Annotated in this window: 46 protein-coding genes and 1 pseudogene (2 of these 47 running past the window's edge); 25 read left to right on the top strand and 22 right to left on the bottom strand. The window is 51.3% G+C overall.

Annotated elements, in window-relative coordinates; genetic code table 11:
- The 8 genes from BKD14_RS13060 to BKD14_RS13025 form a co-directional block, all read left to right on the top strand.
- Positions 1-87, top strand: partial view of an extracellular solute-binding protein gene (locus BKD14_RS13060; protein ID WP_075656663.1) — the 3' portion only. 1,065 nt of this gene lie to the left of the window's left edge; only the last 87 of its 1,152 coding nucleotides appear in the window; the start codon falls outside the window, past its left edge; the stop codon is at positions 85-87.
- 114 nt (positions 88-201) lie between these two features.
- Entirely contained in the window at positions 202-1,281 is a 1,080-nt protein-coding gene (locus BKD14_RS13055; RefSeq protein WP_075656660.1) for an ABC transporter ATP-binding protein, read from the top strand.
- A complete protein-coding gene (locus BKD14_RS13050) occupies positions 1,274-2,155 on the top strand; it encodes an ABC transporter permease (protein WP_075656658.1) in 882 nt (293 codons plus the stop codon). The genes BKD14_RS13055 and BKD14_RS13050 overlap by 8 nt, the downstream gene beginning before the upstream one ends.
- The gene (locus BKD14_RS13045) at positions 2,152-3,015 is read left to right on the top strand and encodes an ABC transporter permease (protein WP_083647123.1); all 864 of its coding nucleotides are present in this window, start codon (positions 2,152-2,154) and stop codon (positions 3,013-3,015) included. Before BKD14_RS13050 ends, BKD14_RS13045 begins: the two co-directional genes overlap by 4 nt.
- Positions 3,016-3,244: 229 nt before the next feature.
- On the top strand, positions 3,245-4,915 hold the full coding sequence (locus BKD14_RS13040; protein ID WP_075656656.1) for a formate--tetrahydrofolate ligase: 1,671 nt from the start codon (positions 3,245-3,247) through the stop codon (positions 4,913-4,915).
- A gap of 408 nt (positions 4,916-5,323) precedes the next feature.
- Complete coding sequence (locus BKD14_RS13035; RefSeq protein ID WP_075656654.1) at positions 5,324-6,871, top strand: AMP-binding protein; 1,548 nt, start codon at positions 5,324-5,326, stop codon at positions 6,869-6,871.
- A 31-nt stretch (positions 6,872-6,902) separates the two neighbouring features.
- Positions 6,903-7,151, top strand: a complete 249-nt coding sequence (locus BKD14_RS13030; protein ID WP_075656652.1) for a phosphopantetheine-binding protein — start codon at positions 6,903-6,905, stop codon at positions 7,149-7,151.
- Between the two features lie 53 nt (positions 7,152-7,204).
- A complete protein-coding gene (locus tag BKD14_RS13025) occupies positions 7,205-8,053 on the top strand; it encodes a hypothetical protein (RefSeq protein ID WP_075656650.1) in 849 nt (282 codons plus the stop codon).
- On the opposite strand, the gene BKD14_RS13020 is transcribed toward BKD14_RS13025, so the two are convergent.
- The 9 genes from BKD14_RS13020 to BKD14_RS12980 form a co-directional block, all read right to left on the bottom strand.
- Positions 8,043-8,951, bottom strand: coding sequence for a transporter (locus BKD14_RS13020; RefSeq protein ID WP_245293652.1), 909 nt, complete (start codon positions 8,949-8,951; stop codon positions 8,043-8,045). The genes BKD14_RS13025 and BKD14_RS13020 overlap by 11 nt on opposite strands.
- A gap of 214 nt (positions 8,952-9,165) precedes the next feature.
- The gene (locus BKD14_RS13015) at positions 9,166-10,767 is read right to left on the bottom strand and encodes a hypothetical protein (RefSeq protein ID WP_075656646.1); all 1,602 of its coding nucleotides are present in this window, start codon (positions 10,765-10,767) and stop codon (positions 9,166-9,168) included.
- 182 nt (positions 10,768-10,949) lie between these two features.
- Entirely contained in the window at positions 10,950-11,750 is an 801-nt protein-coding gene (locus tag BKD14_RS13010) for a hypothetical protein (protein ID WP_075656644.1), read from the bottom strand.
- A 138-nt stretch (positions 11,751-11,888) separates the two neighbouring features.
- Positions 11,889-13,469, bottom strand: a complete 1,581-nt coding sequence (locus BKD14_RS13005; protein ID WP_083647120.1) for an arylsulfatase — start codon at positions 13,467-13,469, stop codon at positions 11,889-11,891.
- A gap of 251 nt (positions 13,470-13,720) precedes the next feature.
- Complete coding sequence (locus tag BKD14_RS13000) at positions 13,721-14,686, bottom strand: formylglycine-generating enzyme family protein (protein WP_075656642.1); 966 nt, start codon at positions 14,684-14,686, stop codon at positions 13,721-13,723.
- A gap of 101 nt (positions 14,687-14,787) precedes the next feature.
- A complete protein-coding gene (locus BKD14_RS12995; RefSeq protein WP_075656640.1) occupies positions 14,788-15,450 on the bottom strand; it encodes an NAD(P)H-binding protein in 663 nt (220 codons plus the stop codon).
- Positions 15,451-15,471: 21 nt separating this feature from the next.
- The gene (locus BKD14_RS12990; protein WP_075656638.1) at positions 15,472-16,851 is read right to left on the bottom strand and encodes a serine hydrolase; all 1,380 of its coding nucleotides are present in this window, start codon (positions 16,849-16,851) and stop codon (positions 15,472-15,474) included.
- Positions 16,852-17,161: 310 nt separating this feature from the next.
- Entirely contained in the window at positions 17,162-19,432 is a 2,271-nt protein-coding gene (locus tag BKD14_RS12985) for a TonB-dependent siderophore receptor (RefSeq protein WP_075656636.1), read from the bottom strand.
- Positions 19,433-19,701: 269 nt separating this feature from the next.
- Positions 19,702-21,225 carry a penicillin-binding protein 2 gene (locus BKD14_RS12980; RefSeq protein WP_175576101.1) on the bottom strand — a complete coding sequence of 508 codons (1,524 nt, stop codon included), beginning with the start codon at positions 21,223-21,225 and terminating at the stop codon, positions 19,702-19,704.
- A gap of 244 nt (positions 21,226-21,469) precedes the next feature.
- Here BKD14_RS12980 and BKD14_RS12975 point away from each other — a divergent pair, with 244 nt between their 5' ends.
- From BKD14_RS12975 to BKD14_RS12950, 6 genes and pseudogenes are all read left to right on the top strand, one after another.
- Positions 21,470-21,940 carry an Lrp/AsnC family transcriptional regulator gene (locus BKD14_RS12975; RefSeq protein ID WP_075656632.1) on the top strand — a complete coding sequence of 157 codons (471 nt, stop codon included), beginning with the start codon at positions 21,470-21,472 and terminating at the stop codon, positions 21,938-21,940.
- A gap of 120 nt (positions 21,941-22,060) precedes the next feature.
- Complete coding sequence (locus BKD14_RS12970; protein ID WP_075656630.1) at positions 22,061-24,055, top strand: BCCT family transporter; 1,995 nt, start codon at positions 22,061-22,063, stop codon at positions 24,053-24,055.
- 373 nt (positions 24,056-24,428) lie between these two features.
- Entirely contained in the window at positions 24,429-24,914 is a 486-nt protein-coding gene (locus BKD14_RS12965) for a GNAT family N-acetyltransferase (protein WP_075656627.1), read from the top strand.
- A gap of 101 nt (positions 24,915-25,015) precedes the next feature.
- Complete coding sequence (locus BKD14_RS12960; RefSeq protein WP_075656625.1) at positions 25,016-25,825, top strand: AraC family transcriptional regulator; 810 nt, start codon at positions 25,016-25,018, stop codon at positions 25,823-25,825.
- A 72-nt stretch (positions 25,826-25,897) separates the two neighbouring features.
- Positions 25,898-26,575, top strand: a complete 678-nt coding sequence (locus BKD14_RS12955) for a phenylalanine--tRNA ligase beta subunit-related protein (RefSeq protein WP_075656929.1) — start codon at positions 25,898-25,900, stop codon at positions 26,573-26,575.
- Positions 26,565-27,167, top strand: a pseudogene (locus BKD14_RS12950) (LysE family translocator); the annotation flags it as partial. The gene BKD14_RS12955 and the pseudogene BKD14_RS12950, both read left to right, overlap by 11 nt.
- A 193-nt stretch (positions 27,168-27,360) precedes the next feature.
- Here the strand turns inward: BKD14_RS12950 and BKD14_RS12945 are convergent.
- From BKD14_RS12945 to BKD14_RS12915, 7 genes are read right to left on the bottom strand one after another with little or no spacing between them, the layout of a single operon-like run.
- On the bottom strand, positions 27,361-27,729 hold the full coding sequence (locus tag BKD14_RS12945) for a RidA family protein (protein WP_022712050.1): 369 nt from the start codon (positions 27,727-27,729) through the stop codon (positions 27,361-27,363).
- Between the two features lie 16 nt (positions 27,730-27,745).
- Positions 27,746-29,038 (bottom strand): FAD-dependent oxidoreductase, encoded by a 1,293-nt coding sequence (locus BKD14_RS12940; protein ID WP_075656622.1) that lies wholly within the window; start codon positions 29,036-29,038, stop codon positions 27,746-27,748.
- 48 nt (positions 29,039-29,086) lie between these two features.
- On the bottom strand, positions 29,087-30,649 hold the full coding sequence (locus BKD14_RS12935) for an ABC transporter substrate-binding protein (protein ID WP_075656620.1): 1,563 nt from the start codon (positions 30,647-30,649) through the stop codon (positions 29,087-29,089).
- A 17-nt stretch (positions 30,650-30,666) separates the two neighbouring features.
- Positions 30,667-31,992, bottom strand: a complete 1,326-nt coding sequence (locus BKD14_RS12930; RefSeq protein WP_075656618.1) for an MmgE/PrpD family protein — start codon at positions 31,990-31,992, stop codon at positions 30,667-30,669.
- Positions 31,993-32,023: 31 nt separating this feature from the next.
- Positions 32,024-33,808 (bottom strand): ABC transporter ATP-binding protein, encoded by a 1,785-nt coding sequence (locus BKD14_RS12925; RefSeq protein ID WP_075656616.1) that lies wholly within the window; start codon positions 33,806-33,808, stop codon positions 32,024-32,026.
- Complete coding sequence (locus BKD14_RS12920) at positions 33,808-34,635, bottom strand: ABC transporter permease (protein ID WP_306401450.1); 828 nt, start codon at positions 34,633-34,635, stop codon at positions 33,808-33,810. Before BKD14_RS12920 ends, BKD14_RS12925 begins: the two co-directional genes overlap by 1 nt.
- A gap of 44 nt (positions 34,636-34,679) precedes the next feature.
- The gene (locus BKD14_RS12915) at positions 34,680-35,621 is read right to left on the bottom strand and encodes an ABC transporter permease (protein ID WP_075656612.1); all 942 of its coding nucleotides are present in this window, start codon (positions 35,619-35,621) and stop codon (positions 34,680-34,682) included.
- A gap of 215 nt (positions 35,622-35,836) precedes the next feature.
- On the opposite strand from BKD14_RS12915, the gene BKD14_RS12910 reads away from it, so the two are divergent.
- Positions 35,837-36,595, top strand: a complete 759-nt coding sequence (locus BKD14_RS12910; protein ID WP_075656928.1) for a helix-turn-helix domain-containing protein — start codon at positions 35,837-35,839, stop codon at positions 36,593-36,595.
- Between the two features lie 28 nt (positions 36,596-36,623).
- Here the strand turns inward: BKD14_RS12910 and BKD14_RS12905 are convergent, their stop codons facing one another.
- Complete coding sequence (locus BKD14_RS12905; protein ID WP_139316416.1) at positions 36,624-37,505, bottom strand: helix-turn-helix transcriptional regulator; 882 nt, start codon at positions 37,503-37,505, stop codon at positions 36,624-36,626.
- 231 nt (positions 37,506-37,736) lie between these two features.
- Between BKD14_RS12905 and BKD14_RS12900 the strand changes: the two genes are divergently transcribed.
- The 10 genes from BKD14_RS12900 (at position 37,737) to BKD14_RS12855 (ending at position 51,403) form a co-directional block, all read left to right on the top strand.
- On the top strand, positions 37,737-39,257 hold the full coding sequence (locus tag BKD14_RS12900) for an amidohydrolase family protein (protein WP_210215513.1): 1,521 nt from the start codon (positions 37,737-37,739) through the stop codon (positions 39,255-39,257).
- A 105-nt stretch (positions 39,258-39,362) separates the two neighbouring features.
- Positions 39,363-40,865: an amidohydrolase family protein gene (locus tag BKD14_RS12895; RefSeq protein WP_083647116.1), complete on the top strand. Its 1,503-nt coding sequence runs from the start codon at positions 39,363-39,365 to the stop codon at positions 40,863-40,865.
- A gap of 168 nt (positions 40,866-41,033) precedes the next feature.
- Complete coding sequence (locus BKD14_RS12890; RefSeq protein WP_075656608.1) at positions 41,034-42,284, top strand: Zn-dependent hydrolase; 1,251 nt, start codon at positions 41,034-41,036, stop codon at positions 42,282-42,284.
- Positions 42,285-42,505: 221 nt separating this feature from the next.
- Positions 42,506-43,237 (top strand): FCD domain-containing protein, encoded by a 732-nt coding sequence (locus BKD14_RS12885; RefSeq protein ID WP_075656606.1) that lies wholly within the window; start codon positions 42,506-42,508, stop codon positions 43,235-43,237.
- A 139-nt stretch (positions 43,238-43,376) separates the two neighbouring features.
- The gene (locus BKD14_RS12880; RefSeq protein WP_075656604.1) at positions 43,377-44,894 is read left to right on the top strand and encodes an ABC transporter substrate-binding protein; all 1,518 of its coding nucleotides are present in this window, start codon (positions 43,377-43,379) and stop codon (positions 44,892-44,894) included.
- A 140-nt stretch (positions 44,895-45,034) separates the two neighbouring features.
- Positions 45,035-45,982, top strand: a complete 948-nt coding sequence (locus tag BKD14_RS12875; protein ID WP_075656602.1) for an ABC transporter permease — start codon at positions 45,035-45,037, stop codon at positions 45,980-45,982.
- Positions 45,979-46,839, top strand: coding sequence for an ABC transporter permease (locus BKD14_RS12870; RefSeq protein ID WP_075656600.1), 861 nt, complete (start codon positions 45,979-45,981; stop codon positions 46,837-46,839). Before BKD14_RS12875 ends, BKD14_RS12870 begins: the two co-directional genes overlap by 4 nt.
- 20 nt (positions 46,840-46,859) lie before the next feature.
- A complete protein-coding gene (locus BKD14_RS12865) occupies positions 46,860-48,662 on the top strand; it encodes a gamma-glutamyltransferase family protein (protein ID WP_075656597.1) in 1,803 nt (600 codons plus the stop codon).
- A 17-nt stretch (positions 48,663-48,679) separates the two neighbouring features.
- Entirely contained in the window at positions 48,680-49,534 is an 855-nt protein-coding gene (locus tag BKD14_RS12860) for a sulfite exporter TauE/SafE family protein (RefSeq protein ID WP_075656595.1), read from the top strand.
- A 15-nt stretch (positions 49,535-49,549) separates the two neighbouring features.
- Positions 49,550-51,403 carry an ABC transporter ATP-binding protein gene (locus BKD14_RS12855; RefSeq protein ID WP_075656593.1) on the top strand — a complete coding sequence of 618 codons (1,854 nt, stop codon included), beginning with the start codon at positions 49,550-49,552 and terminating at the stop codon, positions 51,401-51,403.
- Positions 51,404-51,587: 184 nt separating this feature from the next.
- Here BKD14_RS12855 and BKD14_RS12850 read toward each other — a convergent pair whose 3' ends face one another.
- The 5 genes from BKD14_RS12850 to BKD14_RS12830 all read right to left on the bottom strand — a co-directional run.
- Positions 51,588-53,357 (bottom strand): ABC transporter ATP-binding protein, encoded by a 1,770-nt coding sequence (locus BKD14_RS12850; RefSeq protein ID WP_083647114.1) that lies wholly within the window; start codon positions 53,355-53,357, stop codon positions 51,588-51,590.
- Positions 53,354-54,313 carry an acetamidase/formamidase family protein gene (locus BKD14_RS12845; RefSeq protein ID WP_075656591.1) on the bottom strand — a complete coding sequence of 320 codons (960 nt, stop codon included), beginning with the start codon at positions 54,311-54,313 and terminating at the stop codon, positions 53,354-53,356. The genes BKD14_RS12850 and BKD14_RS12845 overlap by 4 nt, the downstream gene beginning before the upstream one ends.
- Before the next feature lie 6 nt (positions 54,314-54,319).
- Positions 54,320-55,891: an ABC transporter substrate-binding protein gene (locus BKD14_RS12840; protein WP_245293651.1), complete on the bottom strand. Its 1,572-nt coding sequence runs from the start codon at positions 55,889-55,891 to the stop codon at positions 54,320-54,322.
- Positions 55,892-55,971: 80 nt separating this feature from the next.
- Complete coding sequence (locus BKD14_RS12835) at positions 55,972-56,892, bottom strand: ABC transporter permease (protein ID WP_022712029.1); 921 nt, start codon at positions 56,890-56,892, stop codon at positions 55,972-55,974.
- On the bottom strand, positions 56,892-57,671 hold the 3' portion of the coding sequence (locus BKD14_RS12830; RefSeq protein ID WP_238481542.1) for an ABC transporter permease. The gene runs 60 nt beyond the window's last position; only the last 780 of its 840 coding nucleotides appear in the window; its start codon lies beyond the right edge, outside the window; its stop codon occupies positions 56,892-56,894. The genes BKD14_RS12835 and BKD14_RS12830 overlap by 1 nt, the downstream gene beginning before the upstream one ends.

The raw sequence follows: 57,671 nt of genomic DNA, 5'->3' as shown, positions 1-57,671 counted from the left end.
CTGGACAAACTGTGGTGGTGGCCAATTCAGGAAAGCTGGTTTGTCGAACTGCGCTCCGAATATCAGGATCAGTTCCTCGGCGCATAAACCGGATAACAGATACGGTTTTGCCTGTATCTGTGAAAACCTCCCCGCCTTTCTGCCAAACGCCGGTTTGCACTTAAAACTGCAAACCGGCGTCATTTAAAAATGAGAATCCCCATGACAGACGCAGTCAGCCTTCAGAATGTCGAGATGCGATTTGCAGCTACAACGGCCGTGAAATCTATGTCTCTGGATGTTCGCTCCGGCGAGTTTTTTTCCATTCTGGGGCCTTCCGGCTGCGGAAAAACGACCCTGCTGCGTATGGTTTCGGGCTTTTTACAGCCGAGTTCCGGCAAAATCTTAATTAATGGTCAGGATATGACCCATGTTCCGGCCAATCGCCGCCCGACTGCGATGATCTTTCAGTCTCTTGCACTGTTCCCGCTGATGCCGGTCTGGGAAAATATCGCCTTTGGTCTTGAAGTGCGCGGTGTCAGCAAAGCGCAGCGCCGCCGTGAAGCAGACCGCCTTCTGGAGCTGATTGCTCTGCCCGGCTACGGTGATCGTATGCCCCATGAATTATCAGGCGGGCAGCGTCAGCGTGTTGCCATTGCCCGCGCTCTGGCTATTGAGCCGCAGGTATTGCTGCTGGATGAGCCGTTGTCCGCGCTTGATCTGAAGCTGCGCCAGCATATGCGTGCCGAGCTTCGTGAATTGCAAAAACGTACCGGCGTGACTTTCATTTACATCACCCATGACCAGTCTGAAGCCCTTGCCATGTCTGACCGCATTGCGGTGATGAATGCCGGCCGGTTGCAGCAGGTCGGCGCACCGGTCGATCTTTACACCAAGCCTGCGACTTCATTCGTTGCTGAATTTGTCGGGGAGAATAATATTGTCTCCGGTACTGTGGTTGATACTTTTGACGATTTTGTTGTGCTGGAAGGTATCCATGGCCGTTTTATCGGCCGTCGCGGCGCCGTCTTGCAGCGCAACCAGAAGGCGCGCCTCTATGTGCGCCCTGAAGCGCTGACTTTGGACGCCGCTGAAGAAGATAACAAGCTCACCGTTGTCTCAAAACGCTTTGATTTTGAAGGTTCTTTTGCCACTGCGCATACGGTTTTGCATCATGAACAATCCCCGTTAAATATGCAGGTCACCATACCGCATAAGAAACTGCATCAGGTGCCTGAAATCGGCAGCAGTTTTACAACCGGCTTCTCCAAACAAGACGCAGTGGTGCTGGCACATGACTGAGATTTATCAACGCTTCGGCAAAATACTCGGTACATTTTTCATCGCCATTGTTACTTTCTGGCTGCTGTGTCTGGTGCTGATCCCTAATCTGACCATGCTGGATTTTGCGCTGCGCCCTAACCTGCCGCCCTCACAACTGGGCGGAGAAAAAGACGTCTATTCCGCTGATAATTTTCTCTATTTGTGGAACCATCGCAGTCATAGCGCTATCTTTCTGAAAACAATCTGGTCGAGTGCTTTTGTGACGCTGACCACTTTTGTACTGTGCTATCCGCTGGCCTATTGGCTGGCGCAGGTTGCCAGCATGCGCAAAACCGCCTTTGTGCTCGTTATTCTCATGATCCCTTACATGATGAATGAAGTACTGCGCGGGCTGGCATGGTTTATCATTCTGGCTTTTGAAGGCCCGCTGAACGCGATCCTGCTTAGCCTCGGTCTGCTGGATGAGCCGGTGCGTTGGTATGGTGACGGCGGTGTGCTGGCCGGTATGGCCTATGCCTATCTGCTGTTCATGCTGTTCCCGATGTATAATTTGATAAGCACTCTCGACCATGCCCAGATTGATGCTGCGCATGATATGGGGGCAAGTGCCTGGCGCATCCATCGCCGCATTGTGCTGCCCCATGCCAAGGTCGGAATTGCAACAGGTTGTGTCTTCACCTTCATGCTCTCCGCTGGCAGCTATATGGCTCCTGCCCTTCTCGGAGCACCCGGCAGCCGTTGGTTTACCCAGCTGATCTATGACTGGTTCTTTGAAAGCGGTAACTGGAACCGCGGTGCGGCCTATGCTGTCACTTTGCTGCTTCTATGTATGTTTGTGGTGCTGGGCACGCTGCGTCTGTTCCGCGTTAATCTTGCGAGTGCCGTCAAATGAGTAATGTTCAGTCTATTTCGGGTCAGGCCGCAAGTTACAATCAGCGCTTTTATCAGCCGACATGGCTGCAACGCCTGAGTGACAGGCTGCCGCGCATTGGTTTTGCGCTCTATATGCTGTTGTTTTTTACTTATCTGATGTTGCCGCTTGGTATCCTTGCGGCGGCGACATTTAACAGCAGCAGCTTTCCCACGATTACGCCATGGCTTGGCACCACCCTTCAATGGGTGGATGCCATGTTCAAAGATACGCAAATGTGGACTGCATTGGGCAAATCCCTGCTGATTGCCGCAGGTGTAATCGCGATTTCCCTGCCGGTAGGTACTGCGGCCGCTCTTATTCTGACCAGCCTGCACGGGCGTTCGCGTAATTTTCTCTATGCTTTGATGGTGTCGCCCCTGCTCACACCGGGGGTCGTGATTGGCATTGCCACATTATTGTTCTGGCGCAAAACAGGGATCAGCGGCGGTCTTTTCCTGACCATTTTGGCACAATCCAGTTTCATTATTTCGTTTGTGATGCTGATGATTGCAGCACGGTTGCAGCGCTTTGACCGCACAATGGAAGATGCCGCGCTCAGTCTCGGTGCTTCCCGCGCTTATGTGTTCCGCCGCATTCTGCTGCCCTATCTGCGTCCGTCTTTGCTGGCAGCGTCATGTATCGCGTTTCTGCAATCCTTTGAGAATTACAATACAACCCTGTTCGTGCGCGGCACCGAAACGCCCCTCACCATCTTTATCGCAGCCAAAGTCCGTGCGGGTCTTACACCTGCTGTGAATGCTCTCGGCTTAACGATGATGATACTCACCATTACCGGTGCAATCGGCTGGGAGATTGCCCGTCGCAGAAAACGCTCATAGGTTGTTGAGTACGGGGCGCGGTTCAAAAAATATGCTGCGTCCCCTGCTGTTCCCTTCCATAATCTGCTGAGTGTTTTTCTGTTTCTGAACAGAAACTGAGAAAGGTTGCAGAAAAACCGGGACTATCCATAAAACCTGTGATGCGATAGAAACGCGGAAGAGCGCGGTTTTCAAAACAGACAGGGATCAGTTATGAACAATAAAAGCTATTTTACCGGCGGAGTGTTCAATGTATTCTGATATTGAGATTGCCCGCGCAGCCCAAAAGCGCCCGATCATTGAAATTGCCGCGAAACTGAATCTCGGGTCTGATGATCTGTTGCCTTATGGCCATGATAAAGCAAAACTGACCCATAATGTGGTGAACAGGCTTAAATCCGGCCGCAAGGGCAAGCTTATTCTGGTCACTTCGATCAACCCTACACCAGCCGGAGAAGGCAAAACCACAACTTCTGTAGGGCTGGGCGATGCACTGAACAAAATCGGCAAGAAAGCGGTCATTTGTCTGCGTGAGCCAAGCCTCGGGCCAAATTTTGGCATGAAAGGCGGCGCGGCAGGCGGCGGAAAATCACAAGTCATTCCGATGGAAGATATTAATCTTCATTTTACCGGCGATTTTCACGCAATCAGCAGTGCTAATAATCTGCTCGCCGCAATGATCGACAACCATATCCATTGGGGCAACAGCTTAAGATTTGATACACGTCGTATCAGCTGGCGGCGCGTGGTTGATATGAATGACCGCGCATTGCGGGATATAACAGTTGCACTCGGTGGCCCTTCCAACGGTTATCCGCGCGAAACCGGATTTGATATTTCCGTTGCTTCCGAGGTTATGGCGATCCTCTGCCTTGCGGAAGATCTGACCGATCTGAAAGCACGTCTGGCGCGGATCATTGTTGGTTATAATCTTGATAAACAACCGATTACGGCCGCAGATTTGAAGGCCGACGGGGCTATGACGGCGCTGCTGAAAGATGCATTGCAACCAAATTTGGTGCAGACAATTGAAAATAATCCCGTGCTTATTCACGGCGGGCCATTTGCCAATATTGCGCATGGTTGCAACAGTGTTATCGCGACGAAAACAGCATTGGCACTTGGTGATTATGTGGTGACCGAGGCTGGTTTTGGTGCTGATTTGGGTGCTGAAAAGTTTTTCAATATCAAGTGCCGCAAAGCCGGACTGAGCCCTGATGCCGTTGTTGTTGTCGCAACAATCCGTGCATTGAAAATGAATGGCGGTGTGCCAAAAAGTGAACTTAGCACCGGCAATGCAGAAGCATTGAAAAAAGGCTCAAGCAATCTCATCCGGCATATCCGCAATGTCCAAAAATTTGGCCTGCCGGTTGTGGTTGCAATCAATCATTTTGCTTCCGACACGCATGAAGAAATCGCTGTACTTAATGATGTTTGCAACGAGGCCGGTGTTAAAGCTATTCTCTGCCGGCATTGGTCAGAAGGCGGTGCGGGTGCAGAAGACCTCGCCTATGAAGTTGCAAAACTTGCCGATAATAATGATGCCGAGTTGCAGCTGCTTTATGAGGACAGCCTTCCTCTGTGGGAGAAAATCCAGACAGTAGCGCGCGAAATCTATGGTGCAGAACAGGCCAGAGCAGAACCGTCAGTTCTGAAACAGTTGGAACAATGGGAGCGCGACGGGTTTGGGCATTTGCCTGTCTGCATGGCGAAAACGCAGTATAGTTTTTCTGTCGATCCGACCGCTTTAGGCGCACCTTCAGGCCATATCGTGCCTGTCCGTGAAGTCAAACTCTCTGCCGGAGCCGGTTTCATTGTCGCTATTTGCGGGAACATTATGACCATGCCTGGCCTGCCGAGAACACCGGCGGCAGAACATATCGGGCTTAATCACAATAATGAAATTCAGGGATTATTCTAAATCTCTGCCTGCATAAAATTCAACGCCTGCCTGTGTAAACGCACCGGCAGGCGTTGAAAACTATAAGTCAGATACACACATTACGATATCCGATAACAAACCTATTTATTACATAATTTTTATTCCAAGCAGTTCACCTTGTAAAACCCTATGTGCCGGTCAGGCCATTCTGCTCTTCGATATTTTGTTTATGTCAGCTCAATTTCTTCAAAAATCCGGAGCCCTTGCTCAATCGGACAGGGAGCAACTTGACCTTCGTTAAAACCGGAAAAAGAGCAGACACAATACACACAGACAGCTTGTATCCCGCATAAAACTTACGCAATCGCAGCACATTTCAAAGCCGGAAGTCTGCACTCAGCGTCACGTTCAAAATTATATTCACCTGTATTTAAGAGAGATATGAGGATGTCTGAGAACTACAATATATCTCTCAAATTTATAGAAACCTGTGATAAATACAGTGAAAACCTGTTCTATTCTGACAGATCAGCAGATTTAACCTATGGCGAAATGCGCACCATGGTCATCAATCTGGCTGGTTTTATTTCTCAGGGGAACAATCTCAAGAAAGTTGGCATCCTCGGCACAAAAAGTCCGGAAGCCTATGCAGGTATTCTCGCAGCCGGTTATGCAGGCGCTACTTATGTGCCGCTTAATCTGAAATGGACAGAGCACAGAATAGTGCAATTGCTTGAAGCATTGCAGTTGGACGCGCTCATTGTGGACAAGCAAGGGCTTGCCCTGCTCACTCCGGCGGTATTAAGTGCCGCTCCGGATATGATCATTGTACCAAGTGATGAAGATATTATCCCTGCCCGCCCCGTGCAAAACATCACTGCATTCTCCGGTCTTAAAGCGGCTCAACTTCCGGAGCCTGCCTTCGTCAGCAAACAAGAACTGGCCTATATTATATTCACTTCCGGCACGACGGGACTGCCGAAAGGCGTTATGATCTCAGCCGGAGCGCTTGAGAGCTATATTGAGCAGGCCAGACTCTGGACACAGCTGACCCCTCAGGACAGGCTTGCCGAAACATGCGATGTGACTTTTGATTTAAGCGTCCATAATCTTTTTTTATGCGTTGATGCGGGTGCGTCTCTGCATATTCTCTCGTCACTGGAGATGCTGGCACCAAGCCGCTTTATCCGTGAGCGTTCTATTACAGTCTGGATGTCTGTCCCCACTCTGGCAGCGATGATGCGCAAAAGCGGGGCTCTCAAACCGGATAGTTTGCCGACACTCCGCTCATCAATTTTCTGCGGGGAACCTCTGCCGGTCGCAACTGTTGAGGCATGGTCAATAGCAGCGCCTGACAGCATGATTGATAATATTTACGGTCCGACCGAAGGAACAGTCATCTGCCTGCGTTATCGGGTGCAGTCTGATCCGGTCATAACCCCCGGCCGTGATATTATTGCGATCGGCACACCTTATCCGTCCATGCAAGTTGCGGTTCTTGACGCTCAGCAGCGCCCTCTTCCAAACGGGCAGGCTGGTGAAATTGCGCTCTGTGGCCCCCAGCTCGCTGAAGGCTATTTCACTTATGCCAATACCAGTCAAACAGACCGTTTTCGTGAGATTGAAGGCCAGCGTTGGTATCTGACCGGAGACTTGGGGATGCGTGATGACAACGGTATTTATCACCATCTTGGCCGCACGGATAACCAGATCAAGCTCAAGGGTAACCGCATTGAGCTGGAAGAGGTAGAAGCGCATCTCAGACATGCGGCACAAAGCGAAATGGTTGCAGTTATCGCCTGGCCGATTATCGAGAATTCCGTTCAGGGATTGGTTGCGTTCTGCACCAGCCCGCTAAAAGAAAACGAGATAAAATCTACGCTGCTGAAAAATCTGCCCCGCTATATGGTGCCGGAAAATATTCACATACGGGATGCGCTCCCCGTGAATATCAACGGCAAAGTTGACCGCAAACAACTCCTTGAACAAATGTAATTTTTTCCTGCAATTCAATACGGAAATTAAAATGTCTTCCTTGGATATTCAAAATATTAAAGAGCATATTACCGGCATTCTTTCGGGCTATAATATTCATCAGATTGCAGAAGATCAGCCGCTATTTTCTTCCGGATTGCTGGATTCTCTTGCTGCGGTTCAGATCCTGACGCAGTTAGAAACCGATTTTGATATTGATCTCGCCGATGAAGACTTTGATATCAATCATATAGACAGCCTTCAGTCGCTTGAGAGCTATTTAATGACACGGAAAAGCTGAGCGCTTTCGTTCATTTAACATACCCGTTTCCCCTGCTTTTTTAAGATTGAACGATGAAGCTGCGCCCTTTATCCATTGACCAGCTGGATTACGCCTCAGAACTTCTGAATGAAGGTTTTCATAAGCGCACGGCTGCGACCTGGAAGGCAAATCTGCTTGATATATTTAATCATGCAGAAAAGCTTGGCCACTCGACAATCGGCTATATCGCTTTCAACAAAAACGGCGATATCGGCATCTGCCTGACAATTCCGTTGGTTCGCTCGGTCTATGAGCAAAAGCCTGTAGCAGCGGCCAATCTGGCGGCATTCTATCTCAGGCAAGACTATCAGTGGATGGCAGCCCTGTTCCTGCGACGTATCATATCGGTCGCTGATATTGATTATGTTGATGTTACAGCGATTGCCACGATGCGAAAAATCAATACGCATTTGGGATTTTCAACATCTGCCATTGCTACACTCGTTGTGCCGCTGACAATTGCAGCTTTTCGTCCTTCTAACGGAGCATCAATACAGGCTTATGACCCGCTGGCGTCAGAAGATTTTTCTGAACACACAGCACAAATACTCAGCGATCATATCAGTCTGGGTTGTCTGGTTCTCATGGTCGAAGTAAATGGTGAACGTCATCCTATTATTTTAAAGCCTAAGAAAAGGGGCAGTCTTCGCAGTGCCAGAGTTATACTGGTGAAAGACCGGTCTTTGATTTACGATAGTCTTGGCACGCTTGCCCGATATCTGATGTTGCGCGGCTATTTTTTCCTTGAGATGGATGTAATCAAAAAGCCTGATCTGTGGGGATGTTCGTTGCGCAAGAGATCTGCACCTGTTCAGTCAACACTGCCAAGACTGAATAGTGCAATCGATCATACCTATACTGAACTCGTGTTCATTTTGTAATTGAGAGCGGCACGGACACGGTAAGAAACACAGCGTCACCTTCGACCCTGTTTTCCGCTGCAAATTCATGAAAATATTTAATGCGCGTGGAAACGGGAAGTTTATTCACCTCGAAATTCCAGCCAATTGTTGCGCCGACAGAGGCCACGCGGCCTTTAAACGGACCTGCTGCCCCCTCACCGCTGTCGCCCGAAAGCTGCTGATAGTAATAGCCGATCAGTCCTATATCGAATTTTTCATTAATATGCTGCACTGCAGCCCATTCAAAATGAAATTCATTACCGGTTTTGTAATTGGTTACCGGATTTTCGGCATTGAATGTGACCCCGACAGCAGCAGAAAGATCAAGCCCGATATTCGGATCGAGCCATGTCGTTGCGGCAAAAACATCTGCTCCCCAATGATGAAAGGCGATATTCGATATCTCGCCCTCCTGATAATTTCCAATAGGGACATTCACCATTGTTCCCAGCTGATAATGGAAATTGCCCTTCTGCCAGCCGAGAAAACCGCTGACCACCGGATCGCCGATCGTAAAAATATCATCCTTTACATTGCCGGAAACATCACCGAAACGCGACGCGCTTAATACCAAGTCGGCTTTTGTTCTTTTCCATCCGAATGGAATTGTTGCGCCGATGCCTAAATGTCCGCCAGCTATTTCTTCCGGCAAAACCCATATGACGGACGACAGATTTATCAGTGCAGCGCCATTGACACCGGCTGCCAGTTTGCCACCGGTTGGCAACTGCTTGCTGCCACCGATTTTTCCTGAATAATAATAAATGTCGTTTTGGAAGAAAACACCGGGAGGGGGAGTAATAGCAGCACCGGCACCCTTGGAGCCTAAGAGATAAAAGCCCGCCCCTCCTTCTGCCGCGGATACGGCTGAAGACATAGCAGCGAGAAAAGCAACAGATAAAGATAACCGGCTGGCTGATCGGACTTTCATTGCACGCCTCCCCTTGCACAATTTGATCCGAAACTTTGATGGAGCGGCCGGAATATTCAAGAACGTTACGGTAAATCGGGGTAAACGAACGCATTGTCCGGCAGTCTTTTAGTGCCGTAAATCGTGAATTTCAGAGAGGTTGTCAGGGTAATCTATGCCGTCAGCACGGACATTTCTGCTGCGCCAGATTTGTTGCCATTGTTTCAAAAACTTCAGGGGTAACCCGCACCTGTTTTTGTAATTCTGTTTTTGCTGACGGCGGCATGGTTCTTGTCAAAGTTGCCAAATGAAAGCCGACAATCCTGTTTGCATGTACAGGCAATCCATCCGCACGTAATTTGGCTTCCTGCCGGTTGCCACGACGAAGAGCATCGAGCAAAAGCACAAGCTGACCTGTGACAGGTAAGGTTTTAAACCGGCGTTCATCATCCGCCAAAAGCTGGTGAGCCTGCCCCCAGTTGCCATTGGTGAAATAAGCCAGTGCAACAGCCGATTTAAGCTCCCTGTTATTCGGATTGAGCGCAATTCCCCGCTCGCCTTTTCGCAATGCCAGATCAATATGACCTGCACTCAAATGCGTTTGCATCAGCGAGAATAAGACCCTGTCCGATGCAGGAGCGAGTATAGCGGCTTTATGTGCCAGCCTCAGACTGCGTTCGCTTTTCTCAATATCTGGAATATCTCCTGTATTGCTAATCAGCACACGCGCCAGTGCGGCCATTGCATCGCTGTCTGTCGGACGGATTTTAAGTGTGCGCTCCAGACAGTGTTCATCCTCGCTAAGAGGTAATCCGTTCGCCAGATTAATTTCAGCTTTGACGACGCAGCTATTCCCAAAAACGGCAAGATTATTTTCATTCACAAGTCTGGTATTGATGATGCCATTGCTGGCTGCAATCTTATAAGAAAGCTCCGATGCGAGATATTGCTCAATCTGATTATGTGTCAAATCCGCTGCTGAGACTTGCTCGACACCGGAGCCAATAATCTCATTTTTTGAACTGTCTTTAATCCGCCATGACAAATAATGCGTGTCACCTTCAGTCCGGTATTTCATACGGATGAGAAATGCCGGAATGCTTTCATTTGGATTATGCGCAACACCATTATTTATTTTAAGTATGAGCGTGTTAAAATTGTTAACCGCGTTAACAATGGTGTCTCTCACAGTTTCTGATTCATGATTGCTGACTGAGTCATCATTCTTAAAATCAATAACAACAACCGGCTTTTCTGTGTCGATACCACCGTGAGAAAATAAAGAAATAGAGAATATTGATACTAATGGAATTATTATTGAGACTATAAATATAAACCATTTCTTATGCGCAGAATATCCGCTTTCTGTTTCACCCGGATAAAACCCATTATCACCGCCAGACCTTGTTACAGTTCTGTTCCTGCACCGGTTGAAAGTTAAAATATAGTGACCTTTCGGTAGTCCGATCTCAATCCGCTTCTCGCGGCCGAAAGCCTGATAATATTGCACAAGTACAGACCGAAGCCGGCTAAGCTCAATGCGTACAATCGGGTCTGTTGAAGGGTCAAAACTTGTTGGGCGTCCCAGCACATCAATTGCAATGGAATAGCCTTTGATCGCTTCTGGTTTTCCGGAAAAATGATGCTCAGCAATATAGCGCAAAATGGCCTTTCCGCGCTCAGTAATGTGAAATCGCTCATCAGAAAGCAATTCCTCAAGAACGGATCGCGCTTCAAGGACAGGAATATCAGTCAGGTCCAATGCATATCTATTCTGGGTCATTATCCGTACACGGGTTAGGACATGTTATTGCATATGAACGGGCTATAAATTCACACAGTCTCTATTGTTCGTCAATCGGTGCATCCTTTATTTTAGAGTTTATTAATATAAAGAATTTTGATGCTTTGAGTGCTTTCATCAAGCTGCTCAAAATACAGTGTTTTCCCGCCAAAACCCCATAGCTATTTCGGAAACAGGAAAGTGATATTGGCGCGGTAACCCCAGCCCTCAGGGCCATTATCAGGCGATGCCGCCCAATATCTGGCTCCGGCCTGAAAACTCACCGGTTGAGTGCCGAATTTTACAACTTTGGAAACAGAGAAATTAATGGGCACACTCCATTGATCACTGTTCCAGTCATAGGTGCTTTCGGTGTTCAATGCGAAAGTCCACGCGTCATCAGTCGTATATGAAACAAAAGGCTGAAACATCGACGAGCTGATATCTGAACGGTCACGATCGCCTGCAAAAGACCAGATATGATTTGCCAGTGCCCCGACAGTCCATGAGCCTTCCTGTTTCAATGCTACAGCTGTCGGACCTGCCCCCCATTTTTCACTGCCCAAAAGCTCATGTGTGCCGGTCGGCAAGAGAAAAACCGGCCCCATGCCCCAGATAAGTCCTCCGAGACCAGGCTTTTTGGGGGAGAAAAAGAAGCTTTGCACCGTGTCACCAAGACCGAACTGACTGCCGGATTTACCGGCAATATCTGATTGCCAGATAACGGGCACGATAGTGCGGGAAACAAGGGTCCAGTCTTCATTGAGGGAAAAAGGTATGACGGGTTGAATATTGAGTGTCGTTCTGTGCCCATCCTCGGGGCCGTAACCGCGGTCATAATTCACCTGAAACGGCACGCTGATTAATGAAGACACCGGATTGGATAATTGCTTGGCCAGATCCGTGTCTTGCGCAAGTGCCGGCAGTGAGATGCAGCAAGCCAGAGCTGTAATTGTCAAATACTGGTATCGGCATTCAATCATGATCGTTCCACTTCTGTTGAGTAGCGTCAATTCTGTCTGCATCAGACGGAGTTAGCTCAATTGATTTTCACAGCGATCATCAAATGTGCCCTTACCCGCCACACAAGAGTGAATGACGGGTTCGGGGAACGGGTAGTTCTAAGGATTGTTGGCCTGCATCAGTTGCTGAATCATAGCGTCAATATTGGCTTCCATACTTGGCTGACGCGGCGGATATTTTTTGAATGAGACGAAGAATTCCTGAACTTTTGCAATGGCAGGCGCAATCGTCCACGACCGGTTTTCCTGCCACTCATCAAATCCGCGTGCCTGCTGGAAACGCTCAAACGGATCGAGCCTCAGATTGGTTATCACCGGGGAAGTCAGATTGTCCTGAACGCCGTTGAACCATCTGTCCTGCTTCGTGAACAGGAATTTCCAGTCACCATGGCGCATGCCGTGGAATTTTGTTTCAGTGAAATAGAAGAATTCCTTCCGCTGACTTTCTCCCTCACCTTTAATCATTGCAGACTGATCATAACCATCGAGATGAACTTTATAGGTCTTGCCGCCGATCTTTTTACCGTCGAGCAGTTCCTTTTTAAGGTTTGGCTGCCCGAGTTGTGACATAATCGTCGGGATCCAGTCTTCCATCGTCATGAACTCGCCGGTTGTTTTTCCGGCGGGAATAACACCCGGCCATTTGACAGCAACCGGCACCCTGAAACCGCCTTCATAGCCGCCCAGACCCTTCTGCCCTCTGAAAGGTGTGTTGCCGCCATCCGGCCAGCTGTTGGAAGCTGCACCATTATCGGTTGAGAACATAATCAGGGTATTATCGGCAACGCCCAGCTCGTCGAGCAATTTCATCAACTCGCCGACATCATCGTCCATTTCCATTATGCCGTCGGCATAGAGACCGTAACCGCTTTTCCCTTCATATTCCGGCGAGAGATTGGTGCGGTAATGCATACGGGTAGTATTATGCCAGACGAAAAACGGCTTCTTCGCCTCCACCGCATCACTGATAAAACGCTTGGACTCTTTCAGCACATCGGCATCAAGTGTGCGTTGACGCTCGCGTCCGAAGGGGCCTTTGTCTTCAATCTTCTGCGTTCCGTCCGCATTTGCCCATGAATGAATAATACCACGCTGCGCAAATTGCTTGGCGACTTCCGGAACCTTTGGGAAATCATATTCCTCTTGATATTCACCGGCATTGAGGTGGTAGAGGATACCATAAAATTCATCAAAACCATGCGCCGTTGGCAGATGATCGTCACGGTCACCGAGATGGTTTTTACCAAACTGCCCGGTAGCGTAACCAAGCGGTTTCAGCATTTCAGCGAGAGTGGGGTCCTCTTTGCTGATACCCTGAGGCGTACCCGGCAATCCGACAGTTGCCAGCCCTACCCGTAGCGGATATTGCCCGGTGATAAATGCCGCACGGCCTGCAGTACAGGAGGCCTGAGCATAATGATCCATGAACAGCATGCCTTCATCGGCAATCCGGTCGATATTCGGCGTAGAGCCACCCATCATGCCTCTGTGATATGCGCTGAGATTCCAGATCCCGACATCATCGCCCCAGATGATGAGAATATTGGGCCTTGCCTGTTTTTCCTGTGCCTTTGCCTCCGAGACAAGGCTTAAAGACCGTGGCACAGCAAATTGTGCAGCTCCGGCCAGAGCAGATGTTGCGAGCAATGCACTGAATGACAAAAAGGTACGACGCTGCATGCTTATTCCCTCCTTGACTTGTGTTCGTGGTGCAATTTCGTCGGGGCAGCAGGCGTTCACCATTTTACTCAACCGTTCAAAGCTTCCCCGTGCTTTCGCGATTGGCATCGGCCTTGACTGATGGTGTGCCCCATAAAATATTTTCGTAAATTACAAATTTGGCTGTAAATCCAGAAGTACGTAACAGTAAATCCGGCGTTTTATGGCGTATGCATATGGGCGGGAAATGAGGACAAAAGAGTAGTTTTTCTTCAGTCTGAGGGACGCTTCACACAACGGAAACCCACATGGCTTGTCGACGTATCCTCCGGCTCTGCATGCCGTGCAGCGGGACGATAGCGACGGCAATAATTCGGCGCACAAAGATGGGAGCCACCCTTGATAACGCGTCTGGCGATCCGGATATTTGGTTGTTGCGGGTCATAGCTTAAAGCCGCTTCGCCGCCGCGCGGATTATAGGGAAGGCAGCAGGGGCTGGGCGCAGGTTCAGGATGCCTGTCGCTCCAATAGTCGCTTGTCCACTCCCACACATTGCCGATCATGTCATAGGCACCATATCCGTTTGCAGGAAATGACCTGACAGGCGATGTCCGCTCATGCCCTGCTGGTTTGGTGCTGCTCGTCGGGAAGATGCCTTGCCATGTATTGGCCATTGCAATGCCATCGGGCATCAATTCATTGCCCCATGCATATTCTGTATCTTCAAGGCCGCCTCTGGCCGCAAATTCAAATTCTGCCTCGGTCGGCAAATCAAGCCCTGCCCAGTCAGCATAGGCACACGCATCACAATAAGCGACATGAACCACGGGGTGATCCAGCTTGTCGCGGATATCACTCAGGTCACCCAGAGGTTTGCGCCAGTTTGCACCGAATTTGAACTGCCACCATTGGCTGATGTCACGTCCTGCAACCGTTGCCGGTGGAGTGAAAACGAGGGAACCCGCCCGCAACATTTCCGGAAGCGCCCCCGGATAATCCCGCACATCCGGCACTTTTTCTGCCAAAGTCACATGGCCTGTTTCTTCAACAAAACGCGCAAATTGTCTGTTGGTTACAGGTGTTTGACTGATCCAGAAGCCGTCAATTTTTACCGGATGCTTTGGCGCTTCTTCAGGATAGTGATCGTCTGATCCCATCGCAAAAGTTCCGCCCGGTATCCAGATCATCTCCTCCAGAACCTCATCGATATTGTATTTTTTTGAGACTTCCAGACCCATTGCCACCCTCCGGAAAACATCACTCAAAACTACAGTTTTGATTATGCTTTCAGAAGTACGTAACGGTAAATCTATAGATGAAAACGGCAGACAATCAGAAATTAATTATGCCCGATAAACGGCATTTGCCGGACAAATGTCCTGTTTTCCAAACTATCCAGAATAAAAGCGGCAACCTCTTCAACTGTGATGAACCGAAGCTGCACATTGCGCGGTGTCCGGGTCAAAATATGTAATGGTTTTTTAGTCGTGCGGGAGCTGAAAGGTGCCGGACGAATGATTGTCCAATCGAGGCTGCTTTGCCCGATTATCGCTTCCTGAATGTCTTTATCTGCATATTGATGACGGGTAATGAACGGATAAATGAGGTAATTATAAAACCATCCGCCATGACCTTTGGTATCTCCTGCGCCAATCCCCGTTATTACAACAAGCCGGTTCACTCCTGCAGCTTGCATCACATCCACAAGCTCTCTGGTCACATCAGAAAAAAGCGTCGTTCTTCCGGTGTGATCAACACCAAGACATATAACCACGGCATCATGACCGGTAATATTTTGCGCTAAAAATGCTTTATCCGCAGGCGCTCCGACGGCTATATCGAGATTGAATCCCGCGACAACTTTGCGGGCATCCCGTGTCTGCGCTGTCACTTTGTGACCACGCGCAACACATCGCTGAACGAGTATTGAGCCTACTTTGCCCGAAGCTCCCAAAATAAACACCCGAAGCTTTTCCGGTTTTGTAACAGAGCTGCTCTTCATGGCTTATTATTCATCCTGACTTCAGTCCCCAACACGCAAAGCCGGCATGTTTCGCCCGTTCTGATGCAGGGTCAGCTTTGTGGCTTTTCCGTCTTCCACGGTGAAACTGATTTGTGCATCAACTTCGCGCAGAAAGAATTTCGTATCGCTCTCGGGATAGGCTGCAAAACGCTGCTGACCGGTCAATTGCAGAAATAGTTGCCCCTTTTCTTCGGTTATGCTCATAATTGCACCGGGGGCGAGCAGATACTGCCCGACATAAGCGGGCAGTTTTGCGGTATCAATCGCAACAGCAATGCGTATCGGAGGCTGGGGCAGCAGTTCTTGCCGCGCGTCCAGCAAATGAGCGCCGATATCATCAATACCCGTAATGCTCAGGCGATTGGACAAGACAATAACGCCATTGCCATTCTCACGGTCGAAACCGGCGAAACTTTCAAAGCCGCCTGTCCGGCCATTGTGCCAGACAATCGTACGGCGGGCGAGTTTGGAAATGACCGGACCAAGACCAATCTTACGCGCTTTCCCGCCAGCCGGTCGGCTATGTTCCGTGAGCAAAGCAAAGGCAGGTTTAAGCGGGGTTTCCGTTTGTCCTGAAGCTGCAGCTATAAATTTGGCAAGATCACCAGCCGAAGTGATGAGCGCGCCTGCCGGTGCAAATGCATCAAAATCCCAATGGCTCACCGGTTCCCCGCCCCGTCCATGGCCTGTTGCCATATTCGGTTGCGTATTACCGGTCAAAGCCAGCACGCTTTGTTTCATGCCCAGCGGATCAAGAATTTCCTGCTGCACCATCCGGGTATAAGAGCGGCCATCAATATGGGTAATCACCAGCCCCAGCAAAGCGGTACCGGCATTGGAATAGGAAAAATCCTTACCAACCGGCCGGTTCAGACGATATGTCGCCAGCCAATCGAAAAGACCCTGACTGCCATAGCCGGTATAGGGATTATTAATATCCGCAGTCATCAGATCATCCGGCAGGCTTGGCAAACCGGATGTGTGCGTGGCAAGATCAAACGCTGTAATTGCCTTGCCCTTATAGGTCGGCAGAACAATATTTGCAGGCAGATAGTTGGCTATCGGGGCGTTGAGATCAATCCGCCCGTCCAGTACCAGTTGCGCCAGCAGCAGATTGGTGAAAACCTTGGTAATTGAACCGGCTTCAAACAGAGTATTCTCATCCACCTGTCGCGGGTCATTACGGCCAAACTGACCATGTGATACAAAGCGGGATCTGCCATTTTCGATCAAGGCAACAACAATGCCGGTCTGACTTCCATCAATACGGTCAGTCAGAATTTTCTTAACGTCATCATCAGAAGGCAGTGTCACTTCTTCAGCAAAGACCGGCACCAGCATTAGAGCTGTTGCCATAAATGCAGACAGAACGCGCTTCATATTTATCTCCAGTCACTGGTGTTCAAATCTGGAATAAAACTGCGAAGATATGGCGGGTAATTTACCCAAATTGGCCTTATAGAAGATGTTTTTCACAGGGCTGTTTTTCAGCCGCGATGTTAGAGCATAATTCCTTAAACTTGGATCAGTTTGAAGTAAAATTATGCTCTCATTTTAAAGTGTTAGAGTGACCTTTGTGTGCCAAGTCTGACACACGGCGCTCTAATTCAGATGTTTTCAATAAAAAAGACCGGAGCCGTGTATGACAACACCGCTCCGGCCTCTCTCACTGATATCACACTGCGATGCTTTAGAAATCAAACGAAGCGGAAAGCATGAATGTACGCGGTGCTCCGGCCGAGATAAAACCACGGGCTGACGATGCCCAGTAATTTTCGTTGAGAACATTTTCAACTGTTGCTCTGAACTCTACCGGCTTGCCATTCTCACGGAGCATTGTGTAACGCGCGCCCAGATCAACGCGTGTCCAGTCCGGCACTTTCTGCAGGTTTTTCTGGTCATAATAAGTGCTGCCCGTATGGACAACACGACCGGTCAGCGTCAGCCCCTCAACCCACGGCGTGTCATACTCACCATAGAGGCTGATAGCTGTTTTCGGAACACCCGGAACTCTGTTACCGTTCGTTTCGGGATTTCCTGTTTTATCCAGTTCGGCATCCATAAATGTAATACCACCCAGCAAACGAATACCATCAACCGGCTCGCCGAACACAGAGAGTTCCAGCCCGCGATTGACCTGAAGACCGTTCACCGCAAAATTGTTTTTCGCATCAGTAAAACCGTTCGGCTGTCTGATCTCAAACAGAGCTGCGCTCAGCATCAGATCGCCAAGATCATATTTGACCCCGACTTCCTTCTGCTTGTTTACAACAGGAGGAAAGCTCTCTGTATTATTGGCAGCGCGGGACGGTGGCTGCGGCCCTTCAGTCAGTGCCTCAGCATAATTTGCATAGACCGACAAGCTGTCAGTCACATGGGCAACAGCAGCGACGGCAGGGCTGAATTTAGATTCCGAATAATGATAAATCTGTTTACCAAACGGCACATCCGGATTTGGCCGTGTGTTGAAAGTACGTGTACTCATATGCTGATAACGTCCGCCAAGCGTCAGCTGGAAGCGGTCATCGGCAAAAGACAGCGTGTCAGAAATCGCGATACTGTTAGCGACCAGCTCGGAGAACGGATAGAGATTATCCGAGCGAGGCAGCCCGCTTATATCTACCCAGTTATCAGGCACATAGGCCGGATTGTAGATATTGATCGGGTATTTTTTGAAGCCCAGTTTTCCCGGATGGAAGCGACCGCGATGGTTCTCATTTTTCGCGCCGCTTACCGAAATATTGAACTTATGGCCGACAGGACCGGTATCAAATTCGGAGCGAACACCAATCTCACCCGACAGCCCCTGAATCTGCTGCGGATTATAGCCAAATTCAGCTTCTGCATCGCCGTTCGAATTGAGAATTGTGTATGATGTAGACAGGAAATCCTCACGATAACGGCTGATGCCACCTGCGGCATAGACAGTCGTATTGTCCAGAACATCAACCTCGACACGGGCAGCGGCCATATTGTGCTTGCTGTCGTGATATTCGAACGGATTGGCTGTGTTAATCCGGCCATTCGGTGCATCCGGAATTACAACACCTTCTTTTACCGCATTAAACAGCGAAGTCGGCGCATCGATATTCTGTCGGGAATGATTGAGATCAAGCGAGGCACGTACCCGTTCACCGCGATAATCAAGCCCAAGCGACAAGACACCAACCTGAATGTCATTATGTTTCATCGCAGTCTCGCCGCCGCGATAGGAACCATTGAAGCGAATGCCCCATTCGCCGTCCGGTCCGAAGCGACGACCAACATCAACATGCGACCATAATTGCGCATCGGACATATAGGTCGTTGTCAGGCGTGTCAGCGGTTCATCCGCAGCACGTTTTGGCACCAGATTGATTGTACCCCCGACGCGGCCGACACCGCCATTGACCAGAGCGCTTGGCCCTTTGAGCACCTCAACGCGTTCAATGCCCTCAAGATAGCTGCGACGCGGATTGGCAAGGTAGAAAAGTCCGTCATATGCAACATCCAGATTAGTCACCGAAAAACCACGGATGAAGAAAGAGTCACGCTCACTGAAAGTCGGCGCATCCTGACGCACGGACGGATCATTGAGTGTAATATCAGCGATCGATTTTGCCTGCTGGTTGCGGATCAGCCTATCTGTATATCCGGTCAAGCTGAATGGTGTATCGCGAACAGACCGGTTTCCGAGTGTTCCGAGTTGCGCACCGGTGGCAACCTGCCCGCCGGCATATTCAGCCGGTGGTTGGCCTATAGTGCCGGTAGAAGGATGTCCCTGCCCCACCACCACAATTGTATCCAGTACTGTTGCACCAGTGGTATCGGAAACCTGTTGAGCCTGCTTTTGGCGCGGCATGCGATCACTCTTGCCTGTTTCCTGAGCGAAAGCCGCCACAGCACTGACAGCAAACAGTGAAACACCGGCTAAAGCGGCACAGCCGCGCTCATAGGTAACCAATTGATATCTGCCCCTCATTCCAATCCCCAAGTTTTCAAAAAATGTAAAAATTCAATGGTCATCATTGCTTGTCAGCAAAACCGACATGTCATAAGAACGCGCGCATTCGGTTTTGGGGTGTCATCACATCTGCCCAAACTTAGCCGTCTTAAGAATAATAATATTATCTGCGATATTAAACATGATTATATAAGTCAAGTTTATGCGCCCGTCTTGTGCACACGCAGATCAGTTCTTGATGAAATATCCACACATTCCGAAAACACCTCTGCCTGATCACTGACAGATCAGATGCCGATGCGTGGCTCCATGCCCAAAAAAGTGAATGTTTTCCGAATGATTTCACCCGCAACCGGTGCTGCGGTTACACCGGCCGTCTGTCCGCGCGTGGCAGATTTCGGAGCCGGATCATCAACGATAACCAGATAGACATATGTCGGATCGTCCATCGGCATGGCCGCTGCAAAAACATTGAAATTCCTGTTCTTTGCATAGCGGCCGTTGACCACCTTCTCTGCCGTACCGGTTTTTCCGCCGACATTCAGGCCGCTGATATTCGCACGACGGCCGGAGCCTTTTTCCGCGCTCAAGCGATATAAATGCCGGACAATTGCACTTGTTCTTTCGGTGACAAGACGGCGGGCAGGCAAAGCAGAATGGTCAGCATCCCGCTTCAGGAGTGTCGGGGTAACGAGAACACCGCCGTTCAATATTCCGCCGATACCGGCGGCTGTTTGCAATGGTGTGGTTGCAAAACCATGACCAAAGGCTGCGGTAATCGATGTTGGCACAGACCAGTGCCGCGGCTCCATTGGCTTTGCTATTTCCGGCAGTTCCGGCGCCGCTCTCTCCAGCAGGCCGGAACGGATAAGAAAGTTCCGGTGCACTTCCACCCCGACAGAAAGCGCCTCCTGCGCGGAGCCGATATTGGAAGAAAACAGAAACACTTCCTCCAGCGTCAGCGGCCGTTTCTTGCCAAAATAATCACGCACAAGCTGATTACCGACCCTGATCGGATTGGTCGCGTCATAGATTGTATCAAGTCCGGCACCCGCATGCTCAACTGCCATCGCCGTTGTAAAGGTCTTAATGATAGACCCCATTTCCGATGCACTGGCTGTTATACGGTTCAGGCGGTCGGCCAGATGTATCTCCGCAGGCGTATTGGGATCAAAATCCGGTAATGAAACCAGCCCTAAAATTTCACCTGTTTTAATATTGAGGATGAGACCACCGACACCCGCCGCGCCATATTTAACAAGCGCTTTTGACAATTCATCATGCAAAGCATGCTGCACACGTAAATCGATGGATGTCACAACCGGCGCAAAATGTTCAGGGACTGAGAAACCGGCATTGCGGATATCAGCAATGCCCTGCCCGTCAATCCATTTCTCCAGACCGGCCACACCGGTATTGTCAATATTTGTCAGGCCGACAATGTGCGAAGTGGTACGGCCGGCCGGATAGGCTCTTTGTAATTCGGTACGGAAGCCAATGCCGGGAATACCTTCTGCCATCAGCCTGCTTTTAACCGACGGCGTTAATTGCCGTGCGAGCCATATAAAACGGCGTTGCCCCGACAATTTTTTATAAAGCGTTTGTAGCGGAATCTCGGGAATGATGCGGTGCACTTTTTCTGCCACTTCATCAATATCCGTAATACGGCGGGGCTCCGCATAAAGTGAATATGCCTTGATATCTATCGCAAGGATTTTTCCGTTCCTGTCCAGAATAAGCGGCCTGTGCATGCCGACAGGAGACATTGCCGCATGTTCTGAAGCAGGTACAATCGTGCCGAAGTAAATCATCCTTGAAAACAGTGCACAATAAATCGCCACTAACAATAATATCGCAAGTATATATCTGTTTGTATTATACGACTTCTTCATACACACACTAAAATTAATAATTAAAACTTCTTGATCGGATTTTTTGTTATTCACAAAAATTCACGAATGATTTCACATAGAAATAAATGATGTAATGGTATATTAGGGCTCGATAAGTCTCAATTCACCGCAATTTTCACTCACTTTCAGCGCGGATAATGCAATGCCCGATCAAACTAAGCTGGATGATTACGACAAATCGCTTCTCAGACTGCTTCAGGAAGATGCCTCAAGATCACAAAAAGAATTAGCCGAGCTTATTCATCTGTCACCCGCCGCTGTGCAGCGCCGCATCGCCAAACTTCAGAAAAAAGGCATCATCAAAAAATTTGCAGCCGTTGTTGATCCTGCTGCCGTCGGCCTGCCCGTGACCGTTATTGTCGAGGTCACGCTCAGCGACGAGCGGTCAGTGACGGTCGCTGCGGCCAAAAAAATGTTCAAAAATGCTGAGGAGATTCAACAATGTTACTGGGTTGCGGGCAGTGCAGGCCTGATCCTGATCATGACCGTTCCGACGACTGAAGAATATGAAAGCAGGACAGCGCAATTATTAGGAGAAAATCATCTGGTAAAATCTTACAGAACCATCATTGTACTGGACAGAGTGAAAGTCGATCTGTCCCTTCCCTTGTAATAGTCTTCCTGTCATATTTATTAAATTCGCCTTATTCATAAAATGTCAGACTGACTTGATATTTACAGAGTTATTTTTTGTTTTCTTAAAAACATGAAACACTAACCTGCGAGAGTTTTCATGCCAGCAAAGTTCATTATAAACGCACCGGTATTTTTCGGATCCATCATTGTCATCGGTGTGTTTCTAGCAATCGGGATCGTGGTTCCCGATCAGGCTGCGAGTATTTTTACCCAGCTTCAGACCGTTATTCTCGCAAATTTCGGGTGGTTTTACCTGCTATCCGTCGGCATTTTTCTGGTCAGCGTATTGCTTCTCTGTCTGGGACGGTACGGACGCCTCAAACTCGGCCCCGACGATTCAACGCCTGATTTCAGCTTTCTCTCGTGGATTGCAATGCTTTTCGCTGCGGGTATGGGTATCGGGCTGATGTATTATGCCGTCGGTGAGCCGATGACGCATTTCATGGCGCCGCCAACCGCAGAACCGCGCTCCATTGCAGCAACACGTGAAGCCATGGCGGTTACATTTTTCCATTGGGGAATTCACGCCTGGGCTATTTATGCCGTTGTCGGCCTGTCCCTTGCCTATTTCGGATATCGTTACAATCTGCCGCTCACCATCCGCTCCGGCCTTTATCCGCTGCTCAAAGAGCGGATTAACGGCCCGATAGGCCATGCAGTCGATATTTTTGCCATCGTCGGCACCATGTTTGGTATTGCAACCTCGCTGGGACTTGGCGTTTCACAGATTAATGCCGGACTTCACTATCTGATCGGCCTGCCAATCGGGTTGCAGGTTCAGCTGCCACTTATTATTGCAATCACGGCACTGGCAACGATTTCCGTTGCAACAGGTCTGGATAAAGGCGTGCGCATTCTCTCTGAGACCAACCTGCTGCTCGCTATTCTCCTGATGCTTTTTGTGCTGATTGTAGGGCCTACTGCAGAGCTTTTCCGTGATTTTGTGCAGAATATCGGCCTGTATCTCGATACAATCGTCCTGCGTACCTTCAATATTTATGCCTATGAACCAACACCGTGGGTCGATGCATGGACACTGTTCTACTGGGCATGGTGGATATCATGGTCGCCTTTTGTCGGCATGTTTATTGCCCGTATTTCGCGTGGCCGCACGGTCAGGGAGTTTGTGACAGCCGTGCTGTTTATCCCGGCCGGTTTCACATTCTTCTGGATGACCGTTTTCGGCAATTCGGCAATTCTTATTGATACGACAGTTGCAGGCGGCAAGTTAGGAGCAGAAATTGCTGCGGATGTCTCCGTCGGCCTGTTCCACTTCTTTGAATATTTGCCATGGACGACACTGACTTCGACTTTGGCGGTCATGCTGGTTGCCATTTTCTTTGTTACATCTTCGGATTCCGGCTCTCTTGTTATCGATTCAATCGCCGCGGGCGGAGAGACCGAAACAACAACCGGACAGCGGGTTTTCTGGTGCACATTGGAAGGTGTGGTTGCTGCAAGTCTTCTGGTTGCAGGTGGTCTGGGAGCTTTGCAAGCTGTGACCATTGCAAGCGCCCTGCCATTCAGCATCGTCATGATCGCGCTTGTCTGGTCACTGTTTAAGGGGATGAAAGCCGACCTTGCACAACAAGCCGCCCATGCTGCAATTCCGGTTGCGCCAAGCGCACAGCCAGCCTCGGGGCTCACATGGCAACGCAGATTGTCGCTGATTTTGCATGCGCCAACCCAACGTGAAGTTGCAACATTTATCGCAGGTCCCGCCAAGGATGCTTTGAATGCAGTTACCACCGAACTGAACAATCGCGGTCGGGAAACCGTTGTTGTTACAGAAGACAATGGTGCAATCGCACTGCGTTCCACGGCAGAAGGCACACGCGATTTCATCTACGGTATCATGCCCGTTGCCCAGCACATCCCTGCTTTTTCTACACTGGGGGTCGGCAAGCCAAATCTCCGTCATGAAGCAAGGACATATTTCTCAAGCGGCGGCAGAGGTTATGATGTGATGGGCTTCACAAAAGAGCAACTGATCGTGGATATTCTGGTGCAATTTGAAAGATATCTGGCTTTGGTTCATGCGCCGGAAACGCAACTGGTACACAGCGCACCGGAACATTCAGCGGATATGTAAATTTCCTACATGCTGAAGGCCGGATGAGGCAGTTGATACACATATAAAAGCACGTGTTGCTCCATATGGCAGCGCGTGTTTTGCGCATATCTCAAAAAACGACGCTTTAAGACTGATAAGTTCACTCAGAGGTTTTATTTTAAATTGAAATTTATACTTAAAAAATAATCTTATTTATTTTCATTTTTACCTGTAAATAATAAAAAAGTGTTAGTTCAGCAGTACAAATTCAGACCATAAATTTTATACATTGACATATAATTATAGTTGTAAGATTTAAAGGCAGAACACTTTGCTGTTCATATTGTTGGCGGACAATTCGAAAACCGCGCCGGTTTAGTTAACCGGCTATTTCTCAAAACAGGACTTATCCATGAGTGAGATTACAATCTCGCGGGACTCCGAAATTTCATTTCGGCGTATATCTGCGTTAACTGTCGAAGATGTCTGTGAGCTAAGTGAAACGCTCTCCGATGAGCATCGCGGCATGGTTGCCGACAATGGTACATCCATTGCCGCAGCACATTTTTCTGAAAATGCCTGGTTCCGTGCAATTTATGCTGACGATACACTGATCGGCTTCATTATGTTGCATATTGGTGCCGATCATGATGACGGAATTGATTGTCCGGGGGTCTTTTTGTGGCGTTTTATGATCGCAACACCGTTCCAGAAATTCGGCTTTGGCCGTCAGGCTATCGGGCTTTTAAAGCGTGATATAAAGCTCAAAGGCTATAATGAGATTTTCACAAGCTATGGCACCGGAGAAGGTAGTCCGGAAGGTTTTTACACTCTTCTTGGCTTTGAAAAAACCGGTGATAGCTATGGCGATGAACTGGAAGCCGTGTTGAAATTCTAAATCAGACTACGGGCGTTAGCGATGACACACTAACGCCTGTTCTCTCAGCACTGATCCTTGTATTATCGGATTTGAACGATACAAAAAACAGGTGTGGCTACGTGGCAAAAGGCTCGTTCAAAATAGCGCCTTGCAAAATCGACGGGATCACGGCGGTTGCGGCGGACTCATCCCACACATTCGGCCGCCATACGCATGACCAGTTCGGCATTGGCGTCATCATCCGCGGTGCGCAAAAATCATTGAGCGGACGGGGCATTGTTGAGGCGGCAGCCGGTGATATCATCACTGTCAATCCGAATGAGGTTCATGACGGCACCCCGATCGGTGACCATGGCCGTGCGTGGTATATGCTATATTTTGATACCGATATTTTAGCCGAGCCGATGAAGGAAATTCGGGGCGGCAACACGAGAATATCGGAGCTTAAAAAGCCGGTCTTGCACGACACGGCTGCAACAAAGCATTTCCGCTCTCTGTTCAAAAGCGTAACCAATCCGTCAGATATTTGCAGCGAGTTTGAAATACAAGAAAACCTGCATCTGTTGCTGACACGGCTTGTTACAAGCCACAATTCTGCCGACAAATACAATGCACCCTCAGCAATCGAACTGGCACGCGAGCGCATAGATGATGACCCTTGCTCGCCGCTTTCTCTCGGCGAATTATCTGCGCTTGGCAATGTCAGCCAGTTTCAGTTGATACGGGGTTTTTCAAAACTCACCGGCCTGACACCTCACGCCTATCTCATTCAGCGCAGACTGCAATATGCGCGAAAAATGATCATAAATGGCTCAACGCTGAGCGATGCAGCCTATGCGTCCGGCTTTGCAGATCAGAGCCATATGACCCGTTTATTTGTAAGCACCTATGGCATCTCACCAAAGCAATATGCCGGTATCAGAGCCTGATCTGCAATTTTCTTCAAGACTTTGCCGTCAATAACGACGCAAATGGCTCAAAAACGAGCCAGAGCAATGTCCATTCACTACCGCTATTCCCCGTCTGTGCTGACTTCTTTCCCGCAACTGCAATCCCGTGGTTTGCTGATTGACGGCATCGACCGCAATGCCGCCCCAAATGCTGCGATGTCTCAACTGACTGCCATTGCCGAAAACCGTCTCGCTCATGCTACTGAAGGGGAGTTTCCTGAAATCAAAGCATGGCGCCGCGCCTTTTCCGCCATGGGATATAAACCGACCCAATACAGATGTGCCTCGGAAGCATTGCTGCGTCGTTTCCGCATGGAAGGTTCACTTCCGGCGCTGCACCCTCTGGTTGATCTCTGCAATGCAACATCGCTGGCTTTTGCAATTCCCGTTGCCGTTTTTGATGTCGAAAAAATCAACGGCATTCTCAGTATCCGGCACGCTGACGGCGACGAAGTTTATGAGACATTCGGCGGGAACACGGAAAGCCCCGAGCCAGGCGAAATCATATATGCCGATGACGACAGGCGAGCACATGCACGCCGCTGGACAAACCGGCAGAGCGGCTGGTCTGCGATAAATAGTGAAACAAAAACAGCGCTGATTGTGACTGAAGCACTGCATGAAACTGCACAGCAAGACACGGATAAGCTTACAAATTCGCTGATGACAACATTGAAACAGCTATGGCCTGCGTCTAAAATCACTCAGGTAGTCCGGCATGACTTTTGAATATTTACTGACAGCTTTTATTGTCAGCGCCATCCCCGGCGCAGGCGTTGTTTATACCGTTGCGGCCGGTCTTGCGGGCGGCAAGCGCGGCTATATCATTGCAGCACTCGGTTGTACGCTTGGCACCCTGCCCCATATTGCGGCAGCCATCAGCGGCCTTGCGGTTTTGCTGCACACCAATATTACGATCTTCATCATCATTAAATGGCTTGGCATTGCCTATCTGTTCTACATGGCATGGAAGATGGTGAGCGACCACACGATGCTGCAACTGAATGAAAGGACCAAAGATAAAAGCGCGCAACAAATAATCAGCTCAGCGATTTTCATCAATCTGCTGAACCCGAAACTGTCCTTGTTTTTCCTTGCCTTTTTACCGCAATTTATCAGCCCGCAAGAAGCATCGCCGGTCTTGCGCATGCTGGAGCTGAGTGTGGTTTTCATGATAATCACATTTGCGGTTTTCATCGCCTATGGTGCTTTTGCCGCCTCAGTCCGGCACTATCTGATTTCCGATCCGTCAGTGCAAAAACGGGTTCGCTATGGCTTTGCCTTTGCTTTCATGGCACTGGCGCTACAACTGGCTTTCACCAATACCAATCCTCATGCGGAAAATAACAGGTCAGCCAGAGCAATGCCGATGAGTGTCAGCTCTTCAGACATGATCTGGTCGTCTGTTTTTACCTATGACTTGTTCAGTTCAGAAGAGATACAGCAATCAAGCCCGAGCCTGAATGTCCCTTTCCGGCGCTTTTTCCTTGTCAGATTTTAGACCGGCAGCCGTATTAAAACTCAACAAGTTCCACATCGCCTGTTGCTGCACTCACCATGATTTCAACGCGCATGGACGGATCGCCCAACTCGACTGCGCAGCAACATCTGACCGGCGGCGCATAAGGGGCAATCCAGTCTTTCCAGACCTGATCCATACCCTCAAAATCAGCCATGGATGTGATCCAGATTTCCGCAGTCAACAGACGGGATTTATCACTGCCTGCACGTTGTAGCAGATCATCGATTTTACCAAGCGTCTCTTTCGTCTGTTCTTCAATCGTGCCGCCTTTATCAGAGAACTGACCGGACAGATAACAGACACCGTTATATTTCACCAAACGGCTGCGGCGGGCATTAATATCACTGCGTTCAAGCTTCATTTCATCCTCATAATACTCAGATTTCAAGTCCGGCTTTGCGGCTTTCAAGGGCGGAAATCACACGGAAACCGATGCTGCGGAAGGGCTCCGGCGCTATAAAACTGGCTTGTCCCATAACCTGCTCAAGAACGGAATGATCGCCAAAGCCGCACATCAGTTCCGCCAGATGCCGCCCCAGCATTGTGCCCTTGGCAATGCCGCTGCCGTTGCAGCCGCCGGAAGCATAAAGCCCGTCTTCCAGCTTGCCCCACCATGGTGCACCGTTCATAGTCAGGGCTGTGGTGCCGCCCCAGACATATTCAAATTGCACATGGCGCAAACCGGGCCAGCGGCGTTCAAAGCGGTTCCGTAATTCTGCTTCCACGTAAGTCTGTGTCAGTTCTTTTTCATGGGCATAAAGGCTGCGCACCATCAACCGGTCAGAACCGATGCGCCGCAATGTTGTGCCAAGCCGGTGAGACGGCAGCAAGCCCCATGACTGATCCTGTCCCAGTAATGCTCTGTCCGCCTCGGGAACGGATTCTGTCACTGCCGCATAGGTATAAATAGTCGTCATTTTGGTATTCAGATAACCAAAACGGCGGATAAAACCATTATTCGCCAAAGCAATATTCTTCGCCCTGATTTGCCCCGACCGTGTGGATAATATCCAGTCACCCTGATGCTGAATCCGTTCAACCGGTGTGTTCTCATAAAGTTCAACATCGGAAGGCAGCGCATCGGCCAGACCACGGATCAAGGCTGCAGGCTGTAACAGCCATGTATCTGAGAGATACAGGCCAAAACGGTAATAATCGGTACCTATCCTCTCTGCTATGTCACTGCGCGATAATTCCTGATGTGCCACTCCGAGTTTTTTGGCCACCTCTAGAACAGAGCGGACAGAGGCCTCACCACGTTCTGTGGCCGCGCCGCGAATGGCACCGACCTGCTGCATATCGCATTGGATATTATTCTCACGGATAATATCCGTCAGCCATTTGAAGGCTTCCGAAAACAGGTTTGATTGCAGCCGCGCTTTCTCGGACATTTCCACGGTAATATTCCGTGGCAGAACATCTGTGCCGGTAAAACCGGAATTGCGAGCGGAGGAACCCTCGCCCACGGTCGTCGCTTCAACAACAGCAATGCGGGCATCGGGGCGAAGTTCACGCAGACGACGCGCAACGGCAAGTCCGGTATAGCCTGCGCCGATCACGGCAAAATCTACGTTAATGTCGCCATCAAGCGCAGGTCGTGGTGTGCGCGGCGGAAGCATCGCATTCCAGCCGCAAATATTGGAATAATCAGGATAAGTCAGTTTTGACATGTTCAACCACAGGAAATGTGGCTGGCTCAGAGCCAGCCACGTACGGTTTCAATCAGTGAAATGCGTCTGTTCAGTTACAAGCGGTCCGAGCGACAAAGAGCCTTTCAGCTCGAAGCCCCAATCAAGGCTCTTTTTGCGAACCCAGACCTGCGCGGTTTCATTCAGCGGAATTGCGCAGACATCCGCGACAATCAGTTTCTGTGCTTCATGCCAGAGCTGAAGCTGCTTATCCGGATCCACTTCTGACCGGGCCGCAACAATCTGCTCATCAGCAGCCGCACAATGACTGAAATTGGTCACCGCAGTCGGTTTGCCGACAATGCTGTCTGAATGATAGAATTGTGTGAGGTAATAATCCGCGACAGGAAAACGTGCGGCGCCATACATCACAATCGGGCTGAGATCCTTGCGGATCATCTGGTGCCAGGTCGCATGTTCCACCGGTTCCAGTTCCAGCTTGATGCCTGCTTTGGCAACCTGTGCCTGCAACATCTGTGCCGACTGCTCCAGACTTGGCAGCTGACTGGACAGCATTTTAATTGTTACGCCATCCGGATAGCCTGCTTCGGCCAGCAGGGCTTTGGCTTTTTCCGTATCATTGGAGACAACGCCCGCCTCATCCGTATAACCGAGATTATTGCTCGGGATGACCGATTTCACTTCACGGGTGAATTCCTTGCCGCGGAACTGCGCCATCTGGGCGGCATTGACCGCATAGGCAAGCGCCTGTCTGACGCGGATATCGTCAAACGGTTTCTTGGTACGGTTTACATGAAGCAGCGTCAGCTCGGCCGGATCGAAAATATCAACCACGGATTCCGGTACTTCCCGTGTCCGCGCCAGCCATTTCTGATCTGTGGTGCCGGCGGAGACATCGATCTCACCGGAGATAAAGGCCAGATCGCGTGCGGAAGCCGCATTCAGAAAACGATAGATAATTTTCTCAAGCTTCGGCTTGCCACGGAAATAGCCATCATGGGCTTTGAACTCGATGGAAACACTCGGTTCGATTTTTTCCAGTGAGAAAGGCCCGAAACCAACCGGACGGCGCTGAAACTCGTCGCCACGCTCCTCATAGGCTTTTTTACTCAGGATAAAACCGCCGGAATAATTCGACACCAGTCCGAGCAGACTAGGCACCGCTTTTGCAAGCGTGATTTTCACCGTATAGGGATCAACCGCTTCAACAGATTTCAGAGCAGCATAATCGGTCGCGAAAGCTGATGTTTCCGGTTTTCCAGCTTTATTGAGAGAGAACACGACATCATCGGCCGTTACCTCGCCATAACCCTGCTGAAACTGTACGCCTTTACGCAAATGGAATGTCCATTCCATTTTATCTGCTGAATGCTCCCATTTTTCAGCAAGATCAGGCTCAATTGTTGAAGGATCTGTACTGCCGGGTGCAAAGCGCACCAGTCCGCCGAAAATCCATGCAACCAGTGTGCGATCCGATGTCGAATTGGCAAAATGCGGATCAAGCTTGCCGACATCTGCTGCCGCAGCCCCTAAAACGAGTTCTGTTTTAGCCGCAAAAGCCGGCATAGATACCAGTGCCGAACAGGCCATGAAAGCTGCCAGTGCGCCGGTTTTTAAAACTGTTCTGTACATATTATGCTCCTCCTCTTTTATTTTATAATTTGTCTGCTCAAAGCAGCATGCACGGGGGTAAATCCTGCCTGCGGGAAATCCGCAAAAGCCTGAAGCAAAAACTGCTGGCCATCGGGGGTGATATACGCCGCATTAATCCGCCGGAATTTCGTGACAATATCCGCATAGCCAAGCGGATTGGCCACATCTCCGCGCGGATGCAGCACTTCCATTATTTGAACGCCCTGCCCCTGATCCAGCGAGACACGCGCCGGCGTTGATTTCGGAAAAGCCGAAGCAAAATCAGAGGTAGCCTCAAGCGTAATCCGCTCTGTCAGCGCCAGTATTTCAGGGTCGGCCAGCATATCCGGATTAACCGGCTGCAATGCGGCTTCACCTTTCAAAGCTGCCAAGGCACAGCTGAAATAAAAACTATATTGCCCGCCTTCGAGTGTTTGCGGCGCACGCTCGTTGGAAAGGCGTAAACCCTGCGGAAATGTTTCGATTTTCAGTGAAAGCACCGGCAATTCCGGTTTACGCATTGCTAAAATAGCGTCGACCGCTGCATGCATATACCGGCAGCAGGCATAGGGTTTGAGATAACACTGCATCAGCCACCATTGCTGACCATCGTCAGACAGCAATATTGCAGGGTCATATTTTTCTGCATTATCCAGTAAATCACGGGGGCCCGTAGCACCGGCAACAGCGCGATAGGCAGCGGTAATCCCTGCTACAACCGCAGGCGGGATCATTTCTTTCACCGTCGTGCCCTGATAGCGCGACGTACCGGACGGATAACCGATCGGCCCTTCCGCACCGGCAATCGCCAATGCATGAGCCATGGCCGGAGCACTCAGTTTTAAAAGCCGTCCTGCGGCAGCGGCCGCACCATAGCCGACCCAGCGCCCGCTATTATAACTGTCAATCGCGGCGGTTGGTCTGGAGGTGGCAATGCGCAGCGCAATATCGTAGCCAAGCGCAATCGCGTCATAAATATCCTCATCGGCACTGCCCAAAGCTTCAGCCACGGCCAAAGCCGCCGGAATAACACCGGCACCGGCATGACCAGCAGCGCCGCGATGGCCGTCATCAATATCCAGAGCACTCGCCGCCGCACTATTTGCCTGAGCGGCACCGGCAACGGAGGACTTTTCTCCGGAAAGCCAGAGTGTGGCTGCACTTCCCCCGTAAGCATGAATTGCCGTATAACGCGCCGCTTTTGCCAGATCAGATGTAAAGCCTGCGCCGGTTGCCGCAACCAGATCCAGAACCAGCAACCGGATGCGCTCTTTCACATCCGCAGGCAATTGTCCCTGCGGATGTTCCGCAGCAAAAGCAGCAAGTTTATCGATGATATGCATTGAATAAATGCCCCGTTCTCATTGCATTTCGTTATGCGGATTGCCGGATATAATGCCCGTCAGATGCTCTCGCCCACCGGCTGACCGGCGGGTTGTAATCAAGCGGCTTCAGCGGGCTGCGTGGTTTCTCCTTATCGGCAGCGGTTATAATGCGCTCTTTTCTCTGTGCCGGATGCGTGACCGGAATCGCGGATAGCAAGCGCTGCGTATAAGGATGAACCGGATTGGCAATGACGTCTTTCTTGGCACCGATCTCTACGATCTCGCCAAAATACATGACCGCAACGCGGTCACAGATTTTCTCGACCGCTGCCATGTCATGGCTGATGAAGAGATAGGAAACGCCAAACTCCTGCTGCAGATCAATCATCAGATCAATGATCTGTCCTTTGATCGCCACATCGAGTGCGGAAACCGCCTCATCCGCGATAATCAGTTTCGGTGACATAGCAAGCGCACGGGCAATACAGATACGCTGCCTTTGCCCGCCGGAAAATTCATGCGGCAGGCTGGCAGCGCGGCGCGGATCAAGCCCCACTCTTTCCAGCAGCCAGTGCATTTTCTCCCGTGCCTCTTTACGCTGTGCAAGATTATGCACAGTCATCGGTTCCATGATTGCGGAACCGATGGTTTGTCTGGCATTTAGCGAGCCGAAAGGATCCTGAAAAATCATCTGCACATCGCGGTGCAGAGCCGACAGGCTTTTGGGGTCTTTATAATCGATCTCCCGTCCGGAAAGCTGAATTCGGCCTGCATGAACAGGAGCGAGATCAATAATTGCTTTGCCGATCGTTGATTTTCCTGAACCGGATTCCCCGACAAGTCCCAGTGTCTCGCCTTTGCCGATTGCGAAGGAAACATTTTCCACCGCATGAACATTGCCGGTCAGTCTGCTAAGCAAACCCGAGCGCACCGGAAAGCGCACGCAAAGATCATTGACCGTAATCACCGGAGCATCTTTTGCATCGCTTGAGCCTTCAGTCAGCGGCAGTTCCTGTAAAACTTCCAATGACTCGACCTGTTTCACCGATCGTCCGACAAGGCTTGGCGCTGCTGCAATCAGCGTATGGGTATAGTCATCTTTCGGGTTCGAAAATATCTCGTGAACTTCGCCCCGTTCAATCTCGCGCCCTTTTTGCATCACCAGCACATGGTCTGCCATTTCGGCCACCACACCCATGTCATGGGTAATGAACAAAATGGCTGTGCCGGTTTCACGCTGCAATTCCCGCAGCAAATCCAGAATTTGTGCCTGAACCGTCACATCCAGCGCCGTTGTCGGCTCATCAGCAATAATCAGTTTCGGGCTACAGGCCAGTGCCATGGCAATCATGACACGCTGGCGCATACCGCCGGAGAAAGTATGCGGATATTGTTTCATCCGTGTTTCAGGGTCAGGTATACGCACCTTGCGCAGCATCTCCAGCACAGCCTCACGCAAGGCTGTTCCTTTCAGCCCGCGGTGCAACCGGATAACCTCTGCCAGCTGATCGCCGATCCTTTGCACCGGATTGAGCGATGTCATCGGCTCCTGAAAAATCATGCTGATCTGACTGCCGCGAATACTGCGCATCCGGTCTTCTGAAAGACCCAGCAATTCCGTATCTCCGAGCCGGACAGAACCTGTTGCATGGCCGGTTGCTTCCGGTAGCAGTCCCATAACAGCAAGCGAGGTCACACTCTTGCCGGAGCCGGATTCACCGACAAGTGCCAGTGTTTTTCCTGCTTCAATTTCAAGATTAAGGCCATGAACAACGGGAACGGCACCAAAAGAGATATGCAAATCCCTGATAGACAGAATGGAATTATTCTTCATCACGATGCATCCTTCAAACGGGGATCAATCGCATCACGCAGCCCGTCACCGATCAGGTTAAACGCAAGCACCAGCAGCAGAATTGCCAGACTTGGAAACAAAGCCAGATGGAAAGCATTGAGAATATTGTCGAAACCTTCACGCACCATGCCGCCCCATGTCGGGGTTGGCGGGGCAAGACCCAGCCCGATAAAAGCCAGCGATGCTTCAGTACGCACAGCCGTTGCCATCCAGAGGGATGTCATGACCATCACTTCGGGCAGAATGGCGGGAAGAATATGCCGGAACAGAATACGTGGTCCTGAAAAACCCATTGAACGACCGGCCTGCACATATTCACGATCACGCTGGGTCAGCACCGCCGCGCGGGCAATACGTGCAAAGGCCGGCGTGGCAGTAAAGGCAATCGCAATAATAATATTGGTCAGTGTCGCCCCCATGAGCGCCACCAGTGCCAGTCCGAGGATGAGTGAAGGAAAGGCCAGCACCACATCCATGATCTGCATGCAGATAATATCTGTGCGTCCGCCGAGATATCCGGCAAGCATACCAATCAGGGAGCCGATAATGGTTGCGGCAGCAATCGCCAGCAGACCAATGGTAAGACTGTAACGAGCGCCCCAAAGCAAGCGGGAGAGAATATCCCGCCCGAAATTATCCGTGCCAAACCAGTTCTCAGAACTCGGCGGCATCAGCTGTTTGAAAATATCCTGCTCTGCCGGATCATAAGGCGCAAGAAGCGGCGCAAATATTGCGGCGCCGATCAGCAGGAGGACAACAAGAATGCCGATCCATGTCGAGATACCGAGCCTGCGCAGAAACGGCATGACAGAACTGAAGGCTGTCTTTTCGTAAGATGTGGAAATCGTGCTCATTTATACTGAATCCTCGGATCAAGCAGGCCATAGATCAGGTCTGTCACAAGGTTCACGATGACAACCATGAAGGTGTAGACCACAATCATGCCCTGCAGCAGTGTGTAGTCACGCTGGGTCAGAGCCGACAAAATCAGCTTGCCAAGCCCCGGACGTGAAAACACGATTTCTGTCAGAACCGAATTGCCGATCAGAATGCCGAGATAGAGACCCACAACCGTTGCAATCGGTACGAGACAATTGCCAAGCGCATGTTTCCAGACCACGCTATATTGCGATGCACCTTTCGCGCGGGCGGTGCGCACATAGTCCTGACTGAGGACTTCCAGCATGGCAGAACGTGTCACACGGGTGATGTAAGTCATCATAATCAGGGCAAGCGATAATGTCGGCAGTGCCATCTGACGCAAACGCTCCAGAATATCTCCCGAGCCACCGGCGCTGATAACCGGAAACCATTTCAGCTGAATAGCAAACACCATCAACAGCAGAATGGCGGCAACAAAAGCAGGCAGGGACAGGCCGAGCAATGAGATGAAGCGGATAATGAAATCCGGCATTTTATTACGTTTTACAGCCGCCCATACACCGGCCGGAACACCGAGGATGAGACCCAGTGCCAGTGCCGCAATGGTCAGCTCCAGCGTGTAGGGTAAAACATTGAGAATTTCCGCCGAGACCGGTCTGCCGGTAATCATGGAGTTCCCCAGATCACCTTGCAAAGCATCCCAAAGAAAGCTGCCATATTGAACCAGAACCGGCTTATCCAGCCCGAGTTTCTGGTGCACCGCAGCAATACTGGCAGGGCTGGCCTGATCGCCAAGCAAAACCAGAGCAGGGTCTCCGGGCAATATCCGTACAAGCAAAAACACCAGCGTTAATACGCTGAAAAGAGTTATGGCGGCAAAGCCAAGTCTCCTTGTCACAAAAGACAGCATCTCCCCTCCGAGATTCCCGTCACCGTGAATGCAGCAAATATTTTTCTGTTCCCATCCGGCTGTTTCAGCCGCGGGTTATGCCTGTCAATTCATGGTCACGATTTATGTGTTCTCCTGCCTATAATGACAGCTAAAAAATTTGTTTGTGTCAATCTATTTCTTTTAATGGAATTATTATTTATAATTATTCCGATTATTGGAATATGAGATTCTTTATGACGACAAATAATTCATCTTCAAATGCCTCACGGGCTTTGGATATTTTGCTATTGCTCGGCGATTATGGTGAAGACGGTGCTGCACTGGCCGAAATCGCCAAATCCCTGAATGTCGCCAAATCGGCAGCCCACAGAACTCTGATGGCGCTGACAGAACAGGGTTTTGCGGAGCCTGCAGAGCGCTATGGTCATTACCGGCTGGGCTCGGCTATTTTCCTGCTGGCTCAGCGTCAGCAACGGCTCACGCCGCAAATTCAGAAGCTGCAACCCGGCATGACTGAATTCACCAAAAAGACCGGATATACGACCTATATTATAGCACAATCGGGTTTTGATGCGGTGTGTGCTGAAATGATAAGCCGTTCCATTCTGCCGCAACAGCAATTCGGCATCGGCGAAAGAATGCCGCTGGGAATTGCGGCAGGCAGTGTTGCTTTGATGGCCACTTTGCCGGAAGGTGAGCGTGATGCAATTTTATACGCGAATACAGAGCGTTACACGCAATATCCTGCCGTGCGCCATGTAGATGTTGATGTCGTAAAACAACAAGTTAATGAGACACTTGCGCGGGGTTACGCGGTTAATATGGGCTATTACCTGCCGGGTGTCGGCGGTCTGGGTTTGCCTTTGCCAAAACCAAACCCGTTTCGCGTCAATGTCGCTATTTCTTTCAACATCCCGTTGGAAAATATGAAGCCTGATGTGATGGACAATCTCATTGATCAGCTCAAAGAATGTCTGAATGTAACGAACTGATTGCTACGTTTTTAAAGCCCGCTCTGCCTCAAACTTTCGCTGCATGTTGGCGGGCTTTTTCAAGCCAGCGCCGGTCATTTTCCTGTTGCGGTTCGGCAGCCGGTCTTGTGATCCACTCGAACGGCGGCAGATCTGCGAAAATCGTATCCTTGGTGTTTTTGATACGCTCCTGTTGCAGTCGTTGCTGAAAGCGCTTCATCATATTGGAAAAAGCGCTTGCCGTATAACCAAGATCCGCAGCGACAATCTTGGCCGCAGTGCCACGCTCCAGTTCCGCACAGGCATAATTAAACCGGATTGTCTCAAGCCAGTGCCGGTAACTCATACCCAGCTCATTTTGAAATTGACGTGCAATGGTCTTTGGAGTGCTCGCAGCTTTTTCTGCAAGTTGCGCAAGAGACAATGTTTTTGACAAGTCCTGCATGATCTCTTTGCACAACACTGCCAGCTTTTCGCCGGCAGGCATCGGAACTGTGCAGGAAACGCGCTGTGCCGAAGCAATTTCTCCGCGTAATAATTGCAAAATTGCCTGTTCACGTTTGATATTCCGCTGATTTTTATGAAAGTTCAGCGTCTCAACAAGCAAAGCACGCATCAGAGGCGGCATTTCAATAACACGGCAATCCAGCAGTTCCAGTTCCGCACCGTTCTGTAACAGCAGAGAAGTAATATTAGTATCTGTCAGCATGGTGACTTCGTGCTCGCAATAGGGCGGCAGCCACATGGCACGGTAAGGAGGGATAATAAAATTGCCGTGTCTTGTAATAACACTGACAACACCGGAGCTCGCATAAAGCAATTGTCCGAACGGATGCATATGATTTTCAATGACCAGCCCGCGGCTGAAATTGCGCACGAGTGGCGCAAAACATATTACATCGCCCGCCACAACAGTATCCGTTGTTTGCAAGGCACTTCTCCCGTTTTTATTCTGCGTTCCACTTTTTGTGACCGTTAACCGGCCGCTTTTGTTGTCCTGTTAGCGCAATCGAATGTCCGTTTCGCAATAGCAGAACAACTCGCATCAATCCCCCGCATCGTCGGATAGTACACCGCGATTACCGCTGGCAACAAGACAGAATCTCTCCGCTTTCTGCATCTGATGCCACGGCACATTCTGAATATTCGGGAGGATTTTAAAATGACGATTACCCGCAAAGAGCTGTTCCGGCTCGGGGCTGCTGGTCTGGCAACAGCTGTTGCCACCGGCCGCAGTTCCGCCGCATCAGCCACAAAACCGGCCGAAGCAAAGACCGGTGCGAAGGCAGATCCGTCTCGCGCAACACTGATCCGCAATGCGGATATTCTTACAATGGATAAAAAACTCGGCGAGCTGAAAACCACCGATGTTCTTGTCAGGAACGGTAGAATAGTTGCCATTGCTAAGGGTATGAAAGTTGATGATGCGGAAGTCATCGATGCAACCGGTAAAATTCTGATGCCCGGCATGATCGACGGTCATCGTCATGTCTGGCAGATCATGAATGCCGGTACTCTGGTAAAAACCCATGCCGCAAAATACGATCATTACCAGACCTGGAAAGAGCGCACCGTCGTTTGTATGACACCGGAAGATTTTCATCTGGCGGGATATGTCGGTGGTTTGCTGGCGATTGATTCAGGCGTAACCAGTGTGGTTGACTACGCCCATGGTCAGCACAATCGTGAGAAAGCCTTTGCCGGTGCACGCGGATTGATTGAATCCGGTGTCGGCGGAACTTTCTGCTATCAGGTTGCCCATGATCCCACCTATGGTCCGGGCGATACGATTTCACTTGCAGAGGCTTCGGCTCAGCGTCTTGCCCCGCCTACAGATGCGCATTTCGAAACTGCCAGAATGTTGCGCGATGAACTGTTTTCCGCAAGCGACAGTCCGATCCGCTTTGGTATTGCCTCCAGTAACGGACTGGGACGCCATACTATGCGGCAAACAAAATCAGAGTTCGACCGCGCCCGTGCGCTTGAGCCCTATCTGATTGCACTGCACATTCATAAACAAAACCCCATGCCTCCGGAAGGTATCTACCGCAACATTGCCGATCTGCATAAAGCCGGTTTACTGGGGCCAGAAATTCACGTCTCCCACGGCGTACAGATGACCGATGAAGAAATTATCATGCTGCGGGATACAGGTGGCATGTTATGCGCAACGGTTATGGGTGAATTTCCTTATATTGCCCCTGCAATTCATGGCAAAGCACGTCAAATGGGACTGCCATCCGGTATCGGTATCGATGTTAATCTGGCTTTGACCCAAGACTATTTCGAGCATGTGCGTGCCGCGTTATGGAATATGCAACGCTCGGAAGAATATGCCCGTATTGCCCGTGAATATGAGCCAGCCGATCTGCTGGATTATGCAACCGGCTCCGGTGCCGCCGCCATCCGCATGGGTGACATGACCGGCACAATCAGTGTCGGCAAACAGGCTGATCTCGTTTTGCTGAGCACAAGCCGTTACGGTTTCGCCATCGCCGGAACTCTGGCTGACCGTGTGTTCAGCTTTGCCAACCTGTCCGATATCGACAGCGTCTGGGTGCGCGGAACTTTACGCAAGCAAAACGGAAAAATGCTGAATGTGGACTGGGGCAAGCTCAAAGCAGACATGCGTGAGGCGCAGGCGCGGATTGTACGCGATGCCGACACAATCACCTTCACATAAAAGCTTTTAATTTACCTCCATACGTCATTTTCAGCCGGTTCAGAGCACAGTCGGGATCATTTATTTTTCCCGCGCAGGCCTGCCGGACAAGAAGGAACCTGTTTCATGGAACTAACACGCAAAGAGTTTTTGAAACTCAGCGCTGCCGGTGCAGCCGTTGCGGCCAGCGGTCTGCCTCTGCACGCAGCACAAAGCGTTGCTGCCAGTGCAAAATCTGTTGTGCCGACACTCATCAAAGGCGCAGACATTCTGACAATGGATGCAAAGGCAGGAGAATTATCCGCGACGGATGTGCTGATTACCAACGGGAAAATCACCGCTATTGATAAAAATATCAAGCATGACAATGCAGAGATTATTGATGCAACCGGCATGATTTTGATGCCCGGCATGGTCGACGGTCACCGCCATGTCTGGCAAACGGCAGAGGCCGGGCAAATTGTCAAAGGTTCCAAACTTTATCGCCATTATGACCGTGAGAATAATCTGAAATATGGATTATGCTTCACACCGGAGGATATGTATTTTTCTTCCTATATCGGTGGTCTTGTCTGTCTGGATTCCGGCGTTACCACAGTGCTTGATCACATGCATGCAACCAATGGCAATGAGATTGAGGATGCGGCGGCACGCGGGTTGAAAGATTCCGGTGTCGGCGGCTATTTCTGCTATCAGATGCGTCAGTCTCCACGCTACGGGCCCGGTGACACCTATCCGCTGGCACAAGCGCGCGCAGATCGTGACGGCCCGCCGGATGAACGCCATTACAAACAGGCTGAGTTACTGCGTGACCGTTATTTTTCCGATGAAAACGGTCTCTTGCGGTTTGGCATCGGGCTGACCGGCTCGGTCGGCACACAGAGCGTTGCACAAGCCGCTGAGGAGTTTAAACGCTGCCGTGAATTGCAGGCGGCAATTCTGACGCAACATATGAACCAGACATTCCCCGAGCCTAACCCGCCAATTTTACGCGGTATACGTGATCTGCATGAAGCAGGTCTGTTAGGGCCGGATTATCATATTTCTCACGGCAATGACGTAACCGATGAGGAATTACTGATGATGAAGGCCGCCGGTTCAAAACTCTGCTCCACCACGCTTGGTGAATTTACCTATGACACACCAAGTTTGCATGGCCGCGCCCGCGCGCATGGCGTGGATACCGGTATCGGTCTGGATGCTGCCATTGCCATGTTACAGGATTATTTCGAGCATGCGCGTTCCGCTTTCTGGGTTCTTTACAAGACGGAAGACGGTGCAGCCATTGCCAATAATTATACCTCAACTGATGTTCTGGAATTTGCAACCATCGGCGGCGCACGATCGCTTGGCCTTGGCGATGTAACGGGGTCGGTTACGGTCGGCAAGCGGGCTGATCTTGTGCTGTTACGCACGGACAGAATGGGCTTTGCCAATCTGGGAACACTCGCTGACCGCGTGCTCAATTTTGCAGCCATGCAGGACATTGACAGTGTGTGGGCAGCGGGTCGTGCAGTAAAACGCAATGGCATTATGTCCGGTGTGGACTGGGCAGCAGCTCAAAAACAAACCGCACAGGTGCAACAACGTGTTTTCTCACTGGCACAGACCATCAATCTGACCGAGTAAACTGTGTTTTACCCCCCCCCCCCGCATAGCCACACTATGCGGGGGCAACAGTTCTCATAGCAAAGCAAAATAAAACTAAAAACAAGCGGCTAGAGCAATTGCCCTTCCCCGTTGTCGGTACGGGGTGCTATCGGTCGTGCCAGCAGGAATTTATTGCAGGCTTTTCTCATGATACACTATTCGGATCCGCAACGCCTCCAGACCCTGATCGACGGACTGGATCAGTTCAACGCCACTCCCGGTAAAGGCACAACCCGCCTGACCTATAGTCCGGAATTCCGGCAGGCCGCGGATTATCTGCGCGACCGGATGGAGGAAGCGGGTCTTACTGTGCGCGAAGATGCCGTCGGTAATATTATCGGCCGTCTGGAAGGGAGCAATCCGGAGCTTGCACCTGTTATGGTCGGCTCCCATTTTGACTCCGTGCCAAATGGCGGAAAATTTGACGGACAAGCAGGCGTCATTGCCGGCATAGAAATTGCTTTCCAGCTGAAAAGCCGCGGGCTGGCACCCGTCCGTCCTGTTGAGTTTATCGCCATGATTGAAGAAGAAGGCACCCGTTTCGGTGGTGGCTTGCTGGCCTCACGCATCATGACCGGTAAGGTGGATATGCAGCAGCTTGTCACTTTTACTGATGATGACGGCATATCCGTTGCGGAGGCAATGCAGGCCTATGGGCTTGATCCCGCATCGGCACATCAGGCAATCCGTCAGCCCCATTCAATCCATGCGTTTCTCGAGCTGCATATTGAACAGGGTCCTGTGCTAGAGAGCCATGGCGAGGACGTGGCTGTTGTTGACGCTATTGTCGGTCTCGGCCAGTTGAAAGTCACATTTCGCGGACAAGCAGGCCATGCCGGTACAACCCCGATGAATGCGCGGCGCGATGCGCTCACCGGCGCTGTCACCGCCCTTGCGCAATTGCCTGATCTGGCACGTGCTATCGGACAGGACGCGGTTCTGACTGTCGGCAAGCTGGATGTTTATCCGGGCGGTGCCAATGTCATCCCCGATCTGGTCGTTTTTACCGCCGATATTCGCGCACCGAAGGAAGAGGTTGTCCGCACATTGATGGATCAGACCCGTGCTGTAATTGAGCGGGCGGGCGGCAACGGGCTTTCGGTAGAGGTGGACGAACAGCTCTTTGTCGCGCCGGTGCCTTTATCCTCCGAACTGCATAAATGCCTGTCGCATCATGCTGGTGCGCTTGGCCTGAAAAGCCGTACAATGGTAAGCGGTGCCGGTCATGATGCCATGATTATGGCTGATTTTGCCCCGACCGGTCTTGTCTTCGTTCCGAGCCGTAACGGTATTTCTCACGCTCCTGAAGAATGGACGGATTATGACCAGCTGGCTAAAGGCGTTGACGTGCTTTTTCTCACAATTTGCGATCTCGCTGAGGTGAAACTTACAGATTAAAGCCGCTGCTTGTTCGTATTTCTATATCGAACCTTAATGGCGAACCAATTGTAAATTGGTTCGCCATTATTTTTACTAAACATCTTGAAATGCTACAGATAATTTGCATTATTAAACAAAAGTATAATAAATCGGGAAAATTATCAGCAGAATGGCCGTTACCAATTCATCAAATTCAGAACCAATCTGCATAATGGTTCGATTGATTCACGGTTCATGCCATGCATGACCTCAATGATAATACCGGTCTTGCCTTAGAAAATCTGCGCACGTTATTGGCTGAACAGACGGAGGGGCAGGAAAACCGCCTTCCCTCTGAACGTGAACTGGCACTGCGTTTCAATGTCAGCCGCCGTGCCTTGCGTGCAGCCCTTGATGTGCTCGAAAACGAAGGGCTGATCTGGCGCAGGCAGGGTCAAGGTACTTTCAGCGGTGAACGTCGTCCCGATGGCAATATGCTGGCCCAGCAAATTGCCGACTTCACCAATCCTATCGAAGTTATGGATGTACGGATTGAAATCGAACCGGCGCTGGCGCGCATGGCCGCCGCCCGTGCTACACCCGCTCTGGTGGAACAACTGGAAAAGCTGGCTCTGAAAGCCGAGCAGTCAACTGATATTGCCTCATGGGAGCGGTGGGATTCAGCCTTTCACAGCAAGATCGCTGATGCATCCGGCAATCAGCTGTTTATCGCCATTATGGGCATCATCGATGAAATCCGGCGCAATGATGCATGGCAGCAATTTCGCACCCGCGTGCGTTCGGCAGGCCGCAATTCGCTGTCGGTAAACCAGCACAATGCCATTCTGGATGCGATCCGGCGCTTTCATCCGCGTGATGCGGAAGATGCCATGCGTACGCATCTTATGTCGCTGCGCGAAGCAGTGATCGGCGAAATTGGCGGAGCCGCACGAACACAAATACCGGCACCGCAGCCTGTAACGACCGACTGAAGGAGTTTTCGCATAGCGGATGAAAGCCGCATGCAAAGGGAAGAACGGATTTAGCTCAGGAGGAGGAGCCCGTTCCGACCATTAAAGTGCAGACCACAGAACAATCTGGCTATCAGCAGAACAAAATAAGGGGTGGAGAATGAAATCTGTTTATAGAACTGCTCTCAAAACTGCGGCGCTGTCCGCAGCAGCAATTGCTCTAACTTTACCGGCACTGGCCGCTGATTTACGCATCGGCCTGCAAGATGATCCCGATGTGCTTGACCCGCATCGTGCGCGTACATTTGTCGGTCGTATCGTTTTCACGTCCTTATGCGACAAGCTGTTTGATATTAATGACAAGCTGGAAATTCAGCCGCAGCTCGCCAAAGAGTGGAGCTGGTCTGAAGACGGTAAAACACTGCAAATCAAATTGCGTGATGACGGGAAATTCCATGACGGATCGGCCATTACCGCGGCCGATGTGAAAGCCAATCTGGAACGGGCAAAGACACTGCCGGAATCCCTGCGTAAAAGTGAAGTCGCAGCGATTGATAAGATTGAGGTTGTGGATGATACGACGCTCGATATTCACCTCACCAGACATGATGCGGCACTGCTGTCCCAACTTTCCGACCGCGCGGGTATGATCCTGTCGCCAAAGGCTTTTGCCGGTGGTGAGTTTGCCCAGAACCCTGTCTGTTCAGGCCCGTATAAATTTACCAGCCGCGTACAGAATGACCGGATAATTCTGGAGAAATTCGCTGATTACTGGGACGCCGCCAATTACCACTTTGACAAGGTAACCTATCTGCCGATTCAGGATTCAACCGTACGCTTTGCCAATCTGCGCTCCGGTGATTTCGACATGATCGAGCGCCTTGCCTCTTCAGATATTGAAGCCGCTAAAGCCGACAGCAATCTCGCTTTCTTGCCGGTCACAGGTATCGGCTATCAGGCTCTGACTTTCAACATGACCAAGGGCGACAAAGACAGTTTCCCGATCGGCCACGACAAGCGTATCCGACAGGCTTTCGAGCTTTCCCTCGACCGTAATGCAATCAATGAAGTTGTCGGTCAGGGTGTATTCCAGCCCGCTTATCAGGCCTTTCCGCCATCGAGTTTTGCCTATAATCCGAAATATGAAACTGTGACCCGCGACGTTGAAAAAGCCAAACAGCTGCTCAAGGAAGCCGGTCATGAACGGGTCAGTTTTGAGCTGGCTTTTGGCAATTCCACAACGTCCCAGCAGGTCTATGAGCTGATACAGGCCATGTCTTCCGAGGCAGGTTTTGATATCTCTCTGCGTCCGACGGAATTTGCTGCCCTGCAATCCGCATTAAAAGAGAAGTCTTTTGATGTCGGCCAGAGCGGTTGGTCAGGCCGTGCTGATCCGGATGGCAATATCCATCAGTTTGATACCTGTAAAGGCAGCCTCAACGATGCCGGTTTTTGCAGTGAAAAAGTTGATGCCCTGCTGGAAGAAGCCCGCGGTATCAAAGATCAGGCACAGCGCAAGGCACTCTACGATCAGGCACAGGAAATCCTGCAAGACGAGCTGCCGATCGTCTATCTCTATTATCAGCCATGGACATTTGCCACCCGCGCAAATCTGAAAGGCTTTACTGCGCATCCGGACGGCATGATCCGCCTGAAAGGCGTGACACTGGAAAAATAAGCAAGCCGTCTCCTTCTTTTTGAAAACACCTTTCGAAAGAAGGAGCTGAAACGGCTCAGCGGGAAGGAAAAGCGGGTTAAACTCCGTTACTTCCATCCCGCTGCCTGCTGTTCTGTTTTCATGCGAATGGAACTCATTCTATGTTTGAATTAATTATCCGGCGTTGTCTTGTGGTGATCCCGACCCTGTTTCTGGTATCGGTTATTGTTTTCGGTATGCAGAAATTGCTGCCGGGCGATCCAATTTTGGCACTGGCTGGTGAAGACCGTGATCCGCAGACGATTGCCTATCTTCAGGAAAAATACCGGCTAAATGATCCGGTTATTACGCAATATCTGAGCTGGCTCGGCCGCATCATGACCGGCGATTTCGGCGTATCCATCCGCACGGAAAAACCGGTGCTGGAACTGATCTTGCAGAAACTGCCGGTGACTTTGCAGCTTGCAGCTTTTGCGATGTTCGTTGCGCTGCTGATCGGCGTGCCTGCGGGGATCATCTCTGCTGTACGCAAAGGCACATTGACCGATTATTCGATCAATATTGCCGCGCTTTCCGGTTTATCAATCCCGAATTTCTGGCTCGGCATTCTGCTCATTCTGTTTGTTTCCGTACAATGGCAGTTGCTGCCTTCATCCGGCTATACATCACCGTTTGAAAATCTGGGGCAGAATATCCGCACTATGATTATGCCCGCTTTTGTGCTCGGCACCGGCCTTGCCGGCGTATTGATGCGCCATACGCGTTCGGCCATGCTCGGTGTGCTGCGCTCGGACTATGTGCGCACGGCACGCGCCAAGGGGCTGAATGAAAAGACGGTTATTCTGCGCCATGCGCTGCGCAATGCTCTTGTACCGATCATTACCCTGACCACCCTGCTCTTTGGTGAATTGCTCGCCGGCGCAGTGCTGACCGAACAGATTTTTACCATTCCGGGTTTCGGCAAGCTGATCGTGGATGCGGTCTTCACCCGTGACTATGCCGTTGTGCAGGGCGTAGTGCTGTGTACCGCTGTCGGTTTCATTCTGATGAATCTCCTTGCCGACATTCTCTACATTATCGTCAATCCGAGACTGAGGGATGCAACATGAGTGCGCTCGCAATTCCGGCAAAAAAATCCCGCAACCGCACTTTGCAAAAATTTCTCTCCAACAGAGCAGCGGTTCTCGGTGCAATATTGGTTGGCTTTTTTGCTCTGCTGGCCATTCTGGCGCCACTCATTGCCGGTTATGATCCGTTGCAGACAAGTTTCACCGCTATTCGCAAACCGCCTTCTGCTCTGCATTGGCTGGGGACAGACGAATTGGGACGCGACCTGTTTTCCCGCATGGCCTATGGCGCACGTACCTCGCTGATGGCGGGCGTTGTCTCGGTATGTATCGCGATGATTGTCGGCGTGCCTTTCGGGATTATCGCAGGCTATTTCGGCGGCTGGGCAGACAGTATTATCTCCCGCCTGATTGATGCCATGCTCGCAATACCATTTCTGATTATGGCAATTGCACTGGCTGCCTTTCTCAGTGCCAGCCTTACCAATGCGATGATCGCCATCGGTCTTTCCGCAGCACCGGTTTTTGCCCGCCTCACCCGTGGTCAGGTGCTTTCCATCCGCAATGAAGAATATATCGAAGCCGCTCAGGTTCTGGGTCTGCGTCATCCGCGCATTATCCTGCGCTATATTCTGCCGAATGCCATGTCGCCGATTATCGTTCAGGCAACGCTGACCATTGCGGCAGCCATTATTGCCGAAGCCAGTCTGTCCTTTCTCGGCCTTGGCCAGCAGCCGCCGAACCCGTCATGGGGCTCGATGCTCAACACTGCAAAAAACTTCATCTCACAAGCGCCATGGATGTCCGTATGGCCGGGAGCCGCAATCTTTCTCGTGGTTCTGGGTTTCAATCTGCTTGGCGATGGTCTGCGCGACGCCATTGATCCGCGCGAATATTAATAGCTTACAGGAACATAACCATGAGTATGTTTACAACCCGTCCTGAAATTCTCGGTACTTTCGGTGTTATTACTTCCACCCACTGGCTGGCTTCGGCCGCCGGTATGGCGCTGCTGGAGCGTGGCGGTAATGCTTTTGATGCAGCCGTGGCCGCAGGTTTTGTCTTGCAGGTTGTCGAGCCGCATCTCGTTGGTCCTGCTGGTGAAGTGCCGATTATTTTCCACTCCGCCAAAACCGGTAAAACCGAAGTGCTGTGCGGTCAGGGTGTGACACCGGATGCAGCCACGATCGAGCGTTACAAACAGGAAGGGCTGGATCTGGTTCCGGGTTCCGGCCTGCTCGCAGCCGTGGTTCCGGGGGCATTTGATGCATGGATGCTGATGCTGCGCGATCATGGCAGTATGAGCTTGCGCGATGCGTTGGAACCGGCAATCTATTATGCCCGCACCGGCCATCCGATGCTTCCGCGCGTTGCCAATACAATCCGCGATCAGGCCGAGTTTTTTAAAAAAGAATGGCCGACATCCTATGCCACATGGGCGCGCAACGGTAATCTGCCTCAGGCGCATGAGCTGTTTGTCAATGAAGCGCTCGCCAATACCTATCAGCGTCTGGTGGATGAAGCTGAAGCCAAAGGCGGCAGCCGCGAAGAGATTATCGATCATGCGCGTGACGGCTTTTATCGCGGCTTTGTTGCGCAGGCGATTGAAGATTTTTGCCGGAATACTGAGGCGATGGATACCAGTGGCAAACGTCATAAAGGCATTCTGACCGCTGATGATATGGCGCGCTGGAGTGCCACTTATGAAACCCCGTTGAGCTATGATTATCACGGCTGGACGGTTTCCAAGACCGGCCCTTGGGGTCAGGGACCTGCCTTGCTGCAAAGTCTTGCTTTGCTGAAAAACAGCGATATAGGCGCTATGGGTCCGGACAGTGCGGATTTCATTCATACCGTAACAGAGGCCATGAAACTGGCCTATGCCGACCGCGAAATCTATTACGGTGATCCTGATTTTGCAGATGTGCCGATGAAACAGCTGCTTTCGGAAGACTATAATGCACAGCGGCGTAAACTCATCGGCTCTGCGGCTTCTCATGAGCTGCGCGCCGGTATGATCACAGGTTTTGAAACCCAACATGCCCGCAGCGTAGCACAGTTCCGCTATGCCGAGACCAACGGCAATGTGGCACCGGGTGCCGGTGAGCCGACCATGGCGCATCTGCGCACCGAGAAACGTGGTGACACAGTACATGTGGACGTGATTGACCGCTGGGGCAATATGGTTTCCGCCACCCCGTCCGGCGGCTGGCTGCAATCATCTCCGGTTATTCCGAAACTCGGCTTCCCCCTCAATACCCGTGCACAGATGTTCTGGCTGGAGCCGAATCTGCCGACCAGTCTCGCGCCACGCAAGCGCCCACGCACCACGCTCACACCGTCACTGGCCAGCTATGAAGGCAAACCACGACTTGTCTTCGGTACACCGGGTGGTGACCAGCAGGATCAATGGCAACTCATCCTGTTCCTGCGCCGTGTCCATCACGGGCTGAACCTGCAGGAGGGTATTGATCTGCCGCTGTTCCACACCATGCATTTCCCGTCATCCTTCTATCCGCGTGAAGCCATTCCGGGACGGCTTGTAATCGAAAAGTCTATTGGTGAAACTGTTATAAATGATCTGAAAACACGCGGTCACGATCTGGAAATCGTTGATGAGTGGACAGTCGGGCGACTGACCGCAGCCGAACGTGAGAGCAACGGACTGTTGCGGGCAGCGGCCACACCACGCCTGATGCAGGCTTATGCAATCGGGCGCTAAAACAGGGAATTGATGCAGTGATAATGGGTATTGAATTTCAGGAACTGCTCTGGCTCGCCCTGAGCATGCTGATTGCCGGCGGTGTCACCGGCCTGCTCGCAGGTCTGTTCGGTGTCGGCGGCGGTACTGTGGCGGTTCCGGTGCTGTATGAGCTGTTCCGCTATCTGGGTGTGCCGGAAGATGTGCTGATGCCGCTGAGTATCGGCACATCTCTTGCTATCATCATTCCGACATCCATCCGTTCTTACCGCGCCCATCTGGCACGCGGAGCCGTGGATACAAGTCTGCTGAAAGCATGGGCTGTACCGGTCGTTGCGGGTGTGATTGCAGGGAGCGTGATTGCCCGTTATGCACCGGCGGAACTGTTTAAATTCGTCTTCATCGTGGTTGCCGGTGTTTCGGCAATCCGGCTGCTGTTCGGAAAAGACAGCTGGAAACTCGCCGATCAGCTGCCGGGCAAACTGGCCATCCGGTTTTGCGGGTTGATTATCGGCGTATTGTCCTCACTGATGGGGATCGGCGGCGGACAGCTCTCCAACCTGTTTATGACCTTTTATAACCGGCCGATCCATCAGGCTGTTGCCACTTCATCCGGACTTGGTATCCTGATCTCCATACCGGGTGCGCTTGGCTATATTTATGCAGGCTGGCCGCGTGCCGCACAATTTCCGGATGTTGCCGCTTTGCAGCCGCCGCTTGCACTCGGCTATGTCTCCCTGCTCGGATTTTTTCTGGTTATTCCGACAAGTATTCTCGCGGCCCCTGTCGGCGTAAAGCTGGCGCATAGTCTTTCAAAACGAAAACTGGAAGTCGCTTTCGGTGTCTTCCTGCTGCTGATCTGCCTGCGTTTTTTGATAAGCGTTATTTATTGATAGAAAGATTGAGTCATGCAAGAAACACTTCTTTCTGTAAAAGACCTGAAAATCTCTTTCTCTACCGGTGGCCACTGGGCACCGGTCGTGCATGGTATTTCCTTTGAGATTAATGCCGGCGAGACGCTTGCTATTGTCGGGGAGTCCGGCTCCGGCAAAAGTGTTACGGCGCTTTCCCTGATGCGGTTGCTGCCGCCGCTCAACAGCCGGATTGAAGGTACGATCTGTTTTAACGATGCTGCGCTGACACAGATGAATGACAGTGCAATCCGTCATATTCGTGGTAATGAAATCGCAATGATTTTTCAGGAACCGATGACCTCGCTCAATCCGAGTCTGACCATCGGTTTCCAGCTTGCCGAAGTGCTGATGACTCATCGCGGCATGAGCCGTGAACAGGCTGAAGCCGAGGCTGTGCACCTGATGGAGCGTGTACGGATACCATCTGCCGCCACACGGGCGAAAGATTATCCGCACCGTCTGTCCGGCGGTATGCGTCAGCGTGTGATGATTGCCATGGCACTCGCCTGCAAGCCGAAACTGCTGATTGCCGACGAGCCGACGACCGCATTGGATGTGACCATTCAGGCGCAGATTCTTGATCTCATCAAAGACCTGCAAAAAGAAGAAGGCATGGCCGTGCTGTTCATCACCCATGATATGGGTGTGGTGGCAGAGATTGCCGATCGTACCATCGTAATGTTGCATGGCAATATTGTTGAAAGCGGCAATACAGAGGTTATTTTTGCACAGCCGGAACATCCTTATACCCGTGCTCTGCTGTCTGCCGTGCCAAAACTCGGCTCGATGAAGGGCGAAAATGCACCGCTGAAATTTCCTGAAATCGACCGCACAACCGGCCTGCCGGTTGAACAGCCTGTTTCAGAAGCTGAGACCATCACAAAGAGCAAAGCTGCTCAGCCGCCAACCGTGCTTGAAGTGCGCAATCTGCGCAAATATTTTGACCTGCCAAACGGTCTTTTCCGTAAACCTGCCGGACGGGTTCATGCGGTTGAGAATGTATCCTTCTCGATTGCGGCGGGTGAAACGCTGTCTCTGGTGGGGGAATCCGGCTGCGGAAAATCCACCACCGGCCGTGCAATTATCCGGCTTACTGAGCCGACATCCGGCGAAGTCCTGCTGAACGGCCGCAATATTCTGAACATTAGTCAGGCAGAATTTCGCGATACACGCCGCCAGATACAACTGATCTTTCAGGACCCGTTTGCAAGTCTGAACCCGCGCATGAAAATCGGTGAAGCGGTTGCCGAACCGATGATTGTGCATGGCATTGCCGGTGCTGCGCAGGCACGGCAAAAAGCCCGTGAACTGCTGGAACAGGTCGGTATTAATCCCGCAACTTATGACCGCTATCCGCACGAATTTTCCGGCGGGCAGCGCCAACGCATCTGTATTGCCCGTACATTAGCTCTTGATCCGCAATTGATTATTGCTGATGAAGCCGTGTCCGCACTGGATGTTTCCATCAAGGCGCAGGTCATCAATCTGATGCTGGAATTGCAGGAAAAGCTTGGTCTGGCCTTCCTGTTTATTTCCCATGATATGGCTGTGGTTGAGCGTATCAGCCATCGCGTAGCCGTGATGTATTTAGGCGAGATTGTCGAAATCGGCAGCCGCGCGGATATCTTCGGTAATCCGCAGCATCCTTATACCAAACGCCTGCTCTCAGCCGTACCGGTGCCGGATCCTGCAACGCGCGGTACCAAGGCGAAGCTCCATGTCGGCGAGCTGAAAAGCCCTGTGCGTCCGGTTGATTATCAGCCACCGGTGCGGATTATGCAGGAAGTCAGCTCCGGCCATTTTGTGCAGCAATGGGGCGATGAATGGGAATTGCGTAAAGCAATCTAGTAAAAAATAAATAGTCCGGCTAGCATGTTGATCTGAAAGAACACATGCTAGAGCGGTTTACGTCCAGATTGGATCATAGTGCTCGCTCTGGATTCTTTATTTGGTCGCATTATCACGGGCGTCAAGTTGATCCAACTTGACATAATCAAGAAGTCAAGCTGATCCAACTTGACTGTGAAATGCTCTAGCCGGCGACGAGATGTCCCCCGCCGATATCCACGAGTTTCACACGATCCGGCTGCTGACCGGCTTTCCAGACAGGACTTGGAATTTCACCGGTGAGCCGCAGGCTTTCACCACGCTGACGGCGCGGATCAGGTACCGGCACCGCCGAGAGCAGCCGCTTGGTATAGGGATGCTGCGGATTGCTGAACAGCTGCGCGCGTGTTCCCATTTCCACAATCTGCCCCAGATACATCACCGCCACACGGTCGGAAATATTCTCAACAACCGCCATATCGTGACTGATAAATAAATAGGTAACGCCGGTTTCTTTCTGCAGATCACGCAGCAATTCCAGCACCCTTGCCTGAATAGATACATCAAGCGCGGCAACACTTTCATCGCAAACAATGAGTTTCGGTTTCAGTGCCAGTGCACGGGCAATACAGATGCGCTGGCGCTGCCCGCCGGAGAACTGATGCGGATAACGGTCATAGACTGCAGCAGAAAGCTCCACGCGCTCCAATAATTCGCAAACCCGCGCTTTCTGCTCCGCAGCTGTGCCAATATTATGAATAACCAGAGGTTCGCGAATAAGCTCGCCAATTGTCATCCGCGCATCAAGCGCTGCCATCGGATCCTGAAACACGATCTGCAACTCGCGGCGCATGGCTTTGCGCCCTTTATAATCGAGTTCGCTCAGAGCCTGCCCGCCGACATCAATCCGGCCGCTATGCTGCACAAGTCCGACCAGTGCCTTTGCCATAGTAGATTTACCGCAACCGGATTCACCAACCAGAGACAGCGTTTCTCCGCGATAAATATCCAGCGACACATGTTCAACCGCATGAACATTGGCTGCCACGCGCCCGAGCAGACCTTGCCGGATTGCAAATTTTACCGATACATCATCATAGCGCACCAGAACCTCACGCCCCTCATGCAGAGGGCGTTTGGCACCGGCACCGATACGCGGCACCGCCGCCAGCAAATCCTTGGTATATTGTTCTTTGGGCGCATCAAACAGATCAACCGTGCTTGCGGTTTCAACCATTTTCCCTTTGCGCATAACAATAACGCGGTCGGCCATTTCCGCGACCACGCCCATATCATGGGTAATCAAAATAACAGCTGTGCCCAGTTCCTTCTGCAAATCACGCAGCAGATCCAGCACTTCCCGCTGAACCGTCACATCAAGTGCTGTGGTCGGCTCGTCAGCAATCAGCAAAGCCGGTCGCAGCGCAATAGCCATGGCAATCATCACGCGCTGACGCATACCGCCGGATAATTCGTGAGGATATTGTTCCAGCCGTTTTTCCGGCTGGGACAGTCGCACCGCGCGGACAGCTTCCAATGCGCGGGCACGCGCTTGCGCCACAGAGAGCGGTTCATGCGCACGGATTGCTTCTGTCAGCTGACGTCCGATGGTCATCACCGGATTAAGCGCCGTCATCGGTTCCTGAAAGATCATGGCAATACGCGCACCGCGCACCTGCTGCATTTTCTTTTCAGGCAGACCGGTCAGTTCCAGATCACCGAAGTGAATGGAGCCGCCGGTTACCCTTACCTGGGGCTGCGGTAGCAGCCCCATACAGGCAAGCGAGGTGATCGACTTGCCTGAACCGCTTTCCCCCGCAATTGCCAAAGTCTCACCCCGATGCAGATCGAAACTGAGCCCCTGAACAAGCGGCATCAACCCGTCTTCAGTACGGGCGGAAACCTGCAAATCCCGTACCGACAAAACAATATCAGCCGCAGGATCAGCAACAGGAGAAAGCATCGCTACACTCATTCGAATACTGCCCTCGGAAAGTAGAAGCTGACGACAACATTCGGCATATCCACGATCTCGGAGATACGCAGATCACCGCAGGTCGAAACCAGCATATAAGCATCAACCGGATCCATCTTCTGTGTGGTGGCCAGAAGATCGACCATATTGGCCACGGCATCACGCGCGGCAGCCCAGAGATCAGGGCCAATACCTGTGGTGACTTCATAACCCTTGGCATCGAGATGACGGGTTACAGGCCTCGGCGTGGTGAAGCGCGGGGTTTTCAGCGGCTGATTTTTAATAAGGTCAAGCGTCAGCACAACATCGAACGGACTTTCGATAGCCGTGCCGCAGACTTCTCCGTCGCCCTGTGCGGCATGGGTATCGCCGACCGAGAATAATGCACCATCCACTTCAACCGGCAGATAGAGTGTCGTGCCTGCGGCCAGATCACGGATATCAAGATTACCGCCGACACGGCGCGGCGGCACCACGCTGTGATGGCCTTTTTCCGCCAGTGCATTGCCGATTGTCCCTGCAAAAGGCTTGAGCGGTACGCGACCGTTCTTGCCGAACAAGGCAGGCTCCATGCTGGTGGCATCAAATTTCCACACATGCAAAGCAGGATCAGGAAACTGGTCAGTCAGCAGGCCAAAGCCCGGAATATTCGCTGTCCAGCCGAAGCCTGCACCGTCCCGCAGTTGCGGCGTAAAGCTTTCAATCGTCACCTTCAGCACATCACCCGCTTTTGCGCCGTCGACAAAGATCGGGCCCGAAACAGGATTAATCTGACCAAAATCCAGCGCCTGAACATCCTCAACAGTGGACCGGGGGCCAAGCTGGCCCCCTGAACTGTCAAGGCACTGAAACAGGATCGTTTCACCCGGAGCGGCAGTCAGAACAGGCGCAAAGCTGTTATCCCAGCCGAAATGATGCTGACGGGCGTGGATCGTGTGGTTGCAGTGCTTGCACATGCCTGCTTACTCCTTGATATACACGTAATCGTAATTGACCGGTATCGACACCGGATCAACATAAAGCGCATCGTCACCGCCCATACGCGCTGACTTCAGCGTGAAGCGCTGTTCGTTGAAAACCGGTGCCCATGGCGCATCTTCCATCACCTTGGTGTAAATTTCCGACCATTTGGCCAGACGCTCATCAGCCTTTGCAGGATCGACAATGGAATCTGCCTCTGCAGCTTTCTTGTCGAGATCTTCACTGCAATATTTCGACCAGTTCCAGCCGCCCTCTACCGCACCGGCACAACCAAGGATCGGGCCGTAGAAATTCGCCGGATCAGGGAAATCGGCAATCCATGCCATGCCGCCGGACCAGATCATCGGAGCATTGCCCGCACCACCTGCTTCAATCACATTGGCCTGCGCCAGCGATTTGATACCGGCCTTGATGCCGATTGCTTTCAGATCCTGCTGGATTGCCTGCGCAATACGCGGGTTCGGATCGGTATTCATGACATAGAGTTCAGTCTCAAAACCATCCGCATATCCTGCATCAGTCAGCAATTTCTTGGCCGCAGCCTGATCATAGGCATAGCCTTTATAGTCTTTTGTGTAGCCCGGCATTGACGGTGGAAGCGGCTGGGTGGCAGGAACCGCACGGCCGTTAATCACCTGAATGATACGGTCTTTATTGATCGCCATATTGACGGCGCGGCGCACTTCCACCTTGTCAAAAGGTGCTTTGGTCACATTCATCGTGACATAACCGGTGTGGAGCTGGCCGCCTTCGACAACATTCTTGGACTGTTCAGGATCTTTCATCACTTCGACAAATTTTGCCGGCGGGATACCATCGCCCGGAATATCGATTTCGCCTTTCTGCGCGCGCAGCAGGGCTACAACCGGCTCCTGCCCGACTTCCACGGTGAAACTGTCGAGATAAGGAACGCCGGAAATCCAGTAATCAGCATTTTTCTCAAAAACAAGACGCTGGCCGAGTGTCCATTCAGTCAGCTTGAAAGCACCGGTGCCAACAGGTTTTTTACCAAAATCCGCGCCCGCAGCCTCCACAGCTTCCTTCGGTACGATGAAAGAGAAATTCAGCGCCATAATATGCAGGAAAGTTGCATCCGGACGTGAAAGCTTAATCACAACCGTATTGGCATCCGTGGCACTGACACCGGAAAGTGTCGCGGCTTTACCGGCAGCGGCATCATCATAGCCTTCGATCATCGAGAAGAAGCCCTGCCCCGGAGACTGGGTTGCCGGATTAACAACACGGTTCAGGGAATAGAGCACATCATCTGCGGTGAATTCGCGGCCGTTGTGGAATTTCACGCCTTTACGCAATTTGAATGTATAGGCCTTGCCGTCTTCTGAAATCTCATAGCTTTCGGCCAGACCCGGACGCAATTCCGTGGTGCCCGGCTTATAATCCATCAAGCCGTCAAAGACCGATTTAATCATCGACCAGTTCTGCCAGTCATAGCCGATCGCCGGATCGAGTGTTGCCACATCATCCTTATAGGTCACGATCATATTGCCGCCGGATTTCGGCTCTTGCGCCTGTGCCGGTGCCATCGCCTGCATTGCCACCAGACCCGTCAGAGCAGTCGCCAGAGCGGTTGAAAGGAATAGTTTCTTCATTGCCTCACTCCTGTTTAGAATAATTAACGTAGCTTGATGCGCGGATCGATAAGCGGGGAGATCAGATCGGCGATGAGATTGCCCAGCACAATGCCGCAGGCAGAGACGAGCGTCACACCCATGATGATCGGAATATCGACACGCTGAATGGCCTGCCATGCCAGCTGTCCGATACCGGGCCAGCCGAAAACACTTTCCACCACGACAATGCCCGACATGAACATGCCGATATCGATGCCGATCATTGCAATAATCGGCAGAATGGCATTGGGCAGAGCATGGCCGAAAATAACGCGGCTGCGGCCAAGCCCTTTGGCACGGGCAGTGCGGATAAAATCGGCGCGCAGCACATCAATCATGGACGAGCGCACAATGCGCGAATACCAGCCGGAACCGAGAATACCGAGGGTCAGCGCGGGCAACACAATATGTGAGAAACTGCCATAACCACCAATCGGGAACCAGCCGAGTGTGACCGCGAAAACAAATAACAACAGCAGAGCCACAACAAATTGCGGTGCCGAAACGGTCATGAAACTGGTCAGCATCAGCGCATTATCAAGCAGTTTGCCGCGATTGAGCGCCGCAACAATTCCAAGCGGCAGGCCGATCAGCAATTCGCAGATAATCGCCGCCACCAGCAGCTGCAAAGTAGCGGGCAGACGCGACAGGATGAGGTCGGTTACTTCCGTTTTCTGCAAGTAGGAGCGGCCGAGATTACCGTTGAGCAGGTTCCAGAGATAATCGCCATATTGCACGATAAAAGGCTGATCCAGCCCGAGCTGTTGCCGGATACTGGCAACGGTTTCCGCTGTGGCTGAACGTCCTGCAATCTGCCGTACGGGGTCGGCAGGCAGTACATAGAGCAGCACAAAGGTGATAAAAGAAACACCAAGCAGGATCAGCGCGGACTGGATCAAACGTCGAAGAATATAGGCAAGCATCAGTCACGCCCCTGTTGTGTCGGGTCGAGAATATCGCGCAGCGCATCCCCCACAAGATTAAAGGCAAGCGCCAGCAACAGGATCGCGGCTCCCGGAATGAACACCAGCCAGGGCGCAGACTGAAAATAGGTCTGGTTTTCGAAAATAATATTGCCCCATGATGGTGTCGGTGGCTGCACACCGACGCCCAGATAGGACAGGGTTGCCTCCAGCAGCACAGTCGTGGAAATGCCGAGCGTTCCCCAGACAATCAGTGTCGGGATCAGATGCGGCAAAATATGCCGGAACAGAATACGGCCATGGCCTGCACCCAGTGTTTTTTCCGCAGCGATATAATCACGCTCGGCCAGAGACGAGGTTTGCGTATAGATCACCCGTGCCGTCTGCACCCAATTCACAAAGGCAATCACCATCGCCACAATCCAGAGTGACGGCGAGAAAATCGCCGCCAGACAGATCGCCAACAGCAGTGCTGGAAAAGCCATCATCAGATCGGTAAAGCGCATCAGCACCGCACCGGTAATGCCGCGAAAATAGCCTGCTGTCACACCGATCAGCGTGCCGATCAGCAGCGCAGCCCCATTAGCCACAACCCCGATGACCAGAGATGTCTGCGCACCATAAAGCAGCCGCGAAAACAGATCACGGCCAAGCAAATCCGTGCCGAACCAGAACTGCTCTCCCGGCGGCATCGGCGCGCCTTCAATCGTCAGCCCGTCAAAAAACTGCTCATTGGGATCAAAAGGCGCAATCCATTTGGCGAAAACCGCACCGCCAAC

The sequence above is a fragment of the Pseudochrobactrum sp. B5 genome (genome assembly GCF_001939785.1).
Lineage (GTDB): Bacteria > Pseudomonadota > Alphaproteobacteria > Rhizobiales > Rhizobiaceae > Pseudochrobactrum > Pseudochrobactrum saccharolyticum.
Note: the sequence above shows the minus strand (reverse complement) of the source record. Positions and strands in the feature narration are given on the sequence as shown.

What these genes read in the sequence shown, in the direction of transcription:
- BKD14_RS12940 (WP_075656622.1), bottom strand. Translation starts at nt 29,038, where the DNA reads ATGTCAAAACTGACTTATCCTGATTATTCCAATATTTGCGGCTGGAAT.
- BKD14_RS13050 (WP_075656658.1), top strand. Translation starts at nt 1,274, where the DNA reads ATGACTGAGATTTATCAACGCTTCGGCAAAATACTCGGTACATTTTTC.
- BKD14_RS13015 (WP_075656646.1), bottom strand. Translation starts at nt 10,767, where the DNA reads ATGACCCAGAATAGATATGCATTGGACCTGACTGATATTCCTGTCCTT.
- BKD14_RS13030 (WP_075656652.1), top strand. Translation starts at nt 6,903, where the DNA reads ATGTCTTCCTTGGATATTCAAAATATTAAAGAGCATATTACCGGCATT.
- BKD14_RS12870 (WP_075656600.1), top strand. Translation starts at nt 45,979, where the DNA reads ATGAGTGCGCTCGCAATTCCGGCAAAAAAATCCCGCAACCGCACTTTG.
- BKD14_RS12965 (WP_075656627.1), top strand. Translation starts at nt 24,429, where the DNA reads ATGAGTGAGATTACAATCTCGCGGGACTCCGAAATTTCATTTCGGCGT.
- BKD14_RS12970 (WP_075656630.1), top strand. Translation starts at nt 22,061, where the DNA reads ATGCCAGCAAAGTTCATTATAAACGCACCGGTATTTTTCGGATCCATC.
- BKD14_RS12915 (WP_075656612.1), bottom strand. Translation starts at nt 35,621, where the DNA reads ATGCTGTCTTTTGTGACAAGGAGACTTGGCTTTGCCGCCATAACTCTT.
- BKD14_RS12890 (WP_075656608.1), top strand. Translation starts at nt 41,034, where the DNA reads ATGATACACTATTCGGATCCGCAACGCCTCCAGACCCTGATCGACGGA.
- BKD14_RS12885 (WP_075656606.1), top strand. Translation starts at nt 42,506, where the DNA reads ATGCATGACCTCAATGATAATACCGGTCTTGCCTTAGAAAATCTGCGC.
- BKD14_RS13010 (WP_075656644.1), bottom strand. Translation starts at nt 11,750, where the DNA reads ATGATTGAATGCCGATACCAGTATTTGACAATTACAGCTCTGGCTTGC.
- BKD14_RS12835 (WP_022712029.1), bottom strand. Translation starts at nt 56,892, where the DNA reads ATGCTTGCCTATATTCTTCGACGTTTGATCCAGTCCGCGCTGATCCTG.
- BKD14_RS12875 (WP_075656602.1), top strand. Translation starts at nt 45,035, where the DNA reads ATGTTTGAATTAATTATCCGGCGTTGTCTTGTGGTGATCCCGACCCTG.
- BKD14_RS12930 (WP_075656618.1), bottom strand. Translation starts at nt 31,992, where the DNA reads ATGCATATCATCGATAAACTTGCTGCTTTTGCTGCGGAACATCCGCAG.
- BKD14_RS12920 (WP_306401450.1), bottom strand. Translation starts at nt 34,635, where the DNA reads ATGCCGTTTCTGCGCAGGCTCGGTATCTCGACATGGATCGGCATTCTT.
- BKD14_RS13035 (WP_075656654.1), top strand. Translation starts at nt 5,324, where the DNA reads ATGTCTGAGAACTACAATATATCTCTCAAATTTATAGAAACCTGTGAT.
- BKD14_RS12990 (WP_075656638.1), bottom strand. Translation starts at nt 16,851, where the DNA reads ATGAAGCGCGTTCTGTCTGCATTTATGGCAACAGCTCTAATGCTGGTG.
- BKD14_RS13025 (WP_075656650.1), top strand. Translation starts at nt 7,205, where the DNA reads ATGAAGCTGCGCCCTTTATCCATTGACCAGCTGGATTACGCCTCAGAA.
- BKD14_RS12855 (WP_075656593.1), top strand. Translation starts at nt 49,550, where the DNA reads ATGCAAGAAACACTTCTTTCTGTAAAAGACCTGAAAATCTCTTTCTCT.
- BKD14_RS13020 (WP_245293652.1), bottom strand. Translation starts at nt 8,951, where the DNA reads ATGTCTTCAGCCGTATCCGCGGCAGAAGGAGGGGCGGGCTTTTATCTC.
- BKD14_RS12980 (WP_175576101.1), bottom strand. Translation starts at nt 21,225, where the DNA reads ATGATTTACTTCGGCACGATTGTACCTGCTTCAGAACATGCGGCAATG.
- BKD14_RS13040 (WP_075656656.1), top strand. Translation starts at nt 3,245, where the DNA reads ATGTATTCTGATATTGAGATTGCCCGCGCAGCCCAAAAGCGCCCGATC.
- BKD14_RS12880 (WP_075656604.1), top strand. Translation starts at nt 43,377, where the DNA reads ATGAAATCTGTTTATAGAACTGCTCTCAAAACTGCGGCGCTGTCCGCA.
- BKD14_RS12850 (WP_083647114.1), bottom strand. Translation starts at nt 53,357, where the DNA reads ATGAGTGTAGCGATGCTTTCTCCTGTTGCTGATCCTGCGGCTGATATT.
- BKD14_RS12975 (WP_075656632.1), top strand. Translation starts at nt 21,470, where the DNA reads ATGCCCGATCAAACTAAGCTGGATGATTACGACAAATCGCTTCTCAGA.
- BKD14_RS12840 (WP_245293651.1), bottom strand. Translation starts at nt 55,891, where the DNA reads ATGCAGGCGATGGCACCGGCACAGGCGCAAGAGCCGAAATCCGGCGGC.
- BKD14_RS13045 (WP_083647123.1), top strand. Translation starts at nt 2,152, where the DNA reads ATGAGTAATGTTCAGTCTATTTCGGGTCAGGCCGCAAGTTACAATCAG.
- BKD14_RS13000 (WP_075656642.1), bottom strand. Translation starts at nt 14,686, where the DNA reads ATGGGTCTGGAAGTCTCAAAAAAATACAATATCGATGAGGTTCTGGAG.
- BKD14_RS12925 (WP_075656616.1), bottom strand. Translation starts at nt 33,808, where the DNA reads ATGAAGAATAATTCCATTCTGTCTATCAGGGATTTGCATATCTCTTTT.
- BKD14_RS12910 (WP_075656928.1), top strand. Translation starts at nt 35,837, where the DNA reads ATGACGACAAATAATTCATCTTCAAATGCCTCACGGGCTTTGGATATT.
- BKD14_RS12985 (WP_075656636.1), bottom strand. Translation starts at nt 19,432, where the DNA reads ATGAGGGGCAGATATCAATTGGTTACCTATGAGCGCGGCTGTGCCGCT.
- BKD14_RS12895 (WP_083647116.1), top strand. Translation starts at nt 39,363, where the DNA reads ATGGAACTAACACGCAAAGAGTTTTTGAAACTCAGCGCTGCCGGTGCA.
- BKD14_RS12995 (WP_075656640.1), bottom strand. Translation starts at nt 15,450, where the DNA reads ATGAAGAGCAGCTCTGTTACAAAACCGGAAAAGCTTCGGGTGTTTATT.
- BKD14_RS12865 (WP_075656597.1), top strand. Translation starts at nt 46,860, where the DNA reads ATGAGTATGTTTACAACCCGTCCTGAAATTCTCGGTACTTTCGGTGTT.
- BKD14_RS13055 (WP_075656660.1), top strand. Translation starts at nt 202, where the DNA reads ATGACAGACGCAGTCAGCCTTCAGAATGTCGAGATGCGATTTGCAGCT.
- BKD14_RS12900 (WP_210215513.1), top strand. Translation starts at nt 37,737, where the DNA reads ATGACGATTACCCGCAAAGAGCTGTTCCGGCTCGGGGCTGCTGGTCTG.
- BKD14_RS12845 (WP_075656591.1), bottom strand. Translation starts at nt 54,313, where the DNA reads ATGTGCAAGCACTGCAACCACACGATCCACGCCCGTCAGCATCATTTC.
- BKD14_RS12945 (WP_022712050.1), bottom strand. Translation starts at nt 27,729, where the DNA reads ATGAAGCTTGAACGCAGTGATATTAATGCCCGCCGCAGCCGTTTGGTG.
- BKD14_RS13005 (WP_083647120.1), bottom strand. Translation starts at nt 13,469, where the DNA reads ATGCAGCGTCGTACCTTTTTGTCATTCAGTGCATTGCTCGCAACATCT.
- BKD14_RS12935 (WP_075656620.1), bottom strand. Translation starts at nt 30,649, where the DNA reads ATGTACAGAACAGTTTTAAAAACCGGCGCACTGGCAGCTTTCATGGCC.